Source organism: Flavobacterium sp. (genome assembly GCF_027490375.1).
Taxonomy (GTDB): Bacteria; Bacteroidota; Bacteroidia; order Flavobacteriales; family Flavobacteriaceae; genus Flavobacterium.
In genome coordinates this window covers 1-57,671 of the sequence record NZ_JAIXYH010000040.1, presented here as the reverse complement: position 1 = coordinate 57,671, position 57,671 = coordinate 1, and the positions used below count along the sequence as shown (strand labels likewise).

General features: G+C 39.6%; 51 protein-coding genes (1 of these 51 running past the window's edge). 10 read left to right on the top strand and 41 right to left on the bottom strand.

Annotated features, from left to right (window positions below; translation table 11 throughout):
• Positions 1-3,142, top strand: partial view of a DEAD/DEAH box helicase gene (locus Q0064_RS04755; protein WP_298145068.1) — the 3' portion only. It extends 5 nt beyond the left edge of the window; the window shows 3,142 of its 3,147 coding nt (coding positions 6-3,147); its start codon lies beyond the left edge, outside the window; the stop codon is at positions 3,140-3,142.
• A 234-nt stretch (positions 3,143-3,376) separates the two neighbouring features.
• Here Q0064_RS04755 and Q0064_RS04750 read toward each other — a convergent pair whose 3' ends face one another.
• From Q0064_RS04750 to Q0064_RS04665, 18 genes are all read right to left on the bottom strand, one after another.
• Complete coding sequence (locus tag Q0064_RS04750; protein WP_298145065.1) at positions 3,377-3,859, bottom strand: hypothetical protein; 483 nt, start codon at positions 3,857-3,859, stop codon at positions 3,377-3,379.
• Positions 3,860-4,081: 222 nt separating this feature from the next.
• Entirely contained in the window at positions 4,082-5,626 is a 1,545-nt protein-coding gene (locus tag Q0064_RS04745) for a glycine--tRNA ligase (protein WP_298145062.1), read from the bottom strand.
• Positions 5,627-6,133: 507 nt separating this feature from the next.
• Positions 6,134-6,706, bottom strand: coding sequence for a hypothetical protein (locus Q0064_RS04740; RefSeq protein WP_298145061.1), 573 nt, complete (start codon positions 6,704-6,706; stop codon positions 6,134-6,136).
• 275 nt (positions 6,707-6,981) lie between these two features.
• Entirely contained in the window at positions 6,982-7,326 is a 345-nt protein-coding gene (locus tag Q0064_RS04735; protein ID WP_298145058.1) for a hypothetical protein, read from the bottom strand.
• A 193-nt stretch (positions 7,327-7,519) separates the two neighbouring features.
• Positions 7,520-8,020, bottom strand: coding sequence for a hypothetical protein (locus Q0064_RS04730; protein ID WP_298145055.1), 501 nt, complete (start codon positions 8,018-8,020; stop codon positions 7,520-7,522).
• A 386-nt stretch (positions 8,021-8,406) separates the two neighbouring features.
• Positions 8,407-8,763, bottom strand: coding sequence for a lysozyme inhibitor LprI family protein (locus Q0064_RS04725; protein ID WP_298145239.1), 357 nt, complete (start codon positions 8,761-8,763; stop codon positions 8,407-8,409).
• A 450-nt stretch (positions 8,764-9,213) separates the two neighbouring features.
• A complete protein-coding gene (locus Q0064_RS04720) occupies positions 9,214-9,537 on the bottom strand; it encodes a hypothetical protein (RefSeq protein WP_298145053.1) in 324 nt (107 codons plus the stop codon).
• A 411-nt stretch (positions 9,538-9,948) separates the two neighbouring features.
• A complete protein-coding gene (locus Q0064_RS04715) occupies positions 9,949-10,413 on the bottom strand; it encodes a hypothetical protein (RefSeq protein WP_298145050.1) in 465 nt (154 codons plus the stop codon).
• Positions 10,400-10,930 (bottom strand): hypothetical protein, encoded by a 531-nt coding sequence (locus Q0064_RS04710; RefSeq protein WP_298145047.1) that lies wholly within the window; start codon positions 10,928-10,930, stop codon positions 10,400-10,402. Before Q0064_RS04710 ends, Q0064_RS04715 begins: the two co-directional genes overlap by 14 nt.
• A gap of 454 nt (positions 10,931-11,384) precedes the next feature.
• Complete coding sequence (locus Q0064_RS04705; protein ID WP_298145044.1) at positions 11,385-11,699, bottom strand: hypothetical protein; 315 nt, start codon at positions 11,697-11,699, stop codon at positions 11,385-11,387.
• A 429-nt stretch (positions 11,700-12,128) separates the two neighbouring features.
• Positions 12,129-12,692 carry a hypothetical protein gene (locus tag Q0064_RS04700; RefSeq protein ID WP_298145041.1) on the bottom strand — a complete coding sequence of 188 codons (564 nt, stop codon included), beginning with the start codon at positions 12,690-12,692 and terminating at the stop codon, positions 12,129-12,131.
• 576 nt (positions 12,693-13,268) lie between these two features.
• Positions 13,269-13,676 carry a hypothetical protein gene (locus Q0064_RS04695; RefSeq protein WP_298145038.1) on the bottom strand — a complete coding sequence of 136 codons (408 nt, stop codon included), beginning with the start codon at positions 13,674-13,676 and terminating at the stop codon, positions 13,269-13,271.
• 529 nt (positions 13,677-14,205) lie between these two features.
• Positions 14,206-15,021, bottom strand: a complete 816-nt coding sequence (locus tag Q0064_RS04690) for a hypothetical protein (RefSeq protein WP_298145035.1) — start codon at positions 15,019-15,021, stop codon at positions 14,206-14,208.
• 578 nt (positions 15,022-15,599) lie between these two features.
• On the bottom strand, positions 15,600-15,911 hold the full coding sequence (locus tag Q0064_RS04685; RefSeq protein WP_298145032.1) for a hypothetical protein: 312 nt from the start codon (positions 15,909-15,911) through the stop codon (positions 15,600-15,602).
• A gap of 242 nt (positions 15,912-16,153) precedes the next feature.
• Complete coding sequence (locus Q0064_RS04680; protein ID WP_298145029.1) at positions 16,154-16,366, bottom strand: hypothetical protein; 213 nt, start codon at positions 16,364-16,366, stop codon at positions 16,154-16,156.
• A gap of 730 nt (positions 16,367-17,096) precedes the next feature.
• Complete coding sequence (locus tag Q0064_RS04675) at positions 17,097-17,492, bottom strand: DUF5071 domain-containing protein (protein WP_298145026.1); 396 nt, start codon at positions 17,490-17,492, stop codon at positions 17,097-17,099.
• Positions 17,493-18,068: 576 nt separating this feature from the next.
• Positions 18,069-18,563: a hypothetical protein gene (locus Q0064_RS04670; RefSeq protein WP_298145024.1), complete on the bottom strand. Its 495-nt coding sequence runs from the start codon at positions 18,561-18,563 to the stop codon at positions 18,069-18,071.
• Between the two features lie 2 nt (positions 18,564-18,565).
• Positions 18,566-18,703, bottom strand: coding sequence for a hypothetical protein (locus tag Q0064_RS04665; protein WP_298145021.1), 138 nt, complete (start codon positions 18,701-18,703; stop codon positions 18,566-18,568).
• A 645-nt stretch (positions 18,704-19,348) separates the two neighbouring features.
• Here Q0064_RS04665 and Q0064_RS04660 point away from each other — a divergent pair.
• Complete coding sequence (locus Q0064_RS04660; protein WP_298145015.1) at positions 19,349-20,029, top strand: phosphoribosyltransferase family protein; 681 nt, start codon at positions 19,349-19,351, stop codon at positions 20,027-20,029.
• 188 nt (positions 20,030-20,217) lie between these two features.
• The gene (locus tag Q0064_RS04655; RefSeq protein WP_298145013.1) at positions 20,218-21,816 is read left to right on the top strand and encodes an Ig-like domain-containing protein; all 1,599 of its coding nucleotides are present in this window, start codon (positions 20,218-20,220) and stop codon (positions 21,814-21,816) included.
• Here Q0064_RS04655 and Q0064_RS04650 read toward each other — a convergent pair.
• The 6 genes from Q0064_RS04650 to Q0064_RS04625 all read right to left on the bottom strand — a co-directional run bounded on the left by Q0064_RS04650 (position 21,813) and on the right by Q0064_RS04625 (position 27,618).
• Positions 21,813-22,577, bottom strand: coding sequence for a nitrilase family protein (locus Q0064_RS04650; protein ID WP_298145010.1), 765 nt, complete (start codon positions 22,575-22,577; stop codon positions 21,813-21,815). The two genes, Q0064_RS04655 and Q0064_RS04650, sit on opposite strands and share 4 nt — an antisense overlap.
• A 102-nt stretch (positions 22,578-22,679) precedes the next feature.
• A complete protein-coding gene (locus Q0064_RS04645; protein ID WP_298145009.1) occupies positions 22,680-23,192 on the bottom strand; it encodes a discoidin domain-containing protein in 513 nt (170 codons plus the stop codon).
• Positions 23,193-23,210: 18 nt separating this feature from the next.
• Complete coding sequence (locus tag Q0064_RS04640; protein WP_298145007.1) at positions 23,211-24,050, bottom strand: endonuclease/exonuclease/phosphatase family protein; 840 nt, start codon at positions 24,048-24,050, stop codon at positions 23,211-23,213.
• Between the two features lie 108 nt (positions 24,051-24,158).
• Positions 24,159-24,902: a succinate dehydrogenase/fumarate reductase iron-sulfur subunit gene (locus tag Q0064_RS04635; RefSeq protein WP_298145004.1), complete on the bottom strand. Its 744-nt coding sequence runs from the start codon at positions 24,900-24,902 to the stop codon at positions 24,159-24,161.
• A gap of 37 nt (positions 24,903-24,939) precedes the next feature.
• Positions 24,940-26,940 (bottom strand): fumarate reductase/succinate dehydrogenase flavoprotein subunit, encoded by a 2,001-nt coding sequence (locus Q0064_RS04630; RefSeq protein WP_298145001.1) that lies wholly within the window; start codon positions 26,938-26,940, stop codon positions 24,940-24,942.
• 12 nt (positions 26,941-26,952) lie between these two features.
• A complete protein-coding gene (locus Q0064_RS04625) occupies positions 26,953-27,618 on the bottom strand; it encodes a succinate dehydrogenase cytochrome b subunit (protein WP_298144998.1) in 666 nt (221 codons plus the stop codon).
• A gap of 218 nt (positions 27,619-27,836) precedes the next feature.
• On the opposite strand from Q0064_RS04625, the gene Q0064_RS04620 reads away from it, so the two are divergent.
• Entirely contained in the window at positions 27,837-29,129 is a 1,293-nt protein-coding gene (locus Q0064_RS04620; protein ID WP_298144995.1) for an aminopeptidase P family protein, read from the top strand.
• Complete coding sequence (locus tag Q0064_RS04615; RefSeq protein WP_298144992.1) at positions 29,126-29,920, top strand: alpha/beta fold hydrolase; 795 nt, start codon at positions 29,126-29,128, stop codon at positions 29,918-29,920. Before Q0064_RS04620 ends, Q0064_RS04615 begins: the two co-directional genes overlap by 4 nt.
• A gap of 187 nt (positions 29,921-30,107) precedes the next feature.
• Here Q0064_RS04615 and Q0064_RS04610 read toward each other — a convergent pair whose 3' ends face one another.
• The 4 genes from Q0064_RS04610 to Q0064_RS04595 all read right to left on the bottom strand — a co-directional run bounded on the left by Q0064_RS04610 (position 30,108) and on the right by Q0064_RS04595 (position 39,166).
• Positions 30,108-32,867, bottom strand: coding sequence for a PD-(D/E)XK nuclease family protein (locus Q0064_RS04610; RefSeq protein ID WP_298144989.1), 2,760 nt, complete (start codon positions 32,865-32,867; stop codon positions 30,108-30,110).
• Positions 32,868-33,232: 365 nt separating this feature from the next.
• Positions 33,233-34,645, bottom strand: coding sequence for an OmpA family protein (locus tag Q0064_RS04605; RefSeq protein WP_298144987.1), 1,413 nt, complete (start codon positions 34,643-34,645; stop codon positions 33,233-33,235).
• A 103-nt stretch (positions 34,646-34,748) separates the two neighbouring features.
• Positions 34,749-35,942 carry a glycine C-acetyltransferase gene (kbl, locus tag Q0064_RS04600; protein WP_298144984.1) on the bottom strand — a complete coding sequence of 398 codons (1,194 nt, stop codon included), beginning with the start codon at positions 35,940-35,942 and terminating at the stop codon, positions 34,749-34,751.
• Positions 35,943-36,043: 101 nt separating this feature from the next.
• Entirely contained in the window at positions 36,044-39,166 is a 3,123-nt protein-coding gene (locus Q0064_RS04595; protein WP_298144980.1) for a UvrD-helicase domain-containing protein, read from the bottom strand.
• Positions 39,167-39,294: 128 nt separating this feature from the next.
• Between Q0064_RS04595 and Q0064_RS04590 the strand changes: the two genes are divergently transcribed.
• Positions 39,295-39,903, top strand: a complete 609-nt coding sequence (locus Q0064_RS04590; RefSeq protein WP_298144976.1) for a superoxide dismutase — start codon at positions 39,295-39,297, stop codon at positions 39,901-39,903.
• Between the two features lie 250 nt (positions 39,904-40,153).
• Here the strand turns inward: Q0064_RS04590 and Q0064_RS04585 are convergent, their stop codons facing one another.
• The 6 genes from Q0064_RS04585 to Q0064_RS04560 all read right to left on the bottom strand — a co-directional run bounded on the left by Q0064_RS04585 (position 40,154) and on the right by Q0064_RS04560 (position 47,904).
• Complete coding sequence (locus tag Q0064_RS04585) at positions 40,154-40,711, bottom strand: OmpH family outer membrane protein (protein WP_298144973.1); 558 nt, start codon at positions 40,709-40,711, stop codon at positions 40,154-40,156.
• A gap of 214 nt (positions 40,712-40,925) precedes the next feature.
• Positions 40,926-41,759, bottom strand: coding sequence for a class I SAM-dependent methyltransferase (locus Q0064_RS04580; RefSeq protein WP_298144970.1), 834 nt, complete (start codon positions 41,757-41,759; stop codon positions 40,926-40,928).
• Positions 41,756-42,241: a hypothetical protein gene (locus Q0064_RS04575; protein WP_298144968.1), complete on the bottom strand. Its 486-nt coding sequence runs from the start codon at positions 42,239-42,241 to the stop codon at positions 41,756-41,758. The genes Q0064_RS04580 and Q0064_RS04575 overlap by 4 nt, the downstream gene beginning before the upstream one ends.
• Before the next feature lie 17 nt (positions 42,242-42,258).
• Entirely contained in the window at positions 42,259-44,130 is a 1,872-nt protein-coding gene (gene mnmG, locus Q0064_RS04570) for a tRNA uridine-5-carboxymethylaminomethyl(34) synthesis enzyme MnmG (protein WP_298144965.1), read from the bottom strand.
• A 29-nt stretch (positions 44,131-44,159) separates the two neighbouring features.
• A complete protein-coding gene (gene ybeY, locus Q0064_RS04565; protein WP_298144962.1) occupies positions 44,160-44,579 on the bottom strand; it encodes an rRNA maturation RNase YbeY in 420 nt (139 codons plus the stop codon).
• Positions 44,572-47,904 carry a hypothetical protein gene (locus tag Q0064_RS04560; protein WP_298144959.1) on the bottom strand — a complete coding sequence of 1,111 codons (3,333 nt, stop codon included), beginning with the start codon at positions 47,902-47,904 and terminating at the stop codon, positions 44,572-44,574. The genes ybeY and Q0064_RS04560 overlap by 8 nt, the downstream gene beginning before the upstream one ends.
• 223 nt (positions 47,905-48,127) lie before the next feature.
• Here Q0064_RS04560 and gltX point away from each other — a divergent pair, with 223 nt between their 5' ends.
• Both gltX and Q0064_RS04550 read left to right on the top strand, forming a co-directional pair.
• On the top strand, positions 48,128-49,642 hold the full coding sequence (gltX, locus tag Q0064_RS04555) for a glutamate--tRNA ligase (protein ID WP_298145236.1): 1,515 nt from the start codon (positions 48,128-48,130) through the stop codon (positions 49,640-49,642).
• Positions 49,643-49,690: 48 nt separating this feature from the next.
• The gene (locus Q0064_RS04550; RefSeq protein ID WP_298144956.1) at positions 49,691-50,671 is read left to right on the top strand and encodes an SPFH domain-containing protein; all 981 of its coding nucleotides are present in this window, start codon (positions 49,691-49,693) and stop codon (positions 50,669-50,671) included.
• Positions 50,672-50,905: 234 nt separating this feature from the next.
• On the opposite strand, the gene Q0064_RS04545 is transcribed toward Q0064_RS04550, so the two are convergent.
• The 5 genes from Q0064_RS04545 to Q0064_RS04525 all read right to left on the bottom strand — a co-directional run bounded on the left by Q0064_RS04545 (position 50,906) and on the right by Q0064_RS04525 (position 53,998).
• Positions 50,906-51,316 (bottom strand): hypothetical protein, encoded by a 411-nt coding sequence (locus Q0064_RS04545; RefSeq protein ID WP_298144953.1) that lies wholly within the window; start codon positions 51,314-51,316, stop codon positions 50,906-50,908.
• A gap of 3 nt (positions 51,317-51,319) precedes the next feature.
• Positions 51,320-51,970 carry a hypothetical protein gene (locus tag Q0064_RS04540; protein WP_298144950.1) on the bottom strand — a complete coding sequence of 217 codons (651 nt, stop codon included), beginning with the start codon at positions 51,968-51,970 and terminating at the stop codon, positions 51,320-51,322.
• Positions 51,971-52,087: 117 nt separating this feature from the next.
• Complete coding sequence (locus tag Q0064_RS04535; RefSeq protein ID WP_298144947.1) at positions 52,088-52,555, bottom strand: hypothetical protein; 468 nt, start codon at positions 52,553-52,555, stop codon at positions 52,088-52,090.
• Positions 52,556-52,760: 205 nt separating this feature from the next.
• Complete coding sequence (locus Q0064_RS04530; RefSeq protein ID WP_298144944.1) at positions 52,761-53,501, bottom strand: hypothetical protein; 741 nt, start codon at positions 53,499-53,501, stop codon at positions 52,761-52,763.
• Positions 53,502-53,530: 29 nt separating this feature from the next.
• The gene (locus tag Q0064_RS04525; protein ID WP_298144942.1) at positions 53,531-53,998 is read right to left on the bottom strand and encodes a hypothetical protein; all 468 of its coding nucleotides are present in this window, start codon (positions 53,996-53,998) and stop codon (positions 53,531-53,533) included.
• Positions 53,999-54,389: 391 nt separating this feature from the next.
• On the opposite strand from Q0064_RS04525, the gene Q0064_RS04520 reads away from it, so the two are divergent.
• Positions 54,390-54,785 (top strand): helix-turn-helix transcriptional regulator, encoded by a 396-nt coding sequence (locus tag Q0064_RS04520; protein ID WP_366094778.1) that lies wholly within the window; start codon positions 54,390-54,392, stop codon positions 54,783-54,785.
• A gap of 5 nt (positions 54,786-54,790) precedes the next feature.
• Here Q0064_RS04520 and Q0064_RS04515 read toward each other — a convergent pair whose 3' ends face one another.
• Positions 54,791-55,102, bottom strand: coding sequence for a YtxH domain-containing protein (locus Q0064_RS04515; protein WP_298144935.1), 312 nt, complete (start codon positions 55,100-55,102; stop codon positions 54,791-54,793).
• Positions 55,103-55,105: 3 nt separating this feature from the next.
• Positions 55,106-57,103 carry a glutamine--tRNA ligase/YqeY domain fusion protein gene (locus Q0064_RS04510; RefSeq protein WP_298144932.1) on the bottom strand — a complete coding sequence of 666 codons (1,998 nt, stop codon included), beginning with the start codon at positions 57,101-57,103 and terminating at the stop codon, positions 55,106-55,108.
• A 45-nt stretch (positions 57,104-57,148) separates the two neighbouring features.
• Here Q0064_RS04510 and folB point away from each other — a divergent pair, with 45 nt between their 5' ends.
• Complete coding sequence (folB, locus tag Q0064_RS04505; protein WP_298144928.1) at positions 57,149-57,523, top strand: dihydroneopterin aldolase; 375 nt, start codon at positions 57,149-57,151, stop codon at positions 57,521-57,523.
• Positions 57,524-57,671: the final 148 nt, after the last annotated feature.

Here is a 57,671-nt window from a genome sequence, read left to right as displayed (position 1 = left end):
GGAGGGTATTTACGAAGAGCTTGTGACAAAGTTAGTTTTCCAGCAGATCAATGAACTTAACAAGGATAATTTCTACATCAACACATCTAAAATTGACAAGCAAGAAGCCTCTTTGATTTTAGCCAAGCATTTGTCACAAACTATAAAGCACGCCCTTGATTTTGTCAAAACGGAAGATCAACTAGAAAGGCAAATCGAGATTGCTAATAAAATTATTCTTGTTTTAAAGGATGAGTTAAAAAATGGTGATTTTGAAAAAGACCTAGTTGAGGTTAACGGCGAGATTCTTAAAGCTGTTTTTACAAAAATTGATAGCCATTTTTCAGATCTTGATCTTCACCTTAAAGAAATAACACCGTATACCAGACTAACTCATAGCGAATTATTTACAGGTGGAAACACGGGTTTGTCACTCGAAAGTGAACTCAAGAAGGAAATTTTGTCTTCAGATCGAATCGATCTTTTAGTTTCATTCATAAAATTTAAAGGTGTAATAATTCTAAAGCGAGAATTACAAGAGTTTACAAAAAAAGGAGGTCAGCTGAGGGTCATTACGACTACTTACATGGGAGCCTCAGATTACAAGGCCATTAAATTGCTGGCCGATCTTGAAAACACTCAAGTAAAAATTTCGTACAACACAGGCAATGAACGTTTACATGCAAAAGCGTATTTGTTTCATAGAAATACGGGGTTTAACACAGGATACATAGGCTCATCTAATTTCTCTCGTTCCGCGCTAACAGATGGTTTAGAGTGGAATCTCAAAATAACAACCAAGGAGGTAAGTCATATTATTGATAAATTCCAAAAAACATTCGAATCGTATTGGCAATCCGACGATTTCGAACTTTTTGATGAAGCTAATCACAAAGAAAAGTTAGTTTCGGCACTCAATGCCGGTAAAAAATCAACAGGTACCGAAATCAATTTGTCGTTTTTTGATTTAAAGCCATATCCTTTTCAACTTGAAATTCTTGAAAAGCTTGAAGTTGAAAGAAATGTTCACGGAAGAACAAGAAACTTAGTTGTTGCCGCGACAGGAACTGGTAAAACGATAATTTCTGCGTTTGATTATAAAAATTTTAAACAGCGCGAAAAGTCTTCCAAGTTGTTGTTTTTAGCACATCGAAAAGAGATTCTGATGCAGTCGTTCTCTGTGTTTAGAGGTGTTTTAAGAGATAATAATTTTGGAGAGCTTTTTGTCGACGGAATTGAGCCCGACCGATATGAATATGTATTTGCCTCGGTTCAAACACTAAGAAATCGATTGGATAAATTAAACTTATCACCTACCTATTTTGACTACATCGTAATCGATGAGTGCCATCATCAAAAAGCGAATTCGTATAGAGACATAATAAACTATTTTGTTCCAAAAGTCCTTTTAGGATTAACAGCAACACCTGAAAGAATGGACGGTGGCGACATTCAAGAAGATTTCCACAACAAAATTGCCGCTGAAATTCGTTTGCCCGAAGCTTTGAACAGAAAACTGCTGTGCCCATTTCAATATTTCGGCATAACAGATTCTATCGATTTAACCAATGTTGCTTGGGAACGCGGCCGGTATGCTCCTAATCAACTTTCAGATATTTATACCAGCAACAATCGTCGAGTTCGAGACATTATTAATGCGCTAGACAAATACACAAAAGACTACCACGACGTTAGGGCGCTTGGTTTTTGTGTTTCCATAGAACATGCTGAATTTATGGCCGAAAGCTTTTTATTAGCCGGCTTTAAAGCAGGTTACTTAACAAGTTCGAATACAGAAAATAGGGTTGAAGTCAGAAACAAACTACAGAAAAAGGAAATTAATTATTTATTCGTCGTTGATATTTTTAATGAAGGCGTCGATGTTCCAGAAATCGACACAGTTTTATTTTTAAGACCAACTGAGAGTTTGACCATTTTCTTGCAACAACTTGGGCGAGGTTTACGATTAGCTGAGAACAAAGATTGTCTCACTGTTCTAGACTTTGTTGGAAATGCTCGGCCTGAATACAACTTCGAAAATAAATTTAGAGCATTGATCGGTAAAACTGCGACAACAGTTTATAAAGAAATTGAAGATAACTTTCCTCATCTACCATTAGGTTGCTCCATTATTCTAGAGAAAAAAGCTAAAGAAGTTATTTTAGCGAACATTAAAGCAGCGACGACAATAAATAGAAAGCAGATTATCAATCGGATCAAGAGTTTCAAACACCAAACTACCTTAACATTTAATCTTAAGAATTTCCTTAGCTTTTATAATCTTCCCATTCAATACGTATATAAATTTAAAACCATTGGATGGAAACGGCTTTGTCAAGAAGCAGGAATTGTTAGTGAATTCGAAAACATTAATGAAAAAGAGATTTATTCTGCGATAGCAAACAAATGGCTTGCTACAAAGTCAACAAGCTATTTTAGGTTTATTCTTCAATTAGCCAGAAACCATTTTAAAATAGCAATTGATGATTTTAATGAACAAGAAAAAGCTATGCTTTTGATGCTTCATTATGACATTTGGCAGAAAGCAGCTGGTTTTGAAACACTTGAAAAAAGTATTCACGCAATCGGACGAAATAATGTTTTAGTAGAAGAAATAATTGAAGTCTTAGAAGTATTGCTCGACGAAATTGATTTTAAAGAAATAGAAATTGATTTACCTTATCCACAACCTCTTAAGGTACATGCTAGATACACAAGAGATCAAATTCTGGCAGCGTTCAACTTGAGTTCCTTTGAAGTTAAATCTCCAATAAGAGAAGGCGCTGCAGAAAATACAGCATTAAACACAGAACTTCTATTTATAAACTTAATCAAATCAGAAGAGAATTTTTCGCCAACCACAATGTATGACGATTATGCGATTAATGAAACGCTATTTCACTGGCAGAGTATTAATTCAGCAGGTCCAAAAACAAAAAGAGGTTTATCCTACATTGAACATAAATCAAATGGAAAACGAATTTTACTATTTGTGAGAGAGAAAGCTACCGATGAATATGGTAACACTATGGGTTACGTTTTTGTTGGCGAAGGTTCACTCAAAGAACATTATGGGTCTAAACCGATTAACGTAAAGTGGGAATTAAGTGAGCCTATGCCACATTATCTTTGGAAAGACGCAGCAAAATTAAGGGTTGGTTAAAGAAATTTATCTGTAGAGCCCACCCCAAACCCCATAAAAAACTCCGATTTCTCGGAGTTTCGTTTTTTAAAAACACTTCTTCAACCACTGTTTTAAACTCGTAGCTTCGTGTATGATGCCCGCAAGATAGAATCAAATGCGGCATATCATTATGTCTACATAAACCTTTTTTAAACAAAAAACATAGAGCCTCCTCTAAAAAAGCCCAGACCTTTAAAACCATTTACACCCCCCCTATTTCTTTTCACTTGCCTCCAAATCTATAATATCGCCATCAACGTCTAGTCTAAAGGTTTTTAACTCCACTGGAACTGCGGGCCAAAATCCTACAGAATACCTTTTTGTTTTTCCCGCCTTGAGGGGCATCTGAAATTTATCAGTTTTATTAGTAAGCTTTCCGCTTTGCAGTACATTAGTGGACTCATAGCGATTCCCTTGTTCGTCAACCAAGAAAAAAGATTCGAAATCCAAAACCACGTCTTTATCCGTGGTATTGCTAATATCTATAGTCACCGATTTGAATTTAAATCCTTTTTTTGCTACGTATTCAACTTGATACTCACCCCTTTTAAAGGTGCTTCTTTCGCTTCTTATAATTAATGGTTTTAGAGTTACACCAGGCAAATATTCGTGTGTCGCTTCTTTTAGCATTTGAGAGTAACTAAGAGACATTGCAGTAAAAAAAAGCAAAACCAAAAGCATGTTCTTTAATTTCATAACAATCTAAATTTTAGTAAATATAGCAAAAGTAGTAATGAACGTTAGTTCAGTTGCTATTATTTTTATAGTTAGATGCTTATTTAATAACAAATTACAGCAGAGACTTTTGTTTTTATAACAAAAAAAGCCCGGAGCAAGTCCGAGCTTATAACTATTTTTTTATAGTGCACCAATAAAGCACATTCGAATATTGCGGCACTTTCTTGCGTACGCAACATTTTAAAAACACTTCTTCAACCACTGTTTTAAACTCGTGGCTTCGTGTATGATGCCCGCAAGATCCGTGATTTTTACGCGTTCTTGTTGCATGCTGTCGCGGTGGCGGATGGTAACCGTTTGGTCGTCGAGCGTTTGGTGATCAACCGTTACGCAAAACGGTGTTCCTAACGCGTCTTGGCGGCGGTAGCGGCGTCCTACAGCGTCTTTTTCGTCGTACGCTACGGTGGTTTCCCAACGCAAGTCGTTGCAAATGCTTTTGGCGAGTTCCGGTAAGCCGTCTTTTTTCACCAAAGGTAAAACCGCAACTTTGGTTGGTGCCAAAACGCTCGGAAGCTTTAAAACGGTGCGTGTAGAGCCGTCTTCCAGCGTTTCTTCGGTTAGTGCTGTGGCAAAAATCGCCAAGAACATACGGTCGAGACCCACCGAGGTTTCTACCACATAAGGCGTATAATTTTTGTTTTCTTCGGCGTCGAAATACTGCATTTTGCGTCCGGAGTATTGTTCGTGCGCTTTTAAATCGAAATCGGTACGCGAGTGAATGCCTTCTAATTCTTTAAATCCGAACGGAAATTCAAATTCGATATCGGCAGCGGCATTGGCGTAGTGCGCTAGTTTTTCGTGATCGTGAAAGCGGTATTTCTCCCGACCCAAACCAAGCGATAAGTGCCAGTTTAGGCGCGTTTCTTTCCAGTATTCGTACCATTTCATTTCGTCGCCGGGTTTTACAAAAAACTGCATTTCCATTTGTTCGAATTCGCGCATGCGGAAAATAAATTGGCGCGCAACGATTTCATTTCGAAATGCTTTTCCGGTTTGTGCAATACCAAACGGTATTTTCATACGGCCCGATTTCTGCACGTTCAAAAAGTTCACAAAAATACCTTGTGCCGTTTCTGGGCGTAAGTACAAATCCATAGCGTTTTCTGCCGAAGCGCCTAATTTGGTGCCAAACATCAGGTTAAATTGGCGCACTTCCGTCCAGTTTTTAGAACCGGTATCTGGGTCGGCAATTTCCAATTCTTCGATAAGTGCTTTCACATCGTCGAGTTCGCCCGCATCGAGCGATTTCGCCATGCGTTGTAAAATGGCTTTCTTTTTCTCCAAATATTCCACCACTCGTGCGTTGGTAGTTACAAAGGTTTGCTCGTCGAAGGCCTCGCCAAAACGCGCTTTTGCTTTTTCAATTTCCTTATTGGCTTTTTGTTGTAATTTCTCGCAGTAATCTTCGATTAGCACGTCGGCACGGTAGCGTTTTTTCGAGTCTTTATTGTCGATTAACGGGTCGTTAAAAGCATCTACGTGTCCCGAAGCTTTCCAGGTGGTTGGGTGCATGAGAATTGCGGCGTCGAGACCTACAATATTGTCGTGCATTTGCACCATCGCCGCCCACCAGTATTCGCGGATGTTTTTCTTAAGTTCTACGCCGTTTTGTGCATAATCGTACACAGCACTCAGGCCGTCGTACACTTCGCTCGAAGGGAAAATAAATCCGTATTCCTTAGCGTGTGATACAACGTTCTTAAATAAATCGTCTTGTTTTGCCATAATGCTGCAAAAGTAAAAGAAATTTCGAGAGCGCGCTTGCGATTGAAAAAATCAAAAAGCGGTTTTAGAAGAAGTTAGCTTCACGAGGTTTTTTTGAGGTTTTTGGGGGTGCCGGCGTCTTATGCATAGCGCTTCGCCAACGTTTCGTGGAGCCGCCGTCGCGCTATCCGCTGTATCTTTTTTGCGAAAACCCTAGTGGAAATCCCGTAGCGCAAAAAAGGATGTCGCTGCTATCGCTCACCCGAAAAAGAATGGAAAAAATAGAAAGAATTTAAAAAAGCTAAAAAAGTGAAGAAATGAAAGACTAGCCTTCGACACGCTGCCTTCGACAAGCTCAGGCACCGACGATACGTGGGTTTGGGCAGGCAAAACGACACGTTAAGTGGTGAATTCATCGATCCCGATAGCAATCGGGACTAGCTTCCAAAAAAACGATACGTAAAATGGTGAACGTCACGCAGTCTTAATACTCCAATCTTAACACTAAAACGGCTTAGCGAACACACGTTATTTATAAAATTTAGCTGCTATGTTTTGAAAATCGTGTAACTTTTTCATGTTCTTGTTGTTTTCAAAGTAATTTAACCCAACATAGACATTACTTTTTTTACCCACAATTGTTATGTGATAGCTTTGACAGTGATTTGTGTTTTCGCAAAAAGGCGAATCGCTTGGCTTTTGTTCATTGCTTTTTGATTGGTAAATGATGAATTTTTCGCCTTGAAACAAGATTTTTAAGTTTGTAAATTCCTCCCTCAGCGTTTTTTGTACACTATCGCTTGGAATATTGAAATCAAATTCTTTGTTGGTGGTAACCACTAAGAAATTTGAAGTTTCCTTGTCAATATAAAGTTCAGATGTTGGCGTGGAATCAAACAACTTTACCTCTTTCATTTTTAGATAATTGTGATAGTCAATTTTTTTGTAATACGAAGGAATTTGAACGTTTATAGAGTCCTGATTATTAAGGCTTTCGCTGTTAGAGGCATTTTTGCAGCAAAGAAAAAAGAGCACGATTACAAGTAGGCTAATTTGAGATACAATAATCTTTTTTTCTGGGTTCCATTGTAAATTTATCATTTTCGTTAGGGGTTTTGTTTCCAAAACACACTTTACAACTTTCACTACAAGTTTCATTTTAAACGGAATTAAGCTGTAAACGTACGTTTTAACGTTCTAGTCTGCGTTTTTATGTTGTTTTGCGAAAGTACGCAACCACAAAAAACCGACTTAGAATCCGAGCTTTTAATTTGCCTCTGCCGCTACCGTTCAACCAAAAATGGCATTTAAATTTACATTATTTATCAAACTGTGTTCGAGGGTATAACTTTAAACTTAATTAAGATTTAGGATTTTTATTCATTTCTTGAATTATGCGGAATTACTGAGACTTCACTTTGATAATAACAATTTTTAATGCTAAACATCTTTCTGTCCGGGCCATAAAAAGTTATAATCAAAGTATCATTATCCGTTAAATTTACAAGAGCGAGATTTTTTTTAAACGGACTTTTAATGGGCCCACCAATTTGTTCCGAATTTTTAATCTTTTCAATTATCATTCTAGCAGCGGCGCTATCGACTATTTCTGGAGTTAGTAGTAGTTTATATTCTTTATTTTTTGAAATGCATGCACTCTTATTTTCAAATGTACACGAAACGAAAAGCAATAAATTAATCATCGATAATAACGTTCTCATAGTTTTGTCCGTAGTTTTTTATCGTCCTTGAGAGTTTGATAACTGCTCATGCTACTTGTTAGTATGTTTGCTTGGGAGTTTTATAAGGTTAGTTGTTAAAGGAATGGCACCAACAATTGTTAAGGCACGGATTATAAATTAGCGGGATTAGGCTTGATTTCGGAAGATGATTAGCTACTTTTCTACATTTTTTCTACCGACTTTCAGCTAAAAGCACTTTGTAACGGTTAGCCAAAGTATCGTCGTATCTTATAGCCTTTTCTAAGTAGTACAGCGCTTCAGTTCTATCATTTTTCGACATTTTAATTAGGTCAGCTTTTTCAACGCTATCATGATCGAAGTTATATTTGTCAAAGTAACTTTCAAACACATCCAAATGAGCGGGTATGTATCTCAATGAATCGGCTGCATATTTAGCTATCGGGATAAATATTTCGGGCGTATAATCAAGATAAGTGGTCTTTAATTTTTCATAACTAATTAAGTCCCCTTTTTTAAACTTTTTGTGCAAATCATTGATATTTTCCGTAGGTTCATTAAATGACCTTTCTTTGCAGCTATAGCTGGCTAAAAGAACACAGAGCGGGATAGCTTTTTTGAGAAAATTATAAATTTTTTGTAGTACCAATTGGCTCATAATCACTGTGGTTTTTGTCCCTTTTTTAATACCCTCTCCTTTTTCAAGAGCATTCAATTAATCACCGACTTCATTTCCAGTTGTAGACTTTGAACTTGGCGTTTTCCATCGTCATTTTTTTCCTCGTCTTGTTCTTGTTCTTGGAACGTATAACGGTATCTTCCGTTGTGTATGAGTAGACGAAAGAAATAGCAACATCTTGTATTAAAACGTGAGGTAAATGTATAAAATTGGCGTTTCAAAAAGAGTTGCATTTATACTATTTGTCACTTTCAAATTCTGAGTACTTTTCCAAATACATCTGCTTAAGCACAAAATTCCTACCGATACCCTCTGGCAGATAAGTTATCATTTAGTAGTATTAATATCTTTGGACAACAGTGAAAATTTTGTCTGACTCTGAAAATGTTTTTATTCTTTTTCTTCGAGTTTTAGTTTTCTTTCTAGTAAACAATCGAAACGGGAATTAGTCCAGCCTCATCAGCTTCATAGCTGCGTTTTAACGTTGAATTTCTATTTGTCTGAATGTAATTTATTAAACTTAAAACGCGATCCTTAACAAATTGTGCTTTTTTATCTATTGCTATCATTTCTATGTCTTCTGACGACAGACCGTCTCCTTCACTTCTTGCAAGAGACCATGCTTTTTTAAAATATAAATCTCTTTTTTTAAGCCATTCTCTTTGTTCTAAAGTTATTTTGTCGCGTTGTGTGGTACTCATCTTTAGTTTTATGGATTTATAAACCACATTTAACATCGAGTCCATCTTTATGTAAAAATCTTGTGAACAAGCTTTCATATTAATTCCTTTATCAAGGCAATTCTGATAATTTCGTTCCAAATTCTCGATTACTACCCTTGTTTGGGAAAGACACGACCAACTTAGGTTAATTAGCAGTATTAGAATCAGTTTATTTGTTTTCATTGTCGATTTCGTTACCGGTTCCTGAACATTTTAATGATTAAATTTATCCGAAGGCTTTAGTTTCTCAATCCCGACTTAATCTTTAAATAAAACAGCTAAAGTAGTTTTAAGCTATTTGTTGTCTCAACAAAATTTCTTCGCCATAAGCAAATGGATTCAAGATGAGAAAATCAGTTTTGAAAGTTACTTTTTCTAGAATCAAATTTAAAGGTTCTTAATTAGGTTTGATGTGCCGGAAATTATCAGCTTACTACGTGGAAATAAGCGTTCCTGAATTTTAAAATCAGCTAGTAAACTTGCTGACAAATTGATTTTTACAGCAATTTACGTCTTCCTTTTAAACACTAGGGTTATTATTTCGTCTACCGAAATTCTCACTTTCTTTTCGTAGTAATTTATATATAATCTTTCATCTACGATATTGTAGCAATACTTAATTTCTTCCATTTTAAAGATTTTCTTCTTCGGATCTAAAAAAGGATAACTGAATGCGGATTCGCCTTTAGCAGTAACAATTAAAATCTCTATTTTCTTGTCGTAAATTTTTACGGAATATCTTCTACTTTGGCCCTGTGATTCCCACTCGGTATAGCTTCCGTTATTTACTATCAATGTAAGAAATAGAAAATGGATAAAAAAATGTCTCATAATAGCTTTTACGATTTTTTGGCTCCAATTATCTACCGTTGTTACGTCAAATGAGGCTTCGTTTTGTGCTAAAGTTTCAGAATTAGCCTGTTTTTCCGATTTATACAACGGGTGTTACTAAAAAAACGCGAGTTCACCATAAAAATTATTGTTAGATCGCTTGAAGTAAACGTTTTGACTGGAAGAATCAAAACTTTCATCTACAATTTTGAAGCTAACCATTAATTTGGTATTAACCAACTATTTACATGATTACTAACTTCGATTTTAACATCGAACCCTGGTTAAAACACTTTTTTTGTAAAAAACTCACGACGCCACTGATTAAAACTTTTGGTTTCTACGCATACATGCAGTATGAATTTCTATGCGATTACTTGAGAGATTTATTGCTTATAGATATTCGCTTTGCTAAAAAATTTTGTCCACCTCTTTATACCGAATTTTTAAGTCGCGCAATAACTCACTAATAGGTCTGGAGACCGATATATTTTTGTCGACTTCGACTTGTATTAAACTACTCCGATTTAAGCCATTTTCGACGCTTATCTCTAAATATCCCTGATGTAGAGCATGATTTCTATCAATAAGTAGTGTCTTTTTATTCAAATGATTGATAATGTCTCTTCTTATTTTTTGTGTTGTTTCATTATTCGCGGGTACTTTCACGTATAACTGCAAGTCTTTTTGAATGCTATCTGTGAGGTAGATTGTGTCATTATTGTCGAAAACTATCAGCTCGGAATAGCTGTTATTTGTGTAAATGATTTTGTATTTTTTAATACTTGAGAAATCACTACGCTGTTTGCTCTTGGGCTCTGTGCACGCAACTAAAACGGCTAAAAGAAGGAAGGAGTAGCTTTTAATTATTTTCATACGGCTGTTTTTCCTTAAAAAATTCGTTTACCAATTTTTCTTTTCTAAGAAATAAAATGAGGTTATTGAACTCAGGGGACACCTCTCTACGAAAGTTCGCTATTTTGTTATAGGTTGTTGACATTACGTTTCGACCGTTACTTATAGAAAATTGCAAGCGAAATTCTCCATTGGACTTGGTTATTTTAAGAAGTTGATCTATCAATATTTGTCGATTAACCACATGTAAAAAGTGATTCGTTTTTTCCTGATTTACACTAAGGGAAAACTCAGTTGAAAGCTTGCGGTTTTTATAAAGAAGTATGTCTATTTCTTTCTTTTCTGTATCTAAAAGAAAAGATAAAATCTCGTTACCTTTTTGTACATCAAATGCATATTCAAGATAAGACTCGGGAAGCGTTTTTGTGTCTTGTTTAAAGGCGTACTGTCTATCATCACAACTTAATTGAAGACAGATCAACAAATAAAATAATAATTTATTATTTCCGATTTCTTTAATCAGGTTTTTTCCCCTCATGCCAGCCTTCGTTTAAACTTTTTGAAATTATATCTTTATCTTTTTTAATTGGTTGAGTCAAGCATTCTCCACGTTTTTAGCATTAATTTTTGCTGTTTCATTTTTAAGAGCAAAACTAACGATTGCGCCAACACTACGCTGTAATAATTTAGTTTTCTTGGAGCAACAATTTCATTATAAAGTGATGACAACAACTGGAATAGCAAGCTGTTCGAAAAAGTAGAATCCATATGGCTCATCAACCCTTAAAAAATTTGTTCCCGCGAAAAATTTGATGTATTCCTGCTGTTTTTCTTACAAATAGTTAAATTAACAGTATTTTTTATCTGTTCAAAAACCGACCACTTACCGTAACTCCCAATTTCAATTAAGACTTAAATAGCTTCTTTAATGGGGCTTTTTCATAAAAGTTATTTCATTAATTGCGCCGAAACAAGTTAATATTCGGGATATTTTATTTTATTTTCAACGTGTTCAAAATTTCATTAGCGTCCTCATAATCTCTATCTTTTTCAAAGTCGGATTTCTCGTCTAAAATAGAATAAGAAAAAATGACTTTTCTGCCACCGTCGACTATAATCCATTCGTATTGAGATATAGAATCGTCTATGAAACGTTTGCAATACATTAGCGCATTGTATTCACCAATTTTAGTTTCTGAAAAATTGCCCTGGAATGCAGATTTAACATCTTCAAAAGTGTAAGAATCGTCCGTATAATAATTCAAAATCAGCGCTTGATTGCTTTTTTCATTTATGAACCAGTACACATTTTTATGCACTCGACGAAATCTCCAAACATTAGAAGGAAACGTTAAGGTAAAACCCAATTTAGACACTGAAAAAACAGCTAGTCTTCTGAATAATAACCGCGTAAGTATATTGCTTTTTAGAAAGGGTATGTCGTACATGGTTTTTCTTTCAGCCATTCCGTTGAGACTAAAGTTCGTGACAATAAGATAGTTAGAATTGATGCGTTTTCGTGGTAAAAAGTAAGGTGTTTTTTGTGCTTACTGAAGATCTTTTCACTTATACTTCTCGAAAAAAAAGTCTATGAATCCTGAAGTATTTTCATGTTTTTTTCAATTATAAAGACTGTCGCCAATATACGAAAACGTCTAAAAATCTTGTGATGCACCTACGCCCAACCAATACGTGTTTCTTAAATGCATTCTCGCCCGCCTTTCCTGGCACAAAAATTAATTGAGCATTTTACATTCGTTTAGAATAGGTTCAGCTTGTCGCATCTTGTTGATAAAACTTGAATCTTTTTTGGAAATTGGCTGATCCTCGATGCTAAAGTATGCTCTGTTTTTCCCGCGTACAATCGCCCAGTTTTTTAGATTTTGTGATGCATAAATCGTGTCGTCGTCTTTTTCTACAAATGCAAACTTGTAAGTTCCCATAAACTCTTCAGTTGAAGGCATGTTTTTAACGTTATTCTTTACATCTGCAATACTAATGGCACTCGATATTCTAATCATAAACTCTCCTTCGCCCCAACCCATACTCCAAAACGATTTTTCATTTATCTCGTTACCTAAAGACGAAAGGCCCATATATTTGTAGATAGTTAGGTTTGGACCAGAAAAATTTGCACGTGCTTTTTTAATTTGCTCAACGGCTGTAATGCAACTTTGATTCAAAAACAGAATAGTGAAAAGCGCAGCAAAAAACAAAATTATTTTACTTTGGTTTTCCGATTGTGTTTTGAATCTACGTTTGAGCGATATTCTTTCCAACTGTTTCGTGTTTGTTTTCATTCTTTTTGTTATATGTACTACTCCCTAAAAAATCCATCCAGTTGCTAAGTTAGATTTTTATAACAAAATCACTTTAAATTGTAGTCGTTTAAGCAATTTGGAAAAAGGAGCATGTAATGGTTTTTGCACTGCGCCGTTGGAAAACTAATTTAAGAGCGCTTCCGGCGTATTAAAAAACTATAAATTCCATAGATTAGAACACAAACGCCAATAGTCACGAGCGAAGATGTCATTACGGCTCCAAACTCTGAAAGGGAATATAATCCGCACACCGCTTAAAATCCGCGCCAAATAAAATAGAATTAAGAACGCAGACAAAATATTTTCTTGTAAAGGGATGCGATACAGAACTTTCTCGTGATTATTGTCCGGATTCATACTTTTATCTTTGAGGAAACGCAATTTCAAAATACAAGTCTTGAATGTAACAGGAGTATAAACCTGGAATGGCTCTATCATCATTTTGAATTAAATCTAGTTTTCGATTTTGTGCTACTTTCGAACCGATGTTAATGCCTGCGATGGCTCCATAAAAAAAAAATCAAATAAAATCGACCTTGTGATTAGGGTTGCCTGTTATTTAGATTTTTTAAGTTCTTTACTCCAGACCAGACGATCTATTTTTCTTAATAAAAAAGGTATCATAAAAATTAAAAATCCCCCGAAAGCGAAGTACAAGTAAACTTTTGAGTTTGTTGAATTCGTTAAATAAAAGGAATCACTGTTCTTGTAGTAATAAAAAGTGGCGTAGTTTTTCTTCGCGTTGTTATTATCGCAAAGTTCTTCTGGGGCACCACCAACAGCATAAACCTTGTCATTAAAAATAAATGAAGTGTTAGCAGCTCTTCCAGAGCACTCGTAGTTTAGAACTTTGCACGTAATCGGAATAAGCTTGTTTTCTTTTTGGCGCTCTATTAGATATGTCAAGAAAAAACCAATAACGGTTAAAACGCCTAGAATATATGTTATAGCGCTGTATTTCATCTGTTTTAGCAATTCGCGATTGTTTGGAAAAATTCTTAAAAAAGCCTGTAAACTCTTGTTTTAATGGCTTTTACTTGCATTTTATGAAAGTAGTACAATTGATTATAAGTTTTCATACGCCGAGACGACATTTTCACTAAAGAGGCAAGTTGCTTTAGATTCTTGCCTTGAGCCAACGAAAAACGCACGAAAAGCACCCTGACCAGCTTATGAAAGATCTTTACGTTTTCAAATTATTTTTATTTGGGCAGCATTTCCGGCTATTCGCTTTAAAGCCGCAGCTTCAGGCACATTGGGCAGTGCTTTTACTTTGGCTTCTTTGGTCGCCAGTAAAAGCACGCCAAATTTGCACCTGCCGCTTTACGGGTTTTTCGCTACTATCCGGGCTGCGGGCAGACGTTACCGAAAAATCGTTGGCAATAATTTGTTAATGCGCGGATTTCAAGTCTGGGCAATTAGATGTTGGTAACAAAAATCTGTAATTGATTTTCACAAAATTACAACCAATCAAACACGAAGTTACGATAGTCTAATTGAGATACTCTGGCCACCAGTTTCCCGAAATAATTTCATATTTCGTATAATCCTGATTGGTTGGTATTGCTATTTTCAGTTCAACAATTTTATTTCGGTAATAAATATTTTCAAAAGCCACTTTTTTAAAGTTTAATCTCTTAAGCTTTATTTCATAAATATATGGGTCTTTTGACTTATCTATTGGGTCAGACGCTATGTCGAGATAAACAATTTCGTCCTTCATTTTACCGATATAAAAATCGCCAGGGACGTTATAGGAGCTTAAGTCAAAACAAACTACTTTTTTCTTGATTTTTGCGATAAGGTATCCGTGAGTAATGTGTGCAAAATGTCCAAAACTGGTAAAAGACTTACCTTTAAATAGAAACAGTTCTAATCCATCGCCAGCGTTGTAATATCTGATTTCTGGGTCAGGTAAATCGAAGTCCAACAAACTCCAAAGCGCTTCATCTGTAGCATACGTTTCAATTTTATTATCATTGAAATACAAGAAAGAAGCAATCGAATCAGCTTCATAAGTGTTTAAATTTCTTCTTCCCCAAAAGAAATCACTAAAAACTACTTTTGTACTGTCATTTCTAAAAGCAACTTCTCTTTTGCTAAGCGCCTCACTTTCAATTATTTCAAAGTTAATTTTCTTAAACGGTAGTGAGTCAGCAAACGAAATGTTATTGAGAAACACTTTCAAATTATCATCGTCCTCTCTTGTTGCATTTGGAATATTCGACTGACAAGATAAAACCAGGCTTGTGAACAGCACAAAAACAATACTGCGGGTTATTGTTTTGTAGAAAAATATAGTATTCATAAGTTACGTCTGGAGTTCGTTTTTTAGATAATACCACCGATATGGCTGGCGTTCGCTAAGCGCATATAATCGGCAGACTTTGTTTCGTTATTTGGGTGAAGTTTTTCAGTTTTCAAGCCTCCTAAGATTAGTTCCGAGTTGTAATTCCATTTAAAATCAGTTTCGACTCTGCCGGCATTTGCTGGCCAAATAAAGCGCGCAACGACATTTTTTGCGTTTAGAAAAAGGTATTGTCCTAGTTCAAATTTACTCTTTCCGTATTATCAATGCCAAGCGAGGCTTTATTTGCGCAAATTACAGCAGATGTTATTCCTGCGTTATTTTTCTCCAATGCAAATTAGTTTTAAAATAGGCTGTACATCTCTCAAATTTGCCCACTCGATAATTTATCTTCGCACGAAGTCATATAGCTCCCTTGGGCATTGCCACTTGGCAGAAACTCCGTCAGAATTATTCCCAAATGATTTGTCGCCTGATTCTCACCGGAGCCACTGCGGCTTAGGAGGTTAACTAATTGGTGGTTACCTTCATTTTCTAGGGTATAGCACACAGATTCGCGGGATCGTGTTTTATGCAATTTACTCATTATTATTCTGACTTTCAATCTGATTTATGAACTTTGAGAAAGTTATCCAAAAATCTGTATCGTAAACCGTTTCTTGATCTACTTTCAGCAAAAGGGCTATATTTTTTACTTTTTTATGGTCGAAATGCGGCAAATTTTCTTTGTTAAAAAGTTCAAGGAATAGCAGTTCAAAAGCCATTTCATATTCATCGTGCTTAATAAAATGTTCAATTTCATTTAAACTAGGCTCATCTAAATTTTTAGCAAATAGGTTTAAAAGGAGAGAAAATTCGTGTTTGATATCCGTCCAGTCAATTTCGCTCATAGTTGTTCTTTATTTTTATAAAATATTGTTAGACAATGGTTTGAATCGGTGCCGAATTTGAGATGTTGGGCAATAATCGAAATATGCGTACGTTACCAAATTTACGCTGCCAACAATTTTCTAAGTTAAGAATTATAGGTTTGCGAGATAACAATAGGAAGACACGAACATGCGTTTTTTGGGTTGGTTTATGCAATTCATTAGGGTGTTCGCGTAGCGTGTTTTAATCCGAGAGCATTTAATCAATGTTTATGGAAGACTATGCTGTCGGACACTTTTCGATCGTTGATAAATTCAGAGATTTTAGTTACTCTTCCACAACTGCAATATTCTTTCGAAGTGCCGTTTTGTTCATTCTTTTTAAATTGAGCAGTTGTGTAAATGGTGTTGTTTAAATTATCGTAATAGGTAATAAAGTCACCCTCTATTTGTCCGTTAATTATAGTATATTTCATCTGTAATTTATTGGATTTGTAATATCGAAAGAATATCCGTTTTTTGCCGTTTTTCGACCATTTTTCTCTCATATATGTAAAATCGTCGCGGTGGTAGTAGTCTATAGTTTTTTGATCAAGTGAATTAGCATGTTGATATGTTATCATCTTTGTATCACCCAAGAAAGTCTGTTCAACAGACAATTTTTTGCAGGAACAAATGCTGAAGAAAACAAATAAAACAAAATAATTTAAATACCGCATGTTGCACTTTTTTCAAAGCTTATCTCAATCGTTGTCGCCTTTTTGATTTTTTGACCAAGCTGTAGAATCAACTTCTCTTTTAGGACTGTCAAAATAGCTCTCAGAAATAGTATATTTTGAGAACAATTGACCTTCCAGCTATTTCGGTTCCTTAGGAACGGATTATACGTCCATCCGATTGGGCGCGTTAGTTTTAACCGAGTTCCCTTCGCCTTTTACCTCATCGTCTTGTTCTTGGCCTTGGAAACCATAGCGATACTCGTTTATACTACCGTACCTATTTGGTATAAGCGAACCAAAAGGGGTAGATTCTTTTTTGTAAAAGAACCTGTGGAAAATACAAAAAAAGCATTACGATTGACAGATGCTTTAGTGTTTTTATTACTGAGTAGTCACGAGACCTGCTTGAGCGATTGTGCTTTAATAAGAAAACTCAGGAGAGATGGGGGAAAAATAATTTTTTTATCGTGTGATTAACTTTGATACATTACTCTAAGCAAATAATTTTATATTTTTTACAAATGTCCTCTGCTAATTCATTTAATTCCGCTTCTAATTCTGCTTCGGTAGGGTGTTTATAAATTCTACAAACCTGTTTATAAATTTTATTATTCGGAATAATATTTGAATGAAGTAGTAGTGAAAATAATATTGAATATTTCCACTCTTCATCTTTGCTTCTTAAAACTTGGATGATTTCATCGTCAATTTTGTTTGCATATTGACTTAAATACTTAGATACTAAAGCTGCGGCAGGCCAATTCATATCTTTTAGCCATTCAAGTAGACTATTTACATCATCTTTTATTTCATCAATATTCATCTTTTCTAAAAAGACAAAGAAATTAACATCAGACTTGTCTTGTGGGATATATCTTTTCATTTTTAAGGTTTTACTTTAGCTGCGCTCTCCGAAGTCTCCCGACTTCCGGGTAATTATTTGTAACTTGAAAAACGCAAGAAGTACGCTATCTGTATTTGTACTATCTCTTCAGTGCATAAATAAAGATGAATTTTAGTGTGCTTTTTAATCATACCTCAAAGTCGGTAGGCGTTGCGAAGCGAGAGTAGTGCTAAAGTATAAATTTCTACGTTGCTTGGCTACTGGAAATTGCTAATTGTGAACACAACTCGCCCGCGCCGGCACACAGTGCCCCATGCTGCAATCCTCCCAAGCGGACAAGATCTAGCAAATGCCAAACAAGTGAGCTAAGAAAGAGTGCTAAAAAACGTCTCAAAATGAGGGTGTTGTGAGGCGGTTTGCTTTTTATTTCAGAAATTAGTACTATCCTAAGTACGGGCTGGCTGGAACTAGATGGTACGAAAAGCAACGTGTCGCTGTCGCTGGGCTTATTTAGAATTTAACGAAAAACCTGTAGAGAAAGCCAATTCATTTTAAAACTGAAAACATAAACTTGATTTATTGACGGTTCGAATTAGGGGAAGCTTACAGAATGGGCTACCAAACGACATCAGAATTCTCAGTAAGCCCCATAGATTCAGTTATTTCTTTAATTTTCACAGATAAAAAAGAACCTAGAGCCATATGAAAATCGTATGCTTTTCTTTTGTCAACACTTTGTATGATTTCAATAAAGCAATTTAAAAAATCTGAACTCTCATTGAAAAGTTCTAATTCCTGTTTTAATTTTTCTTTTAATTCCAGATCTTCTTCATTATCAACAAAATCAACAAGAAACTTTTTTTTATCTAAAAATAATATTTTAGGAATCTCTACTGTATTAATTTCATTTTCAATCAATCCCTTAACAAGGATCCGTTTAGATTTATCAACTTGTACATTCTCATTTCTAAAATATTGAGACAATCCCGTTTCTGTCTTAATAGTACAATACAATAAATCATTTTCTTTTTCAAAATAATATTTCTTGTCAAATTCAACATTTGTAATTGCTTTCTGCAAGAAAAAATAGTATTTATCTATTGTATTCATAATTAATCATTTATTAAGTCAGTCCAAGTACTTGGAGCTTTTATGGCACATCCCGTTACCTTTACCTCATCATCATTCGCTTTTCCGTTAATGCCATAGCGGTAATTCCCCGTTTCATCATGCCGGTTTGGTATGAGCATACCAAAGGGGTCGTAATCAGTATATGCAAGAACGTCGGGTTAATGCTAAGGTATGTTTTTTTGCGTTACACCGCCGTGATCCCTAACCAAATAGTGAACACAACTCGCCCGCGCCGGCACACAGTGACCCATGCAACAAATTTAGCAAATGCCATACAAGTAACCCAACAAACCTTGCTACAAATCTTCTCAAAATGAGGGTGTTGTAAGGCAGTTTGCTTTTTATTTCGGAAATTAGTACTATCCTAAATACGGGCTGGCGGGAACGAGCAGACTTTCTGAAAGATGTTGTCGGACGGCTCACCTTCAGCCTGTTGTTTTGCTATAGATGGAGTAATTGCCTCACCCGCGCTGGCTGGAATTAGGCCAGACTTAAAGCAGCATGTCGTTACCGCTCGGCTCATTTTAAAACGGATAAGATAAATTTGATTTGCGAAGGATTCGAATTAGGAGAAGGCTACGCCTCCATCCCGACTGCAAAATCGTTCTCAATGAAACTAGTTTTCAAAAAACCTACTCGCCGAAGCTGTAATAGGGCACAAATTGAAAATTAGTGTATGGCCTTTTTCCCATCTCAAAATCTTCAAAATTTACGGTTTTTCCGTAAAATCATTGTTTGTCAGCGCTGTATCTTTCGCAAAAAAGATGATTCGCGATTTACTAAACGTTTTGTATCCTCCGGTTTGTTGCGGCTGCCGAAATCTGCTACTCACCGGCGAAAAAAGTATCTGTACCAAGTGCCGACACGAACTGGCGCTCACCAACTACCATTTGTATTCCCAAACCGAAGCCGCCTCAAAATTCTCCGGACGGCTGGAACTCGCCTTTGTTTCCTGCTTCGTTTATTTCAGTAAATCAAGCATCGCACAAAAACTAATACACGAACTCAAATACAAAGGACAACAACAAATCGGCGAACTTTTTGCCTATTGGTATGCAACCGATTTAAAGCAAGTGCCCGCTTTACAAAAAATCGATTACGTTGTTCCCGTACCGCTTCACAAACGCCGGTTGCGCGAACGCGGTTACAATCAAGTGGCACGCTTCGCAGAAACACTCGCTCAAACCTTAGGTGCCACATACAACGACCAACTTTTAATTCGAAATCGGTATCGAAAAACGCTCACCACCAAAAATAAATCGGAGCGTCTCGGACAAGACAGCGGTATTTTTGGACTAAACGCAGAAGCTGACAAAAAATCGGGACACTACCTGCTCGTCGACGATGTGCTTACCACCGGCAGTACACTAACACAATGCGGACAGGCGCTCCGAGAAATTCCCGGAGTTCAAATTAGCATCGTTACTATGGCTATGTCGATTTAACAACTTCCATTTCCGATTCCAAATCTCAAAACAGTTTTCACCAAAGTGTGTGGTTTTTTCTTTTCACCAACGCAACAAGTAGCTCAAACTTACCCAAAATGTAGTTTTAACTTGATGCTACCTCCTGCCGCGGTGCCGCTTCTTGAAAAATAGTCGTTACTTTGCCTTCCTGAAAAGGCGTTATAACCATGAAGAAAATCGCAGCATTAACCGCAATTGTTCTCTTATCGCTTCTGATCTTTAGCCGTTGTGCGAAAGTGGGCTCCATTAGCGGCGGACCTTTAGATTCGATTCCTCCTGTTTTGGTTTCGGCTTCTCCTAAAAACTTTTCGACCAATTTCAATAGTCAGGTTATTAAAATCAGTTTTAGCGAATACGTTAAATTCAAAGACGTTAGCAAACAATTGGTGGTTTCTCCGCCGCTAAAACAACAGCCCACCGTTACACCTACCGTAGCTGCAAAAGAATTTACAATACGTTTTCGCGACACACTAAAACCAAACACCACCTATTGTTTAAATTTCGGAAACAGCATTCAAGATAACAACGAAGGCATTTCGCTAGAGAACTTTAGATACGTTTTTTCAACCGGAAGTACAATCGATTCGCTTACGCTGGAAGGCCGCGTTTCCGATGCACTCGAACGCAAACTCGATCCTGGAATTAGCTTGCTCCTTTACGATGCAAACGACAGCTACAACGACTCACTCGTTTACAAACAAGCACCGCGTTACGTAACTACCACCCGCGATAGTTTGAACAACTTTAAGTTCGAATATTTAAAAGCCGGTTCCTACAAACTTATTGCACTGCAAGAGAAAACTGTAAACTACAAACTAGAACCCGCTTCGGAAAAAATCGGATTTAGCAGCACTTTTATCCAAGTTCCTAATACCGAAAGTCAGCAAGTACGGGTATCTAAAGCTAAAAGCACCTTTAAAGCTTTAAACGCATCGTCGGCTTCGGCAAACCGACTACTTATCGGATATTCGGGAACGGCAGATCAAGTTCAAGCCGAAATCTTATTTCCAAAAACCGATTTAAAACCCGTGGTTACAAAAATTCCTGGCAAAGATTCGTTGCACGTTTTTATTCCGCAGGGCAAAAAAGACTCAATCGGTGTGCGCATCCGTTCAGGTGCCTATCAAAAAGATTTCACGGTCAAGTCGAAACTTCAAGCATCAGACAGCCTAACAATATCTGCGGTTAAAGCAGGCGCGTTGCCATGGCGCGAAGATTTTGAACTGCTTTCTTCGACGCCCATAGCTCGCATTAATAAAGAACTCATCTCGCTTACGCAGAATGGCAAACCGATTGATTTTAGCTTAACGGAAGATCTCGCCCATTTGAAAACCACTGTGAAGTTCAAAAAGGAGGAAGTCGCCAAATACGTTTTACAAATCCTTCCAAAAGCCGTTCAAGACATTTACGGACAGGAAAACGATAGCCTTAAATTTAGTTTTGGAACTCGTGCCTTATCCGAGTTTGGAAATCTGACGTTATCGCTTAAAAACGCTCCTAAATCGCCGCTGCTGCTGCAATTAACCAACGATAAAGGAAAAGTTCTCTACGAAAGTGTGGTTTCGGAAAGTCAACAAGTGTTTTTTGAAGGCCTAGAACCCAATAAATTTTATGTTCGCGTAATTGTCGACACCAACGGAAACGGCATGTTTGATTCGGGAAATATTCTTGAAAACAAACAACCCGAAGAGGTCATTTACTTCCCCGAACTTCTCGACGTACGAGCCAATTGGGATGTTAATCAAGATTTCGATCTGAGGCGTTAGCGCAAGTCAAAGGCGTCGGCATCGTATAAAAACCCAAGTTTTTCCCTTTGCTGTCGCTGAAATTCAAAATCGATTTCCACGATTTCAGAACGATCGTCGTTTAATACCTTTATTTGGGTATTTCCCAAACAATCGATAACCGCAGTATGGCCAGGATACGACAAGTTTTTTCCGTCAACGCCAATCCGATTTACGCCAATAACTGCGCTCATATTTTCAATAGCACGTGCCTTCAAAAGCGTGTCCCAAGCCAAAATACGAGTTTCGGGCCAGTTCGCTACGTAAATCAATAAATCGTAGTCGTTGTTATTTCTGCTAAAAACTGGAAAGCGCAAATCGTAGCAAATCTGCGGCATGATACGAATTCCTTTGTACAGAATAATTTCCCGACGATTGCCCGCTTCAAAATTCTGCTGCTCGCCCGCTAGCGTAAACAAATGGCGTTTGTTGTAGTGTCGAACCGCGCCGTTGGGAAATATAAAAACCAATCGGTTGTAGAATTTTCCGTGTTCTTCGATAACTAAACTTCCTGTAATGGCGCAATTTTTCGCCTTTGCTAATTGTTTCAGCCCCATTATCGTTTCGCCATTCATGGTTTCGGCAACGGCTGTAGGGTTCATGGTAAAACCAGACGAAAACATTTCGGGTAGTACGATTAAATCGACGTTTGCGGGTAAATCGTTAATCTTTTGCGTTATATGCCGCCTGTTTTCGGTTGGGTTTTCCCAGAATAGTGTGGTTTGTATTAAGGCTGTCTTCATTTTTTTAGATTGGATAAAATTCAATTAACCCTTCACGAGTTTTGAACCCTTCAAGAGTTTTGAACTCTTGAAGGGTTTACTGGGATGGATAAAATTAAAAATCTATTTTATCGTTATTTCATCAATAAAAATAAAAGCATCGCCACCAAAACCTGTATGCCATTCGGGTAGTTTGCCAAAGTTATAGGCTTTTATTTTTACATATCGCGCATTTATTGGTGTTGAGATACATCGGAAATCTTTAATGCTGTTTTCTGCTTGTTTAGGATTTACGTCATTACTGCTAATTCCAAGTAAAGTAAAATTGACATTATCCACGGAAGTGTAATATTCCACTTTTGTTGGCATTAAAATCCATGAACGTTGGTCTTGCAGATAATTGGAATGAATTTCAGAGATGGATTTAATTTCCTGTAAATCGACAACGGCTTCAAAATCCTGACTTTGGTAACCTTGCCAATCGCCTTTGCGCCAATTGGTTGTGCCGAAAATGCCGTCTAGTAAACCGTCAGTACCACCCGCATGATACTGCGGATTGTATTTAGATTTAATGTCAATTGTGTACTTGTTGGGTTTTTTGAAGAAGGTTGCCAAGATGGTGTCGCTAGTTTTCATCAAACTTAAAGACTGCAATTAATTAAACGTTAATTCAACATAAACCGGCAAGTGATCTGAAGGGTATTTTAAATCCTTAGAGTCGCTCAAAACAGCATATTTATTCACTTTAAAAGGATTTCCCTTTGATAAAAAGATGTAATCAATTCGTTTTGTGACTGCTTCATTATGTTTAAAAGCGTTGAAAGTACCACTTGGACCAAAAGGTTTTTGTTCGGAAATATCTTGACTGTCGATCATCAATTTCTTTAAATTGATAATTCGTTCCTCTGTAGGTTCTGAATTGAAATCGCCTAGTAAAACGACAGGAAAACTTTTGGTGTTGAGCGCTTTGATTTTTAAGAGAATTACTTCTATTCCTTTGGTTCTGGCTATGTCGCCTTGATGGTCTAAATGAGTGTTGAAAACCCAGAAGGATTTCTTTGATTCCTTATCTTTTAATAGAACGTAAGTACAAATCCTATTGAGTGCTGCATCCCAACCTTTTGAAACAATTTCGGGAGTTTCAGATAGCCAAAAGGTATCGCTGGTAAGTACTTCAAATCGGTTTTTCTTAAAGAAGATATTAGACGATTCGCCTGTTCCGTTGCCATCACGACCTATTCCAACATAGTTGTATTTTGGCAAAGCCGATTTAATATCGATAACTTGATTGGGCAACGCTTCTTGAATTCCGAAAATATCGGGGTCATAAAAACCCAATTGCGAACAAAGAAATTCTTTTCGGTTTTGCCATTTGTTTTCTCCGTCAGATTCGAGATCTAAACGAATGTTGTAGGTTATTAGTTTTAAGTCTTGCGCAAAAAAAGGCCCATTACAAAAAATAATGAGTAGAATTGAAAAGGATAATTTTTTCATTTACGTTCAAAGTTCCTATTGGATTCGTAAAGATAGGATCTTTAGTTTTCTGTAATAAAAAACGCATCCAAACTAATGGATGCGTCTCAAAAATGTACGTTGTAAATCTTATTTTAAACTTGCAGCTAGGTATTCTCTGTTCATTCTTGCGATGTTCTCAAGCGAAATCCCCTTCGGACATTCCACTTCGCAAGCGCCCGTATTGGTACAGTTTCCGAATCCTTCTTCGTCCATTTGGCGCACCATGTTTAATACACGATCCGTGGCTTCTACGCGTCCTTGTGGAAGCAAAGCAAACTGACTCACTTTTGCAGACACAAACAGCATAGCCGACGAGTTTTTACAAGTTGCTACACAAGCTCCACAACCAATACAAGTTGCCGCATCAAAAGCGCGATCGGCGTCGTGTTTTGGAATTGGAATCGCGTTGGCATCAAGCGTATTTCCAGATGTATTTACCGAAATAAAACCACCTGCTTGCTGAATTCGATCAAAAGCCGAACGGTTTACGGCCAAATCTTTAATTACTGGAAATGCTTTCGCGCGGAACGGCTCGATGAAAATCGTATCGCCATCTTTGAATTTACGCATGTGCAATTGGCACGTAGTTACTCCGCGGTCGGGTCCGTGTGCTTCGCCATTGATGTAAAGCGAACACATGCCACAGATTCCTTCTCTACAGTCGTGATCGAAAGCAACAGGATCATGGTCTTTTTGAATGAGATCGTCGTTTAAAACGTCTAGCATTTCCAAAAACGACATATCAGGCGATACATTATCGATCGCATAATCGACCATCTTGCCTTGATCTTGTGCGTTTTTCTGTCTCCAAATTTTTAGATTAAGTTTCATATCTTATCTTTTTTGCCTTACGGCTGTTTGGTATCAATTATTTGTAGCTACGAGTTACGAGTTTTACGTTATCGTATACTAATTGTTCTTTATGTAAAACGGCATCGGCTGGTTTTCCTTTGTATTCCCACGCAGCTACGTATGCAAAATTCTCGTCGTCACGCAGTGCCTCGCCGTCTGGAGTTTGGTATTCTTCACGGAAGTGGCCGCCACATGATTCGTTTCTGTGCAATGCATCTTTCGCGAAAAGCTCGCCCAATTCTAAGAAGTCGGCAACACGCATCGCTTTCTCTAACTCTTGGTTGAAGCTGTCGAGTGTTCCTGGAACTTTAACGTTTTTGTAGAACTCGTCGCGCAATTCGGCAATTTCTTTGATAGCTTCGTTCAAACCTTTCTCGTTACGAGCCATACCAACTTTATCCCACATAATTTTTCCTAAACGTCTGTGGAAGTGGTCGACAGGTTGCGTTCCTTTGTTTGAAACGAATTGTTCCAACTGTGTTCTCACCGACTTTTCAGCTTCGTCGAACTCCGGAGTATTTGTTGGAATTGGACCTAATTTGATATCCGGCGCCAAATAATCGCCTATGGTGTATGGAAGAACGAAATAACCGTCGGCTAAACCTTGCATCAACGCCGAAGCTCCCAAACGGTTGGCTCCGTGATCGGAGAAGTTTGCTTCACCGATAGCGAAACAACCTGGAATCGTGGTCATTAAGTTGTAGTCTACCCAAACGCCGCCCATGGTGTAGTGCACCGCTGGATAAATCATCATTGGTGTTTCGTACGGATTCTCATCTACGATTTTCTCATACATCTGGAATAAGTTTCCGTATTTAGAGGCAACTACTTCTTTTCCGAGTTTAAGCACCAACTCTTTGTCGTTTTCGTCTAAATGACGGATACGAGCTTGATCTTTACCGTAGCGTTCTATTGAAGAGGCGAAATCAAGATACACAGCTTCACCTGTTTTATTAACTCCATAACCGGCATCGCAACGCTCTTTTGCTGCGCGCGAAGCAATATCACGCGGAACTAAGTTTCCAAACGCTGGATAACGTCTTTCCAAGTAGTAATCTCTTTCTTCTTCAGACAATTGCGTTGGTTTTTTGCGTCCTTCGCGAATAGCTTTAGCATCTTCAAGTGATTTTGGAACCCAAATACGTCCGTCGTTTCGCAGCGATTCCGACATCAAAGTAAGTTTCGACTGGTGATCACCTGAAACCGGGATACAGGTTGGGTGAATTTGCGTGTAGCACGGATTTGCGAAGTATGCTCCTTTTTTGTGCACTTTCCAAGCAGCGGTTACGTTTGAACCCATAGCGTTGGTCGACAAGAAAAATACGTTTCCGTAGCCACCACTTGCAATAACAACTGCATGTGCTGAGTGGCGTTCGATCGCGCCAGTCATTAAATTTCTTGCAATGATACCACGCGCTTTTCCGTCGATTACTACCAACTCAAGCATTTCATGACGCGCGTACATTTTTATTTTTCCGCGTGCAATTTGGCGGTTCATGGCCGAGTATGCTCCCAACAACAATTGCTGTCCGGTTTGTCCTTTAGCATAGAACGTACGAGAAACGAGCGTTCCACCAAACGAACGGTTGTCGAGTAATCCGCCGTATTCGCGAGCTAGTGGCACACCTTGCGCAACACATTGGTCGATAATGTTTGTAGAAACCTCAGCTAAACGATATACGTTAGCTTCGCGAGCGCGGTAATCGCCGCCTTTTACAGTATCGTAAAAGAGTCGGAACACCGAGTCACCGTCGCCCATGTAATTTTTTGCCGCGTTGATACCGCCTTGTGCTGCGATAGAGTGAGCGCGACGTGGCGAATCTTGAAAACAAAACGCTTTTACGTTGTAACCTAATTCGGCTAGAGTGGCCGAAGCCGAACCTCCTGCCAAACCTGTTCCAACCACGATAATGTCTAGATTTCGTTTGTTGGCCGGGTTTACAAGGTTGATTTTATTTTTGTAGTTCGTCCATTTCTGATCAATTGAACCTGCGGGTATTTTAGAATCTAAAGCCATAGCAAAAACTGATTAAATGGTGAAATGATGATATAAAGCAATTAGCGCAAAGCCCGCTGGTACCAAAATGGCAAAAGCGTATGCAAATCCGCGCAAACTGCGGCTGTATTTGTTATTAAAACCTACTGATTGGAACGACGACATAAACCCGTGGAGTAAGTGAAGTGCCAGCAACACAAAAGAAACCACGTAAATACCTACTCGAACCGGATCAACGAATTTCTGACGAAGTTCTTCGTAATAACGCGTCGGATCTTCAGGTTGCACATTGATGTACTTCACGTTCATTTCGTGCACCCAGAAATCGTAAAAATGCAAACCTAAGAATGCCAAAACAACAATTCCGGTGATGACCATATTTCTAGACATCCAAGAAGCGTTTGCGGCGCCGTTGTTCTTCACGTATTTTACCGGACGAGCTTGTTTGTTTTGATAATCGAGATATAATCCCATGCAGAAGTGAAAAATTACACCGAAAATCAAAATCGGTTGCAATACAAATTGCACTAAGGGATTGTAACCCATGAAATGAGAAATCTCGTTGAAAGTATCTGGCGATACTACCGACATGGAGTTGATAAAAAAGTGTTGTCCTAGGAATAATATCAAAAATAATCCGGAAAGCGCCATGGCTACCTTTCGAGCTATCGACGATTTGAGCATACCATTGTTTGACATCGTGGGTCAGTTTAGTGTTAAAATCGCACAAAAGTACTGCAAGCCGTCCTATACTACAACGTTTACTTTGTTATTTATACCCGTTTTAAAATGATTTTAGCTTTTGTTGAACGCATTTCGAAAAAATATCTGCTCACTACTGCGAAATCGTTGGCTTGGCAACGCCCGAATCGAGATTTTTGGGTAAGTTTACAACCCTATTCTTACACGTAAACGCTATGAAATATCTACCTATCGACAAGAACTTATTTGTAAAGAACCGCCGCAAGTTTACCAGCCAGATGAAACCATCGTCGGTAGCGGTATTTAATTCTAATGATATTTATCCGGTTTCGGCCGACAGCACCTTGCCCTTTGCGCAACACCGCGATATTTTTTACCTCTCGGGCGTTGATCAGGAGGAAAGTATTTTACTCTTGTGTCCGGACGCTCCGTATGAACACCTGCGCGAAATCTTGTTTTTGCGCGAAACCAATGAACATATTGCCGTTTGGGAAGGCGAAAAGTTAACTAAAGAACGTGCGTACGAGGTTTCGGGAATCAAATCGGTTTTTTGGTTATCGGATTTTGAAAAGGTGTTGAAAGAAGTGATGACCTACGTGGAAATTATGTACATAAATACCAACGAACACTACCGCCAGAATGTGGAAGTTGAAACCCGCGAAGACCGTTTTGTAAAGTGGTGGAAAGCAAAATATCCGGCACATCAGGTGGCAAAAAGCAACACCATTTTGCAGTACATCCGCTCGATTAAAGAGCCAGAAGAAATTGATTTGATTAAACACGCCTGTTCGATTACCGAGCGCGGTTTCCGACGTGTACTGCCTTTTGTGAAACCCGGCGTTACCGAATATGAAATTGAAGCCGAGTTTTTGCATGAATTTGTGCGCAACCGTTCGAAAGGATTTGCCTACACGCCCATTATTGCTTCGGGTAACAACGCCAATGTGCTGCACTACATTGAAAACAACCAGATTTGCCGCGAAGGCGATTTGATTTTGTTAGATTTGGCTGCCGAATACGCAAACTACTCGAGCGACATGACGCGCACCATTCCGGTTTCGGGAACGTACAACGCACGACAGAAAGCCGTTTACAACGCTGTTTTGCGCGTAAAAAACGAGGCAACCGCAATGCTGACTCCGGGCACACTTTGGAAAGAATACCACAAGGAAGTTGGAAAAGTCATGACATCGGAATTGCTCGGACTTGGCCTTATCGATAAAGCCGATGTACAAAATGAGAATCCGGATTGGCCTGCGTACAAAAAGTACTTCATGCACGGCACTTCGCACCATTTAGGACTCGATACACACGATTACGGACTATTGCACTTGCCTATGGAAGCCAATATGGTTTTCACGGTGGAGCCAGGAATTTACATACCGGAAGAAAAATTTGGTATTCGTTTGGAAGATAACGTTGTTGTACAAAACTCTGGCGCACCATTGAATTTGATGGCAACTATTCCGATTGAAGTTGAAGAAATTGAAGATTTAATGCGCGGATGATTCGAACATACAAAGGCATTTCGGTAGGATACGAAGTTGTTGGTCGCGGACCGGCCTTAGTGGTTTTGCACGGTTTTTTGGAAGACCGATCGATGTTTGATCCGTTTTTAGAATTGTGGAGTAAAACCTACAAGGTAATTGCCGTTGATTTGCTCGGACACGGCGAAACCGAATCGAAAGGCTATGTTCATACCATGGAAGATCAGGCCGATATGGTTGTGGATTTACTGGACCAACTCAAAACAAAAAACGCGATTTTCCTCGGTCATTCCATGGGTGGTTATGTGGCTTTGGCTGTTGCCGAATACTATCCGGAACGTGTAAAAGCCTTGATTATGCAGAATTCGACCGCTGTGGCCGATTCGGAGGAACGAAAAGTAAACCGCGATCGGGCGATTGCTGCCGTAAAGCAAGATCACCGCACTTTTGTGTATTTATCGATTGCTAATTTGTTTAGCGAAACGAGTCGCGAGCGTTGCAAAGAACAAATTGCTGTGCTGCGCGAGAAAGCCTTGCAGACACCTCTGCAAGGTATAGTTGCTGCTCTGGAAGGCATGAAAATTCGGAAAGACCGTGAGGTGATTATTCACTTTGCGCCGTTTCCGATGATCTACATCGCTGGAAAACTAGATCCGGTTTTGCCGCTGGCCGGAATTCAAGAGCAGTTGCTTGGCTCTTCGGCCGAATTGGTAGTGTGCGAAGAGGGACATATGTCGCACATTGAAGATCCGGAACGATACATTGCAGCCGTTAATGGCTTTTTGAAATTGGTCAAGAAACTGAAATCTTGATAACGATTGCCCGCAGCCGCGATTGCAGTGGAAATGCGGGCGGTGCAAAGGTGTGTGGAGGCTTTTTGGGTGCTGCGACCAACGGAAGCTGAACCCAAAAACTGCCGTAACCGCCGTTGCGCGCCCAAATTGCAACGAAAAGCGGGAAAAGCTGCCCAAAAAAACCACTATAATCGTGCGCTAAAATTTACTTTTTCTCCTTCTTCCGATCGGCGGTAAACGGAATTTCTGGATTCAGCATTTCGCTAATCACGTACGTCATGGCTTGTTGATACTGGTCAAAAACCGTTGGGTCGATTAGCGAATCGGAGGCGGCAAAATTTTTAAGTTGCAGCACAATTGCGCCTTCTTTTGGGCTTCGCAACGAAATAATTCCGGCCTCGAACGTTTTAAACGGCGTTCCGCTGGCGGCTGCAAAAGCGTAGGTAAGCAGCTGTAAAACCTTGCTTTCTTTAAGATTGGCTTCGTGCTGTGCGGCGGCATCGAACTTGAGATAATTTCGATCTACGCGGCCCGTTTTGTAATCGAGAACGCGAATGATTCCGTTTAGCTCATCGATACGATCGACTTTACCGGAAACGCGCACCGGAAAATCGAATTCTGGCACGGATAAATCAGCAGAAAGTTTTTGTTCTAAAAGTCGAATAATGAGTGTGTTTCCAGCAGCAACCAAGGCACGTTCGGCCTCGAGATAGGATTTTATGGTCGTTCGAGCAAAACTAATTTCGAGGAAATTTTGTCCGAAAGCCAAATCGCCTTCTTTGAATAAAATCTCGGCTTCTTTTTGCAGCAATTCGGGGAAAAGTGCGAGAGCTTTGTCGTAGAAATCGGTTGTAAGCACCTGATTTAGATACGGTTCGTAGAGTTTTTCGAATACGTTATGAATGATCGTCCCAAGCGTGTTTGCGGCGATGTTCTCTTCGACTTCATCTTCGGGTCGCAGGCCGAGTAGGTATTGTTTGTAAAACTCTTTCGGACTTCTCAAATACGTATCGACCGCCGAAGGAGACAAGCCGTGTGCGAGCAACTGTTTGAGTTGACTGATTAGTGCGGGCGTTTTAAAGATTTCCTGACGCGCCTCGGCTTTGGCTTCGACGAAGGTGTTGAAAATATGCTCGGTTATTTGGTGATTGGGTGAGGGGTCGAAAAGCAATTGCGTAATAAAGCGGCTGCGTTCGGCACTTTCGAAACCTTCGGTATCGAGATTGTAGATGAGATCTACGTGTTTGGCACGTTGGAGCAAATGGTAAAAGTGGTAGGAAAAAATAGCGTCTTTTTCGCGATAGGTTGGCAATCCGCGTTCGCGTTTCACATCGTGCGGAATAAAGCTATTAAAACTCTTTCCTGCGGGCAGTTTTCCTTCGTTTAGGCCCAAGACCAAGACGCGTTCGAAATCGAGCGTTCTAGACTCTAAAATACCCATAATTTGGAGTCCTTCGAGCGGTTCGCCTTCAAAAGAAACGGTGACGGTTTTAAGCAGTTGTTTTAGAATTTGAATGGCTTGGTCGATATCGAGTGTAATTTGTTGCTGTGCGGTTTCGAGGTATTCGGACCATTTGGCAACAACGCGCGCGAACTCGAAGAGATAGCTAAGTTGCAATCTGCTTTCGCGTTGCTCTACGGAAAGCGTGGGTTTGAGCAAGTTGATGATCGTGGTGAGATACGCGGGCAGATTACTTCCGTTGGGTTCGATATCGGTAAGGATGGCGCGTAGGAGCGGATCCTCGGTGCGTTGAAGTAGCCTATTGCTGTTGCAGAAGGCAATGTTGTTTTCGGTTAGGTACTGCAAGATGTTGTTGGCTTGCTTTCCAGAAATGAAATTATGCGACAGTACGCGAAGCAAATCACGGTGGTAAATACTGCCACCTTTTCGTTGCTTTGCTGCGAGTTGCATGCGTAAAATATCTTTAAACAACTGTACTACCGAAGATTTCTCCAACGGCAAGCCCATCGTAATATTCAGTGTTTCGATATGTGAGGGCAGCGCAGCTAAGAGCGGTTGCAGCAGCGATTCGTCGGCTAAGACTACTGCTGTTTTAGAAAGACGTTCAGGATTTTGCTGAACCCATTCGTTTAGGATTTGCGAGGCGATTTTCACTTGTCCGATGCGTCCGGTAGTTCCGAGGCAATTGATTTCTTTGTGTTGACTGAACTCGTTGGTGACAAAATTCATGGATTGGGTTCGAAACTGCGGCCAGGTTGTGGCGTAACGTCTCAGAAAGAGTCCGGCATCGTGGGTTTTATCGGCGAATAGAGTTTTATCGATATCGAAAAAAATCTGTGCTTTTCCTACTTCCATCAAACTTTTGATGATGCGTTCTTCGGCGGCGTTTAACGCATTAAATCCCGCGAAGAAGAAGTGCGCGTCGGTATTTGCTGCAAACGCGTTGATTTGCTCACTCGCTCTGCGATATGCCAATCCTTGATAGGCGAGATTGAGGTGTAATAATCGTTCTTTGAGTGCGTAGTAATACTTAGGCAGCTGGTTCCAGAAGTTGAGATATCTTTTAAGCAGCGGCGTATCGTCGGGGTTTGCGCCCCACTTTTTGATGTCGTCTATGGCTTTCAAGTAATCGAATATCGCGTCTGGATTGAGCAGATAGCGGTCGATTTCGTTGAAATCGGCTAGTGCAGTTGGTGCCCAATTGGCGAAAAACGAGAAGTCTTGAATGTTTTCGTGGTTAGTAACGGACTGGTAGACGTTGTAAAACTCGAGCAATAAGTTGAGTTCTTCTATAGGATTAGCTCCACTGACCTTTGAAATGAATTCTTCTACGCTCCATATTTCGGGTGCAAAAACGGGAGTTTGGCAGTTGGATCGCAGTTCGCGGAGCAGAAAAATTTTGGCGCGTTTGCTGGGAAGAATCACTACGGGCCATTCTCCTGTTTTCTCGCGATGTGTGAACATTTCGGCACTTAGAAGTTGTAGAAAAGTATTAGCTGCCATTAATTTTGTTGCATTGGGTAGAAAAAAGGTTATGCGATTTTAGCTTTAAAAGTGCCTTGTTCACGTGATTTTACGATCGAAAGCACGTTATCAAATTTAATACGTATGGAAATCAATTCAGAAAAAGCGTACAAAACAAACTTAACGATTTTGAAAGATTACTTTGTTCAGCAGTTTTCTCGGAATTAAAAATCAAGCGAAAGCTACAAAAAGTAGATAAATAAAGCTTGAAAAGCTATCGTTTTTATGATGTAGAAAAGGAATGAGAAAAGCTAGTTAAGCTACGGTTAAGAAAAGGAAGTCCAGAAAAAGCGCATAAAAAAAGGCTGCAAATTGCAGCCTTTTAATAATTTATAGTAGTGAGATTAGTTTACTAATTTCACCTCAACACGCCGGTTGTTAGCTTTTCCTTTAGCTGTTTTGTTAGAGTCGATTGGTTTGCTTTCTCCGTAACCAGCAGAAGTTAAACGGCTAGCGGCAACACCATTTTCGATCAAGTAATTTTTAACAGCTGCAGCGCGCTCCTCAGATAATTTCTGGTTGGCAGCATCTTTACCATCGCTATCTGTGTGACCTTCGATAGAGAATTTCGCAGTTGGATATTGTTTCAAGATTGCAGTAATTGACTGAAGTACTGCGAAAGTTTCTTGCTTGAACGAAGACTTACCGCTGTTGAACAAGATTGTTTTAGCGAAAGCGTTTAGGCGATCTACAGCTTCGGAAGTGATTGCTACTTCTGGGCAACCGTTGTTAGAAGCTACACCTTTTTCATTTGGACATTTATCGTCTTTGTCAAGAACTCCGTCTCCATCTGTATCAGGGTAAGGACAACCTTGGTTATCTTTAGGACCTTTAGTAGTTGGACACTTATCGTCTTTATCGGCAATTCCATCGCCATCAGCATCTGGACAACCTTTCAAAGCAGGAAGACCAGCTACGTCAACACATGCATCAGCGCTATCTTGAACGCCATCGCCATCTGTATCTGGGCAACCTGCGAAAGTCGCTAAACCAGCTACATCAACACATGAATCGTCTTTGTCAAGAACGCCATCGCCATCGGTATCTGGACAACCGTTAAGGTTTTTAGGTCCAGCTACATCTGGACAAGCATCGTACTTGTCGTAAATTCCGTCGTTATCGGTATCAACTCCACCAAATTTAAAGGTTAAACCAGCAAAGTGTTGGAAATGTGTTGGAATACCAGTAGCGCGATCAACGTTAGCTCTGTTGTCCGCGAAAGAATACTTGTAGTTTGTTTGCAACGAGAAACCTACAGTTTCGGTGAACCAAAATGTGATTCCTGCTCCACCATTTAATGTAGCGGCATCAAAATCTCCAAGCCAGTTATAACCACCACCGATGCTTAGGTTTGGATCGATGATTTTAGATTTCAGCATGTTTTTGAAGCTGTATCTGATGTGTGCATCGATTGCATAGTAATCCAAATCACCTGGATTCACCGTAACATAATCTCTCGGGTTTAGTTCAGATTGGTAAACCAATTTTTCGATTCTGTTTATCGAACCTGTCACACCTAGAGAGAAACCGTCAGCCAAATAGCGGCTTACGCTAAAATAAGACACAGATGGAAGAATATTCCAATTGTCTTTTACCTTGAAGGGTTGATCAAAAACACCACTTCCATTAGCGCTAGTTCTCGTGTCAACAGCATTGGCACCAAACGACAATGCCCAAGGATTGTCACCATCTTGCGCCTGAGCGCTGAGGCCTAGAACTAACAACGAAGCAGCAAAAAACTTGTTAAGATTTTTCATACTTGAGTTATTTAGTTACTTAATTAGTATCGGCAAAAGTAAGCTGATATTTCTTATAAAAAAAAGCATCTGTTAAAAAACGTTACAGAATATAAAAAATCTTTTAAATAATGCAAAGTTCTTTTCCAACTTTCGTAAATGCCTGAATAGCTTTGTCGAGATGCTCAACAGTGTGTGCTGCCGATAATTGAACGCGAATTCTTGCCTTCTCTTTGGGAACAACTGGAAAGAAAAAGCCAATCACGTATATTCCCTCTTCAAGCAGTTTTGCAGCCATGTTTTGAGCCAATTTTGCGTCGTATAGCATCACCGGAACGATAGCCGAATCGCCATCAATGATGTCAAAACCTGCTTTTTTCATCCCATTCTTGAAATAATTTGTGTTAAATTCCAACGTATCGCGTAAGCTTGTATCGGTCTTCAACAGTTCAAAAACCTTTAACGAAGCGCCTACAATTGCTGGTGCCAACGAGTTGGAAAACAAATACGGGCGCGAGCGCTGACGTAAAATTTCGATGATTTCTTTCTTGGCTGTTGTATATCCGCCCATCGCGCCACCCAAAGCTTTACCTAAGGTACCCGTTATGATATCCACACGACCCATAACGTTTTTTGCTTCCAGCGTTCCTTTACCGGTAGCGCCGATAAATCCCGCGGCATGACATTCATCCACCATCACTAAAGCATCGTAACGCTCGGCCAAGTCACAAATCTGATCTAAAGGAGCAACGAGTCCGTCCATCGAAAATACACCGTCGGTTACAATCAATTTAAATCTGTGGTTTTTCTCGGTAGCTGCAATTAGTTGTTGTTCTAAATCAGCCATGTTGTTGTTTTCGTACCGATAACGTGCTGCCTTACACAAGCGAACGCCGTCGATGATCGAAGCGTGATTAAGACTGTCGGATATAATGCAATCGTGTTCGCCCAACAGCGGTTCGAAAACCCCACCGTTTGCATCGAAAGCCGCAGCGTACAAAATGGTGTCTTCCGTTCCGTAAAAATCGGCAATGGCTTGCTCTAACTGTTTGTGAATGTCTTGAGTTCCACAAATAAAACGCACCGACGACATTCCAAAACCGTGCGTATCTAATGCATCTTTTGCTGCTTGTACCACTTCTGGATGCGACGACAATCCCAAATAGTTATTCGCACAGAAATTTAAAACCGTCTGACCTGTTGAAATGGTTATTTCTGCTCCCTGTGGAGATGTGATAATGCGTTCTTGTTTAAACAATCCGTTCTCGCGAATTTGCTCAAGCTCTGCTTGCAAATGCTGTTGAATTTTGCCGTACATACTTTTTTTATTTGTCTGCCAAAGTTATGAACCTAAGTTCGATTTAAAAATTTTATCGGAACTGCTTTCTTTGCGCGGTTACCATTGTATTCTTTGTCGCTTTAGGGAATTAGTACAACCTCCAGTTCTTCCGAAGTATAAACCAAGGCTTTCTTTACAACTTCTAATCCCATTTCTTGCAAAACTGCTGCATATGAGTCTAATTGTTTCGCGTGTTCACCGCGTTTACTTCCGGTTTTGTAGTCCAATAATGCAACCTGATTTTTATTCAAAAAACTTACTCGATCGGGTTTTAGGATCGGTGCATGAGCTGAAAGTATAGCCTGTTCGGTTATGGTTTTAACGTCGCGACTAAAAAACTCGCTTAAGTCGGGATGCGCAACTATTTTCTGCATTTGTACGCTGATCGGCGCTAACTCGTCGGTTGTTAACTTGCCTGATTGCACGGCTTTTTGGATCACGTTTTGCACGTCTTCTTGCTGTTTTACTTCGGCTAATAATTCATGCAGTAAAATCCCGGTTGCCAGCGCTTTCTCGGCAGCTGATCCCCACAGAAGAGCGGCTCGATCGGCAATTTTTATTGCATTTCGCTGTTCTTTCTGAGGTGTTCGCGATAAATAATCCACAGAAATGCTGTCGGTAGTGGCTGTTTTTGAAGTTGTATCATCACCAAAAATAAACGATTGCGATTCTGACGCTTGCATGCCAAAATCAGTCGCAAAAGTGGTTAGTATGGTTTCGATGTTAAACGGATTTGAACTCGATTTCGGCGGCGGAACTGTCACAATATGTAAATGTTCCTCAGCGCGAGTAAACGCCACATAGTACTGATTCATTTTATCGGTTTGCCGCTGTTGATGCACTTCTGTGAAAACAGCATCTGCCGAGTCGTTCAATACTTCCTGCTTTGCGTTCGAATCGATTAACGTAAGCGGCAACTCTATGTCTTCGGCTGCGTTCGGAATCCACAATTTCTCCGGAGGAGCGTTTCGCGGTGTAGCAACAAAGGGGTAAATAACAACGGGAAACTCGAGTCCTTTTGACTTGTGCACCGACATTAATTTCACGGCATCGACTCCTGGTGGCGGCGCTACAGCAACTTCTAAACCTTTCTTTTCTTCTAAAAACTCCAAGAAATCTTGCAAACCTGTGAGTCCTCTCGCTTCACATTGCAAAGCTAAATCGCCAAAAACCTGCAAATACGCATCGCTAAATGCGTGTTGTTTTTGCGCTTCTAACCAAACCGTACACAGGTGAATTACTTCGAAAATACTCATCAATCGCAGTGTGTCGAAATTTGCTGGAAAGGCTGCAGAATTAGGAAAATCAACTTTTTTCGTTTCGCGCCATTGTGCCAGATTCGAAGCGATATACGCGTCGACGGTCAAAGCTGTTTGCAATTGTGCTAGTTGGTACAAAAATTCAAACTGGCCGTTGGTATCCTCCGGATTATACAAAAGCTGTAGCAAGGCTTTTATCAACTTAACATCGGGCGAGGCTTTTATTTGCAGCGATTCGGCGCTTAAAATCGGTATGTTATTCTCTAGTAAAACCTCGGAAATCTTGTACAATTCGGCATTCTTATTACTGAGTACAGCAATGTCTTGGTATTTGAATCCCAAACTTAAAAAATGGCGAATCGAATCAATAACCACATTTTCGTGTTCGGCAATATCAGATACCGTAACTCGAACACTACCGCCCTGCTTGCTGTTTGGCTTCTGCGATGCTGTTTCGCTGTATAATGCTTTGGTGGATTCACTGGCTAGAAACTCTTTCGAATAATCAAAAAACGCGTTGTTAAAAGCAATGACGTTACTAAAACTTCGGTAATTGGTATCGAGTACAAAAGTTTGTACATCATCGTTTACAAAAGGTTTATTGGTCTGGTTGGCAAGTCCTTGCAACAATTCTGCTCGTCCGCCGCGCCAACGATAAATGGCCTGTTTCGGATCACCAACAATCATTAAAGTTCCTTTGGTTCCGTCTTCCGACATTCCGGCTGTGGTATTGTCGATTAACGGAACCAAATTGTTCCATTGCAGCACCGAAGTATCCTGAAATTCATCAATAAAAAAATGATCGTACTTCCCTCCTATTCGTTCGTAAATAAATAGTGCCGGTTGTTGTTGTAAATTATTGGCAATTATTTCGTTGAATTCAGATAGTGGAATTTCGTCTCGTTCGCGCTGCACTTCTCGAAACTCTTTGCGAATTTGCAACAGTAAAGACATCCCAACAATCTTATCTACAATTAATTGAAATCTGCTTTTTCGCGTACGGAGCTCATAAATCAGTTGCATTTTGGCAAGCAGTTTTTCTAAATCCGAAAGCAAGGCCGGCGTATCAAATCCTTTCTTAACGCGAAGCGATTCAATACTCTCGAACTTTTTGTCGAAATACTTGTCGTCTTGCGTCTGTATTTGCGAAATGAATTTCGAATTTGCTGCTATAAACGAACCCTGCTCCCACAAGCGGTCGAAATCTGCCTTTACTTCTGCCGATCGTTTGGCGAGCTCAGCTTTTACCTCCGAAATTTTCTGCCGAAGTTGCTTCTGAAAACTGCGAAAATCGAACATACTGAAATCGCGCAGTTCTTCTAATCCCGATTTAAAATCGTCTTTAGTAATTACTTCGGCATCGCGATACAGCTGTTGCTGAAACATGCGATGACTGTTGCCTTCTTCAACATTATTCTCGAGATGTTCCAACAAAATTTCGGTCAGAATAGGATCGTTTCCTGCATCATTAATCACTCGTTCTACCGCCTCTTGCAAAATGGTTTTGGTGTCGAGTGTGACATCAAAATTTACCGGTAAGTCGAAATCGACAGCAAAAGCACGGATAACACGATGTGTAAATTTATCCAAGGTCATGATGTCGAAGGAGGCGTAATTGTGCAACAAGTTCTTGACGATGGCGTTGGCATGCTGCTGAATTTCTTGCTCCGATTTTCCTATTTCACTGCTAATTAAAGCGCGGTATTCTCGCATTTTGTCGGACGGTTCATCGAGCGAAAAGGCGTATAAACTTTCCAAAATCCGACTCTTCATTTCGCTGACGGCTTTGTTGGTAAACGTAACCGCCAAAATGCGTTTGTAGGCATCAACACGCGGGCTACGTAACAGGATTTTCAAATACTCTTTAACGAGTGTGTAGGTTTTACCCGATCCGGCCGAAGCGTAGTAAATTGAAATTGATGGAGTTTCAGAAATTGTCGGCATGTTTTAAGCAGTTTTCTAAACGCAGATTTTTTTTCACAAATTAGCTAAAATATAACTTTACTTTACCAATAAGCCCGCAATTTATTACCTAAATTTGAAGTCCTTTTGTTAAACTTAAAAACAACATTATGGCTTTTGAATTACCAAAATTACCTTACGATTACAACGCTTTAGAACCGCACATCGATGCGCGCACGATGGAAATCCATCATACAAAACACCACAATGCCTACACAACCAATTTGAATGCTGCGATTGCGGGAACTGATTTAGAAGGACTTACAATTGAGAACATTCTAATCAATCTCGACAAGAAAAATGCTGCTGTTCGCAACAACGGAGGCGGTTTTTACAACCACAATTTGTTTTGGACTGTATTGTCGCCAAACGGCGGTGGTTTACCAACAGGCGAATTAGCTGCGGCTATTGAGCGCGATTTTGGAACTTTCGACGAGTTTAAAGCAAAATTTGCGAAAGCGGCAGCAACACAGTTTGGCTCTGGCTGGGCTTGGCTTTGCGTGAAATCAGACGGAAAACTTGAAATATGTGCAACGCCAAATCAAGACAATCCGTTGATGCCGGAAGTGGGCTGCGAAGGAACGCCAATTTTGGGATTAGACGTTTGGGAACACGCGTATTATCTCAACTATCAAAACCGTCGTCCGGATTACATCGAAGCGTTTTTCAACGTAATTAACTGGACGGAAGTGGCGCGCAGATACGCACTTGAAAAATAAGTAAAATCGTTGATTTTCTGAAATTTAATAGCCGTCTCTTCATTAAAGAATGAGGCGGTTTTTTATCTGGGCAGTTGCCGGCTACGTCCTTACGAAACAATTGGGGAGCGCCGGCACCGCGCCATTCGCTATATCCCCGTCTGACGTCGGGGGATGCCGCTGCTGTCGCTACTGCGGAAAATCGTTCCAAAAAAACGAGCATTAAAAAACCCAGATTGCTCCGGGTTTATCTGTTTTTATAAATGGAAAATTATTTTTTCTCCGCAGTTTCTTTCGCTGGCGTAGCTTTATACTTCTCGTTCAGCAACTTAACAATTTCTTTGGTGATGTCTTCTTTCTCATCGCCGTATAAAATCGTAGCCGTTTCACCCGTTCCAAAAATGTATTTGTAACCGTTTTTCTTTCCGTAGTCTTTGATAAACGATTTAACATTCTTTACCAACGAGTCCATTTCTGTACCCATTTGTTGCTGTAATTGCTGTGCAACTGCCTGTGCTGAATATTGCAGTTCTTGCTGGCGACGCTGTAGCTCGGCACCTTTTTGTTGCGCCCAAGCTTCGCCATTTGCACGCGCACTTCTTTCGAAATTTTCAGCGTCGGCTTTAAAATTTTGCTCGGCTACTTCAAACTTTCGACCGGCTTCCTCCGATTTACTTTTGTACTTCGCCTCGATATCTTTTGCTTCCTCATACTCTTCCATCAACTTTGTTGTATCGATGTAAGCATATTTAGCCTCTTTTACTTCTGCGGTTTTCGAACACGCAAGTGCTAAAAGTCCGAACGCAAGAATTACAACTACTTTTTTCATTATTCAATTTTAAAATCGCACAAATGTAGAAATTTTGAAATGTAACGAGATGTTTTTCTTGGTATAAGATAAATTTATAAAAAACAAGGGCTTTATTAGAATCGTCTATTAAAAACGACTTAAATAAAAGCGTTTTAAGGCTCTTTTAGAATTTTCCCTAGTAAAGAGCTATTTCAGCTCATAATTATTGAACAGCGGCTATATAAATGGCTTTTTACGATTTTTGAGCGATGTAAATGAGGCTCGAGTATTCTTTATTGCCTAAAGCTTTCCAGTTTGAGCGTAGGCCAATCCAAAATGCTTTAAAGATAGAACTGCGTCCGTTTTTATATTTTTCGGAAAGCAGTGCAATATAAAAAGCGTCAAAAATCATGGGTTTAATCGCGCGTACTTCAAAACCGCTTTCTCTCAATATTTGTTGCATCCCTTTTTGGTTAAAATGCCATAGGTGTCTTGGAACATCGTAAGCGGCCCAAAAAGCGCCGTAATACTTTGCGTCGAACGATTTATAATTCGGAACGGCAATAACCAGCAAGCCGTCTTTATTCAACAGCTCGTAGCAGCTACGCAGGTGTTCTTTTGGATCGGGTATGTGTTCAAGTACATGCCACATGGTAATTGCATCGAATTGCTGTCCGGAAACTTGCTCAACTTTCTCGAACAACTTTACACCTTTGTCGGCCGCATGCTTACGTGCAATTTCGCTTGGCTCCACGCCTTTTGCCTGCACATTTACTGTTTGCAGTAGTTTTACAAATGCTGCTGTACCTGCACCAATATCTAAAACAGTTTTTAAATTTCGATTGTACTGAAACAATAAACGTACTTTTTTAGATAGCATGTACTGTTTCACCGATTGATAAATCTTGTTCACCAAGCCGGTATTACTGTCGGTGTGAGAAATATAATCGTCGGATTCGTAGTATTTGTCGATATCGGCAGGTTTAGGAAAAGTTTCCAGAGCTTGTAGCGATTCGTTAAAACGCAACTCAAAAACTTCTTTTGAAACGCTAAAATCGGTAACGCGTAAATTTTCGGTAGCGCTCATAATCGGAGGTATTGTTTTTTGAAATCGTTTAGGAAAGCAATCATTTCCTGATAAATTATATGCGATTCATCGAGCGCATCATTTCCGGCAGCATCTACAGCACTAATGGCTACGAAATGGTTGGCTGCCATTTGATCAGCTGTAATATCGTCGACCAGTCCTGTGTATTTGAAATTATACTTTTCAAAATAGCGGTCAAAATCGTTTTTACTGTAAAAGAGCAGCCGAATAGGTTGGCCATTTACGTTTACATCTACATCAAAGTCTTCGCCTGTAACGCCAAAGCGAGCGCGCATGTAGTTTCGGAAATGCAGTTCGTTGTTTCGGTTCTCAAAAATGAAAGCATTTACCGCTTTGTTCGAAACCATCTTTCCTTCCACCGCAATGAAATAATCGTCTACTAATGTCGATTTGCCGGCGCCACAGCTGTTGAGTAGAAAAAGTGAAATTGCGCTAAGGCCTATAAACAGTGCTTTTCTCATTTGTGTTCCACGTGAAACTACCTACCCATGTGCACAAGCAAAACGGAAATATCGCTTGGCGATACGCCGCTAATTCTCGATGCTTGGCTTAAAGTGATTGGTTTGATAGCCGTTAATTTCTGCCGTGCTTCAATCGACATAGATTTCAGTTGCATATAATCAAAGCTTTCGGGGATCTTAATATCTTCCAGACGCTGAAGCTTGTCGGCTTGGTTGCGCTCCTTCTCTATATAGCCCGAATACTTCACGATAATTTCGGCTTGTTCTAATATCTCATCATCAAAATCTTTGTCTGCTAAAAACGCCTGTACTTTCTCAAGTTCTCGCATCGCAGCTAAATCTATTTGTGGACGAGAAAAAACTTTAAACATTTTATCGCTTTGAACAATCTCTGCCGATTCGCGTGCAGTCAATACCGGATTCACTTCCGACGGTGTTACGCTCGTTTCTTTGAAAAATGTTACAACGTCTTGGGCTTTCGCATACTTCTCTTCCATTCTGCGTAAGCGCGATTCGCTTGCTAAACCGATATCAAATGCTTTTCGTGTCAAGCGTTCGTCGGCATTATCCTGACGAAGCAGCGTTCGGTATTCAGCACGCGACGTAAACATGCGGTATGGTTCTTCGGTTCCTTTGGTAATCAAATCGTCGATGAGTACACCGATATAGGCTTCATCGCGTTTTAAAATCAACGGTTCTTGCTCGCGAAACTTTAAAACGGCATTAATTCCAGCTATGAGTCCTTGTGCCGCCGCCTCTTCGTATCCCGTCGTTCCGTTGATTTGTCCTGCGAAATACAGATGATCGATAAGCTTTGTCTCGAGCGTATGTTTGAGTTGGGTTGGCGGAAAATAATCGTACTCTATGGCATAACCTGGTCGGAGAAACTTCACATTCTCGAAACCAACAACCGAACTTAACGCTTTGAATTGAACGTCTTCAGGCAAAGAAGTAGAAAATCCATTCACATACATTTCGCGTGTTTTCCAGCCTTCAGGCTCGATAAACAATTGATGACGCTCTTTATCTGCAAACCGATTTATTTTATCTTCGATCGATGGGCAATAACGCGGGCCGATACTTTTTATACGTCCGTTAAACATTGGCGAACGATCAAACCCGCTCCGCAACAAATCGTGAACCAACGGAGACGTATATGCCATATAGCAACTCTTTTGTTCTTGTAAGGGCTGCGACAAATTGCTGTAACTAAATTTCTGCGGGTGCACGTCGCCCGGTTCTTCTTGCAGCTTACTAAAGTCGATTGAACGGGCATCTACTCGCGGCGGCGTGCCTGTTTTCATACGTCCGCTTTCAAATCCGTGATCTTTTAAAATCTCAGTGATTCCAAAAGCAGCCGACTCACCCGCTCTACCTCCACCAAATTGTTTCTCGCCAATGTGAATCAATCCGTTTAAAAACGTCCCATTGGTTAGCACCACAGCACGGCCTTTGATTTCGATTCCTAAGCTTGTTTTCACACCAGCAATAGCGTTGCCATCAAACAACAAACCTGAAATCATTTCTTGATAGAAATCAAGATTGGGCGTGTTTTCCAGCATGTCGCGCCATTCTTCCGCGAAACGCATCCGATCGCTCTGAACTCTCGGCGACCACATTGCTGGTCCTTTCGACTTATTGAGCATCTTAAATTGAATAGCCGTTCGATCTGAAACGATTCCCGAATATCCACCCATCGCATCGATCTCGCGAACAATTTGTCCTTTCGCAATACCACCCATAGCTGGATTACAAGACATCTGCGCAATTGTTTGCAGATTCATTGTTACCAGCAAGGTTTTTGCTCCCATATTTGCGGCGGCAGCTGCGGCCTCACAACCTGCATGTCCAGCGCCAACCACAATCACATCGTATATATCTTTAAACATAATTCGGTGTTCCACGTGGAACAATTAAGTTAGTGTTCCACGTGGAACATTTCTAATGCTTCGTCTTCCAATTTACGCATCTGCACTTCATCGTCTTCTGACTTGTCTTTGAAGCCGCATAAGTGCAATACGCCATGAATAATTACTCGCCGTAGTTCTTCGATAAACTCTACTCCGAAGTCAACGGCATTCTCGGCCACGCGCTCGGTCGAAATAAACACATCTCCGCCGATTTCATTGCCTACCGTATAGTCGAAAGTGATAATATCTGTTAGCGTATCGTGGTTCAAAAAACGCTGATTCATGTCTAACAAATACTCGTCGGTGCAAAACACATAACTGATTTCACTAATCGCCTTCCCGTGCTTGTGTGCTACACGTAGAATCCAATCAGTAACTAATTTCTCGTCTGTTAACTCAAAGTCTGTTTCACTGTGAAACTCAATCATTGCTAAAATAGTTTTGAACCTTCTTTCCGTAAATGGCGCGCAAAGGTAAGGCTTGTCTGTTTAATATTTCAATGCTGTTTAAATAGTCGCGTAAGGCTGGACTTATCTCAGGCGCGTTATTTGAAAACGACTTCTGATTGGTTTGCGACTGTCGTTTATTGTCTTCGCCTTGTTCGCGAATTGCTTTCTCTAGCTTCAATAATTCTTGTTTAATCGCTTGGACACGCTGTTGCAAATTATTCTTGAAACCTTGATTCAATAATTGCTTTTCCAATTCCTTCATTTGGTTCAAGGCGTTTTGTCCAGCACCTGTCATGCCTTTTCGCTCCAACTCTTTCGATAAAGCTTCCCGCAATTGCTGCTGCTGTTTGTAAATCTCCATGATAGCTTTCGCATCTCCTTCTCCGTCTTCTCCCGATTCACCTTCTCCTTTGCCAGAACCCGACTTACCACCCTCCTTGCCGTTCGGCTGACTTCCGCCTTGCTGCTGCCCATTCGGTTGGTTTCCTTGATTTTTATTTCCTTGTTGTTGACCCATCTTCTCACCCAAACCTTGCTGCTTCTGAATGATGTCGGGCAACTGACCACCTTTGCCCGAACCTTGTCCCGGACTAGGCGTTCCTTTGCCACCACTACCCGAACCACTCATACTCATTTGCATGCTATTCAAAGTTTCAGACAACATATCGGCCAACTTATTGCTACCAGAAACTGTATACTGCTGATGAAACGTTCCGCGGCTTACATTACCTTCCACCAATTGTTCCAACGACTTTTCAATATTGTACGTAATTTCACCAATTTCTTTATTGACCTCCTCCGCAATTTTCGGATTGCGTAAACTCAGTGCAAACAAACTATCGTCTACGTGCTGAAACTGCTGTTTTAAATCTTGCTGCTTCTTAAGTTGTGTATTGTATGAGGGCGAAGAACGCTGCAAGCTTTGAAACTTCTTCATGAGGGATTCCTCAGAAAACGAAAAAGACAACAGATTGTCTAAAATCTGACGCAGCGTTTTTGCATCTTCCTCGTTAGATTCAGACTCGCCAGACATCATCGACTCCGCCATCATTTGCGACATTTCTTTCATCTTTTTAGCCGCAGCTTTTTGCTTAGGCTTTGCTCCCGATTGATTATCTTGTTTAAGCGACTCCCCCGCTTTATTCATATCTTCTTTAACCGACTCCTCTTTCTTCTGATCGCTTGGAATTTCCAACGGAGCTTTTAATTCTTCATTATCTTTCTTCAATTGCTCCAACTGCTTTTCTACATCTTCAAATTCTTTCTTTAAATCTTCTTGTTTCTTGTCTTCGTTCGGAACTTGCTCCTCGGCGAGCTGCTCCTGCTTTTGAGCTAATTCCTCGAGCTTCTTAGCGAGTTGTTCCGCTTTTTTCTTAACATAAAAACGCTTAGTCATTTCAACAAGTTGCTTCAGATTTCTGGTTTGAGATTTCGTCATCTTTTCCAACTTATCCATCTTCTCCAACAAATCTTCTTGCTTCAACTTATCGCCTAACTCCTTCAACTCATCAAGAAGTTTCTGGGTTTCTTCAGATACCTTTTCACTTTTCTCCAGACGCCTTTCGAGATCCTTTTTCTCTTCGTCGTTCTTACCTAATTCCGACTTCTGTAAATTCTCCTTTAACTTCTCGGCAAACTTCTGCATCTTCTCTTCCGTTTGCTGTTGCTTCTCGATAAAGTCTTCTAACTTTTGTTTGTCTTTGAACGACAAATTGTCCTTTTCTCGAGATAATTTTTGAAGTTTATCCAGCTCGCTCAATTGCTTATTTTGCTGGTTAGTGCTCTTCTCTAAATTACTAATTGCCGACTTCTGATCTTGCAAAAACTGATCATTTCGTTCATCAGTGGTAAGAATTCGCTGCGAAAAAACTTCAGATCTCGCCGACTTTGCACCGTTTACACCGTCGTTATCAAAAATCTCAAAATAATATTCATAGCTAACGCCTTCTACAACGGGTAAAGTAGATGGAAATGTAAACACAAAACGATCGTATAATCCAGACTTAGTACTAAAGTTAAAACGACGTTCCTCTTGAGGCTTTCCCGTTGGATAATAAACGATCTGAAACTTTCCTAAACCGTGATCATCCGCAAGTTCTCCCACCACAACTTCTTTCGCAACACCTAACGAATCGGGCGCATGCTTGGCATTGATTGTAGGATATTGATCTTTAACCACCGAGATCTGATATTTCAAACGCTCGTAATTAGAAACTCGCTGATTGGCTGTAGTAATCTCGTAAGATAAAGCATCGCGCAGCTTACGGCTGTAACTAAACGTTTGTTCATTATTGGAAAAAGCTTGCTTTCCATCTGGAACGTTGAAATAAACTGCCGTTGTCGCTTTTGTATTTAAAATCCACGAAACCAAAGTTCCTTCTGGAACCACGGCATTGCCAGTCCCCGAAACTAATTCGGCACGCTTTTGCAAATAGCCAGGATACTGCAAACGCATTTTGAAATCGACTATACTTGGCACTTGCGCAACTTGTAATGTATACTCTTTCGATTGAAAACCGTTTGCTTCCAAAACAAACGTAACTGCTTCTTGTAGGGAAGTGAATTCATACGTAAAAACACCTGGCTCTTCACTATCCATTAAAAAAGTGCGTTCGCCAATCAAAACCGAAACTTGTTCCGGAACTACCTTACCTACTGTTTCTGCACGCAGCGTAAAACTCTGACCTTCTACTCCCGAAAGTGCACTTGTTATGACGAACTTAAAAGGAGCTGGCTTAGCAAAATACTCCGAATAGCGAACCACACGATTTAAACTTCCGGAAAGCACAGATGAATTACCAGAAATGAAAAAATAAGCAACAATAAGAATCGGCAGTATAGCAAGCGGTAAATATCTTTTTGTTTTCGAAAAATCGATGGCATTGGTGAACGGAACCGGCGCCAAAGAAGCTGCTTTTTGATCGATCGATGCCAAAAGTAATTCCGACTTCTGTGGCTCGGCTGTTAATTGAAGGAAATTCAGCAGACGGTCGTCGACATTTGAAAAGTGTTTTCCAATAATCGCGGATGCTTGCTTGTAGTTAATTCCCTTTCGGATTTTAAACAACTTTGCTAAGGGCCAGGCTAAGTATCTTCCAAAAAGAAAAACTTCTACTCCAACAAACAACCAAAAAATTACGGTTCTAGAGGCTGAATCCAGCCAAAGAAAATACTCGATTAAAGAGGTAAATAGTAAATACAACAAGCCCAAGCCCACAAAGAAAATGGCTCCACGTAATACCTCGTTGAAGTAATACTTTCGGATAAAATCCTCTAATTTATCAAAGATGATTTTCTGCTGCATCGATTACGTACTTTTTAACCGATAAAAGTAGCATTTTCGCTGATTCTGTATTGTTAATTCCTTGCTAAGCTTCTTGCAACAATAAAATGCTGAAAAATAATTGATTAGCAAATCGAAATCGCGGTTGGGAAGTAAAATCAGTATTTCAAATCGTTTCCTGCTTTATAATTTCGCAGAAGCAAGCACCATAAAAATGGGTTGATTATCTTTGCATCCTAAAAAAATCGCTATGTCTGTTCGCGTTCGTTTTGCTCCTAGTCCGACTGGGCCATTACACATTGGTGGTGTAAGAACTGCTTTGTTTAACTATCTTTTCGCTAAGAAAAATAAAGGAACTTTTTACCTGCGTATTGAAGATACCGATCAAACTCGATTTGTTCCCGGAGCAGAAGAATACATTTTTGAAGCTCTAGAATGGTTGGGGATTTCACCGGATGAAACAGTTGGGAAAAATGAAAAATTTGGACCGTATCGCCAGAGCGAGCGCAAACATTTGTACAAGCAATACGCCGACGAATTGGTTGCTAAAGGCTTTGCCTATTATGCCTTCGACACCGCAGAAAGTTTAGACGCGCTGCGAAAAAATGCAGAAAAAGAAGGAAAAACTTTCATCTACGGACCTACCAGTCGCAACGGCTTAGAAAATAGTTTAAGCCTTTCGGCAGAAGCAGTTAACGAGCGTTTACAACGTGGCGATGCTTACGTTATTCGTTTCAAAACTGCTGCCGATACGGAAATTTATACCCAAGACATCATCCGCGGACGCATGCGTTTTGAAACCAATTTACTGGACGATAAAGTTTTGTTTAAAAGCGATGGTATGCCCACATATCACCTTGCAAATATTGTAGACGATCATTTAATGGAAACCACACACGTGATTCGTGGCGAAGAATGGTTGCCTTCCCTACCCTTGCATTTTAGCTTGTATGAAGCATTTGGTTGGCAACGTCCGGAATTTGCACATTTACCGCTCTTACTTAAACCACAAGGAAACGGAAAATTATCTAAACGAGACGGTGATAAATTTGGATTTCCGGTATTTCCGTTAGATTGGGTTGGAGAGGACGGAACAAAATCGGCGGGGTATCGCGAAGACGGATTTTTCCCGGAAGCTGTTGTTAACTTCCTTGCACTTTTGGGTTGGAACAATGGAACCGATCAGGAGATTTTTTCTTTGGAAGAGCTAAGTGAATTGTTCGATTTAGAACGCGTTCACAAAGCTGGGGCAAAATTTGATCCGGAGAAGAACTTGTGGTTTAATCACCAGTACTTACAAAAAATTACGGACGAAAAAGGCGGTGAATTATACCAAAAAGAATTGGCTTTACACGGCTATGAAATTCCGATGAACAGCGCTGTTCGTGCATTCACACTGATAAAAAATCGCGCAAACACGGTAAAAGATTTTTACACACTAACCTCGTACCTATACGAAGCGCCAACAACCTACGACGAAAAAATGCGTTTGAAATGGACGGTAGAAACTACCGATTACATCGAAGAATTGGTGGAAGTTCTACAGCAATCGACCAACGACGATAGTTATGCAATTGAAGAAGAGGTTCGTGCACATTTCGCCAAATCGAATGCAAATATGGGACGTATCTTACCTGGAATTCGATTGGCATTGGTCGGGGAGATGAAAGGACCGCACGTGTTCGACATCATTGAAGTGATTGGAAGAACCGAAACCGTTAAACGTTTGCAAACGGGTTTACAAAAAATACCGCTGTAAGCTGTAACTAAATGACAGCTACTGCGTATCATTACGAAAAGCAGTATCATGTCTATCACTCTCATTGTAATCCTTGTTTTAGGATTCTTCATTTTTCTATCGGCTTTCTTCACCGTAAAGCAGCAAACTGCGGTGGTAATCGAGCGTTTCGGAAAGTTTTTAAGCGTACGCAACTCGGGTTTGCAGCTGAAAATTCCGTTAATTGATCGAATTGCCGGACGCGTGAATTTGCGTATTCAACAGCTGGACGTCATCATTGAAACAAAAACCAAAGACAATGTTTTTGTTAAGATGAAAGTTTCGGTGCAATTCAAAGTCATTCAAGATCGCGTTTACGATGCGTTTTACAAGCTCGAATACCCGCACGACCAGATAACAGCCTACGTATTCGACGTTGTGCGCGCAGAAGTTCCTAAATTGATTCTAGACGACGTTTTTGAGCGTAAAGACGACATTGCAATTGCCGTAAAACGCGAATTAAACGAAGCGATGGCCACATACGGTTACGATATCATCAATACGTTGGTAACCGATATTGATCCGGATATTCAAGTGAAAAACGCTATGAATCGTATTAATGCCGCCGATCGTGAGAAAACGGCAGCTGAATTTGAAGCCGAAGCTTCCCGGATTCGCATCGTTGCTAAGGCCAAGGCCGAAGCGGAAAGCAAGCGTTTACAAGGACAGGGTATTGCCGATCAGCGCAGAGAAATTGCTCGTGGTTTGGTAGAGAGCGTCGATGTTTTGAATAAAGTAGGAATTAACAGCCAGGAAGCATCGGCATTGATTGTGGTCACCCAACATTACGACACCTTACAATCGATCGGTGCAGATACGAATTCGAACTTGATTTTGCTACCTAATTCGCCCCAAGCAGGCAGCGACATGTTGAATAATATGGTTGCTTCGTTTACGGCTAGCAATCAGATTGGCGAATCTATGAAAAGAGATGGAAAACGCATTAAGGATGTAGACGCTCCTTACGAACCGCCCACGTATCCTGCTGCAGAACCGGAAACGGAAGAATAAGAACTTTATAAACAGGAACCACCGAAGCAATTTGGTGGTTTTTTTTGGGCAGCTGTCGGCCGTTGTGTAGTGGAAATTCATGAAGCGGCCGCCACCGGGTTTTTGGCTATACTCCTCGCCTACACGCTTCGTGCCTCAGCGCATAGGCTGTGGGGTATTTGCCGCAACCCCTGCTGCGGAAAATCGTGCAAAAAAGTGAAAAACAAAAAAGCCGACTCAAAGCCGGCTTCTTTCTTACTCTGTTTTTACTGCAATAACAACATCTTCTTTAAAGTGGTATTCGCCTTTGCGATAAATTTCTTTGTTTGATAAAATAACCTCGTAGGTATAAACTCCTTTGGGCAGATTTAAGAAACATTCTTTTCCATCAACAGGAATAACAAGCTCCTTTTTAATATCGTCTTGCGTAGCATCCGAAACGCCGTAAATTTTAAATGTTATGCGTTCGGTAAGTTTGTTTTTGATGCAAACTTGGTCGATTACGGTCTTGTTCGCATTGTTGTTTTTAGATGTGGCAAAAATGCTCAGACCAGAAGTGATAATCTCGGCACCACGTAAAATGTTTGTGGTAGTGGACTGAGCGTTTACTTCTACAAAAAATAGAAAGCTCAGTATAACCGAAATCTTTCTAAAATTCCAATACATACATCATCTTATTGGGTTTGCTACTCTAAAATAATTAAAAGTACTATCGTAGGCTTTCAGTTTTCTTTCAAAAGAATACTTGTGTAAATCGCCGTACAAAACAGCAATTTTCTTGGCTTTGCTTTCTTGAATCATTTTAATAACTAAACGATCGCGAATTGTTAAACTCAAGAAATCATAGTTTTCCTGATTAACCTTTTTACATCGGTATTTCTTCCCGATAGGAGTTTTTAAATCGCATTCAGAGAGCTTAACTTCCCCTTTCTCGGCTTCATAAGCTTCTATTAAGGTTTTCAAATTGTAATCTGCGTTTACATCTCTAATTGTATCGATTCCGGTGTTAGCCATAGTCTGGCTCACATAGCCTTTCACGTTAAACTTTTTCATATCGCCGTTAGTTGAATCTTTATACGACGATAAATGAAATCCAGTGATACTTCTTAGTTTCTTCTGTAATTCAGTCTTTTGCTCAGGACTAACTTTCATGTTGGTTCGAATTCCTTCATAGAAAATTAGGTATCCGTCTCTTCTGAGAGAGTCAATGTCTTTTGCGATACGGGCAAAATACTCTGGTTTATTTAAGTGATTAACCCCAATAAACGCAATAGTTCGGTCACCATTGCTGTAGTAATCAATACTATAAAGTTTTCGCATTAAATTGCCTTTGACTTTAACCAAAATTGTTGAACAAGAAATAAATGAAAAAGCCATGAGAAAAGGTAAACTTCGAATAAAAAAACTAAAAAGCCTATTCATGATTTATACTTTAAGTTAAGCAGTTATTTTAATAACAGCAACAGCTATTCGGATAGTTGTGTTTAGCCAACAACCCGCTTTGCACCAACCTCGACCTGGCAGTTTCTCGCCATTTGGCCCAGTGTAATCTTTATTGCATCTATCGATACATTGCGAATGTGATTCTCTACTAACAGCTTGTTGAAAAAGTTGCGGATTGCGAATAAAATAGTCGTTTTTGAACCCTCCAATTTGAAGAATATTTTTAGAAAATTCTATTTTACCAATTTTATTTTCAGATGCAGAAGTTGAAATTCGCACCTGTCCCTTTTCCGAAACCTTTCCATCTAAACTACTCACTAGCACATCAAACGTGAAGATTTCAAGGTCGGTTGAACTATCAAAATACTCCGCAGGAATTTTCATGTTTTCAAACTCGTACGTCTGAGCTACAGCAGCATGAATAAAAAATATTGACAAAAAGGTCAAAAAATATGATTTCATATTATGATAATTTACAATTGTTTTTGAAAAAGTACTTTTAGTCTTTATAACTAAAAACACAAATAACTATTTAAAGAAGTATAAAGCCGATGCTAATCGGATCGGCTTTATTGAATTTGTTGAAGAATAGACAAATGAGATATTTTTTTAGCTGATATTCTTATTTTCAAATATAAGAGCTGTAAAAAAAGAACTAGTTAACTTTCTAAAAAGTAAGCTTTTTTACTTTCCAAGACGGAATGTACTCAAAAGTGCTATCCACTTTTTTGAGTGCATTAGCAACACTATATCGATGATCTTCTCCGAAAACTACAGCAATTCTTTTATAATTACTTTTTAGAATTTGCTCTGCTAGAAAAGCGTCCCGAAGTGTTACAGCTAAATAATCCCATTGTTCTTTAATTACTTTAGAGCATTTATATTTTTCACCTAATTTGGTAGCAAGATCACATTCGTTTAAGCGAACAATACCTTTAGACTTCTCAAACTTCTCAATTAAAGTTTTTAAGTCATAATCTGCGTTGTAATCTACATTTTCACGGATTCCAGTATTAGCATTAGTCTGTTCTATTAAGCCTTTAACGCGGAACTTTTTCAAATCAGCGTTAGTTGAATCTAAGTATTGCGTAAGATGAAAACCCATGATTCTTCTGAACTTCTTTTGAAGAATTTCCTTTTCTTGCTCTGGAATGTCTAAATCAGTCTTAATTCCCTCGTAGAAAATCACATATCCTGCACTACGTAAAGAATCGACATCACTTTTGATTTTAGCAAAATAATCTTCTCTATTAATGTGCAACGTTGGAATGAATGCAACTATCATTCTTTCGTTGGAATAATAATCTACTCCATAAAAGTCTCTACTAAGCTTTGCTTTAAACTTAACTAGGGTTTGCGTGCACCCAAGAAGAAGAAAAGCGCAAAAAAAGGAAATAAGAGTTTTCATATAGCTAAAAAATATAAAATTCAATTTGTCTATTTACCAGATCTAATAGTCGCGATTGCTTCTAAAATACGAACTGTTGTGCTAACCCAACAATTGAACTTGCAAGCACCTCTCCCAGGTAAGCGCTCGCCGTCAGGACTTGTGTATTTTTTATTACAATTATCTATACATTGAGAGTGTGACGGCTCTTCTGCATAAGTTTGGAAATTTTGCGGGTTTCGAACAAAAAAATCAGCTCCAATACCACCAATTCTGAGAATATTGGCGCTTAGCTCGATTTTGCTAACGCCTTCTCCGGTTAGTGGAACGGTTATTCTCATTTGCCCGCGCTCTGTTACACGTCCGTCTTTACTTGTTACTGTAACGTCTTGTACAAAAGTTTCAGTCTCTGATGCTCTACTTAAGTACTTACTTGGAATTTGCATATTAACAAACTGTGTAGCTTGCGCACAAACGATTTGAGTGCCGACTAACAACAAAAACAAAATTTTTTTCATGACTTTAAAATTTAAAAATTACTATTTATTTTCTCGTAATCCGTTGGCCATTGGTTACGGAACAAAGTAATTAGATCATGAAAAAAAAGATGTAAGCATTTCACGCATTAATCTTGCAAAAAACGCAATAATCTTGCGAAAATCGCAACAACTAAAGCGCTAAATATTCTCTCGTATGAAACTAAAAAAAATCGCATAAAAAACTGTGTAAATTACTTGTGATAAAAGTATAAAAAACTAGTCTGAAATTAGAATTAAAAAAACATAAATTATTGAATTTAAATTTGTTACGATGTTATAACATCGTAACAGCGTTGTTAAATTAAAGTTAATATATAATAACGTTTCATATAATGCATAATTTTGAATTCACATAAAACTAACCAAAACTATGCATATAGCCTTTGCAAAAAAAGTACGTCAGTTGCGACTTTTAAAAAATCATAGTGTTAAAGAAGTTGCTTACCACTTAGGAATAGATGCATCTACCTATCACAGACTTGAAACCGGTAAATCGTCTAATTGGTTAAAATACGTACCGAAACTTCTCGAGTTGTACAAAATAAATGAAGAACAACTTTTTCTCGGTTTACCCGAAGATGTAGTTGCTCGTAAAGCAGTCGAAAACAACCTTGCTGAAAATAGCTACCTATTACAATTCTTTCAAAAGGAAATTGAAAAAAGAGATGATTTATTAAATGGATTAAAAAAAGACCTTGAACAATTACGCGCGCTAAACGACAAACAATTTCAAGAACTCAGATTTCTTAAAAAAAATAATTTTTAGTTAAACTATAGTTTTGCTTTCAAACTGTCTAGCTTTTCTTGAAGAGTACGCAAAATCTCTGCCGCGCCGTCGTCGGCTTTAGAAACTAATTCGTCCACTGTTTCGTCTAACTGCTCTTTGGTTATCTTTTGCGACTCGGCTAGTTGCAACAACTCATGGATTTTCTGCGCAATTTTATCTTTCTGCTCTCCGATGCTGTCCTTAATTTTCCGACGCGTTTCGCTTCCTTTATCCGGTGCAAATAAAACACCCAGTGCCAAACCCGCAACTGCTCCTAAAGCGGCTGCTAGAAGTACTTTTGTTTGATCTTTACTCATAATCTACGCTTTTAGCTGTTCTAAAATTACTTGCAATCGCACATCGGAACGCGCTACCAAACCTTCGAATTTCTCCGCCGTTTCGGCATCCATTTCTGCATAGCGCAACAAATCGTTTCCGCTGTACAATAAAAGTACAAATAACAACGAAACCTTGTTGTTGTTCATGTTCTTTTTAACAGCTTGTTGCAACAACGAGAAGTTCTTTATTTGTCCTAAACGAGATTTCAATTGCGCTAATAAAGCTGTCTGCTCGTTCTCATCGGTTAGTTTAAAATACCGATTGAGCTCTTTAAGCGAATTATTAATCAAATTTTCGTCTTGCTTTCCTTTCTCTTCCCACGAATCTTTCAAAGCTACCGTTCGGTTAAAAATCAGTTTACTTTCCGAACTATCTGTATCTACACAGAAATAGCCCAATCGCTGAAATTGGTACCTATTTCCAACCACAGCTGCTTTTAATCCGGCTTCTACTAAACCCGTAACGGTTTTAAGCGATTCTGGGTTCACAAATTCGAGGAAATTTCGCTCTTTGTGTGCATCGGGTGCCTCATCTAAAAATAATCGATCGTAGAGCCTTATTTCGGCTGGTATTGCCGTAGCAGCATCAACCCAATGGATCGTTGCCGCTACTTTTCGTTCACTAGCTTCGGTACCACTTCCGCTCAAACTGTCGGGATCGTAAGTGGCGTGAATCGCTGTAATTCTCCCTTCTTCATCTTTTTCTACCGCAGTTGCTTTCACAATGTAGGCATTCTTCAAACGCACCTCTCCTCCTATCGACAAACGGAAAAACTTTCCGGTTACCTCTTCCATGAAATCGTCACGTTCGATGTACAATTCTCTCGAAAAAGAAATTGTTCTAAAACCTGCGTTTGCATCTTCTTGATTGTTTTCCGCTTTAAGCGAAAGCTGTTCGCCTTCCGGGAAATTCGTAATGATTAGCTTAACCGGATCGAGCACTGCCATAACACGCGGCGCTGTTTTATTTAAATCTTCGCGAATGCAATGCTCCAATACCGAAACGTTTATCAAGTTATCGCGCTTGGCAATTCCGATGGTTTCAGCAAATTTTCGAAGCGATTCGGGCGTATAACCACGGCGACGCAAACCAGAAATAGTCGACATCCGCGGATCGTCCCATCCATTAACGTATTTTTCGTTTACCAACTGCAACAATTTCCGTTTACTTACAACGGTATGACTAAGATTACGACGTGCGAATTCGCGTTGCTTCGGACGAATTGCCGTTCCAGTACCAATCTGATCTAAAAACCAATCGTACAATTCGCGGTGTGGTAAAAATTCGAGCGTACAAAACGAATGTGAAATTCCTTCTAGGAAATCGCTCTGACCATGTGCCCAGTCGTACATCGGGTAAATACACCAATCGGAACCCGTACGGTGGTGGTGTTTGTGTAAAATACGATAAATAATCGGATCGCGCATGAGCATATTAGGTGAACTCATGTCGATTTTAGCGCGTAAAATATGTGTTCCTTCTGCAAATTCGCCTGCTTTCATTCGTTGAAACAAGTCGAGATTTTCGGCAACCGCTCTGTTTCTGTATGGCGAATCGACACCAGGTGTAGTTGGTGTACCTTTCTGTTCGGCCATTGCTTCCGACGTTTGCGAATCGACGTAGGCTTTTCCTTTCTCGATGAGCATCACCGCCCAGTCGTACAGTTGTTGAAAATAATCGGATGCATAACATTCGCGATCCCATGAAAATCCGAGCCAAGCAACGTCGCGTTTAATCGCGTCAACGTATTCTTGTTCTTCTTTCGCTGGATTGGTGTCGTCGAAACGAAGGTTTACAGGTGCCTGATAATCAATTCCTAAACCAAAGTTTAAGTTGATTGCGCTGGCGTGTCCGATGTGCAAATATCCGTTAGGTTCTGGTGGAAATCGGAATCGCAATTCGTTTCGATTTAATCCAGTTGCGAGATCATCTTCAATAATTTGCTCTATAAAATTAAGCGACTTGGCTTCGGTTGACATTTTTCGGTAATTTGCTGCAAAGATATAAATCCCTTTCGCAGAATTATGGCAACAGTTAGTGCTTCGATTGTATTAGATGAAATTCGTGTTTATGCGTACCACGGATGTTTGGCAGAAGAAACCAAAATAGGCAGTGATTATCGGGTTCGAATACGGGTTTGGGCCCATTTATCGAAGTCGGTTATTAGCGACGAACTTTCGGATACGGTCGATTATGTTTTGTTAAATCGTATTGTAAAAGAAGAAATGGCGATCCCATCGAAATTACTGGAACACGTTGCCGGACGTATTTCTGAGCGAATTTTCAGAGAAAGTGCTTTGGTTGAAGAATTAGAAGTTGAAGTAAGTAAAGTAAATCCGCCGATTGGTGGCGATGTGAGTTCGGTAACGATCTGTTTGAGGGAGAGATTGAAAAATTAAAAGATTGAAAGATTAAAAGATTAAAAGATTGAAAGATTGAAAGATTAAAAGATTAAAAGATTGAAAGATTGAAAGATTGAAAGATTGAAAGATTGAAAGATTGAAAGATTGAAAGATTGAAAGATTGAAAGATTGAAAGATTGAAAGA

Bases quoted from the DNA above. Each gene is read 5' to 3' on its own strand.
- Q0064_RS04510 (WP_298144932.1), bottom strand. From the start codon at position 57,103: ATGTCAACCGAAGCCAAGTCGCTTAATTTTATAGAGCAAATTATTGAA.
- Q0064_RS04630 (WP_298145001.1), bottom strand. From the start codon at position 26,940: ATGGCTTTAGATTCTAAAATACCCGCAGGTTCAATTGATCAGAAATGG.
- Q0064_RS04725 (WP_298145239.1), bottom strand. From the start codon at position 8,763: ATGAAAGCTTGTTCACAAGATTTTTACATAAAGATGGACTCGATGTTA.
- Q0064_RS04585 (WP_298144973.1), bottom strand. From the start codon at position 40,711: ATGAAAAAAGTAGTTGTAATTCTTGCGTTCGGACTTTTAGCACTTGCG.
- Q0064_RS04675 (WP_298145026.1), bottom strand. From the start codon at position 17,492: ATGAAAAGATATATCCCACAAGACAAGTCTGATGTTAATTTCTTTGTC.
- folB (WP_298144928.1), top strand. From the start codon at position 57,149: ATGGCAACAGTTAGTGCTTCGATTGTATTAGATGAAATTCGTGTTTAT.
- Q0064_RS04740 (WP_298145061.1), bottom strand. From the start codon at position 6,706: ATGATAAATTTACAATGGAACCCAGAAAAAAAGATTATTGTATCTCAA.
- Q0064_RS04610 (WP_298144989.1), bottom strand. From the start codon at position 32,867: ATGGCAGCTAATACTTTTCTACAACTTCTAAGTGCCGAAATGTTCACA.
- Q0064_RS04640 (WP_298145007.1), bottom strand. From the start codon at position 24,050: ATGAAAAAATTATCCTTTTCAATTCTACTCATTATTTTTTGTAATGGG.
- Q0064_RS04550 (WP_298144956.1), top strand. From the start codon at position 49,691: ATGTCTATCACTCTCATTGTAATCCTTGTTTTAGGATTCTTCATTTTT.
- ybeY (WP_298144962.1), bottom strand. From the start codon at position 44,579: ATGATTGAGTTTCACAGTGAAACAGACTTTGAGTTAACAGACGAGAAA.
- Q0064_RS04685 (WP_298145032.1), bottom strand. From the start codon at position 15,911: ATGAGCGAAATTGACTGGACGGATATCAAACACGAATTTTCTCTCCTT.
- Q0064_RS04595 (WP_298144980.1), bottom strand. From the start codon at position 39,166: ATGCCGACAATTTCTGAAACTCCATCAATTTCAATTTACTACGCTTCG.
- Q0064_RS04520 (WP_366094778.1), top strand. From the start codon at position 54,390: ATGCATATAGCCTTTGCAAAAAAAGTACGTCAGTTGCGACTTTTAAAA.
- Q0064_RS04715 (WP_298145050.1), bottom strand. From the start codon at position 10,413: ATGAAAATAATTAAAAGCTACTCCTTCCTTCTTTTAGCCGTTTTAGTT.
- Q0064_RS04650 (WP_298145010.1), bottom strand. From the start codon at position 22,577: ATGAAGACAGCCTTAATACAAACCACACTATTCTGGGAAAACCCAACC.
- Q0064_RS04560 (WP_298144959.1), bottom strand. From the start codon at position 47,904: ATGCAGCAGAAAATCATCTTTGATAAATTAGAGGATTTTATCCGAAAG.
- Q0064_RS04580 (WP_298144970.1), bottom strand. From the start codon at position 41,759: ATGAGCGCTACCGAAAATTTACGCGTTACCGATTTTAGCGTTTCAAAA.
- Q0064_RS04605 (WP_298144987.1), bottom strand. From the start codon at position 34,645: ATGAAAAATCTTAACAAGTTTTTTGCTGCTTCGTTGTTAGTTCTAGGC.
- Q0064_RS04690 (WP_298145035.1), bottom strand. From the start codon at position 15,021: ATGAATACTATATTTTTCTACAAAACAATAACCCGCAGTATTGTTTTT.
- Q0064_RS04540 (WP_298144950.1), bottom strand. From the start codon at position 51,970: ATGCGAAAACTTTATAGTATTGATTACTACAGCAATGGTGACCGAACT.
- Q0064_RS04525 (WP_298144942.1), bottom strand. From the start codon at position 53,998: ATGAAAAAAATTTTGTTTTTGTTGTTAGTCGGCACTCAAATCGTTTGT.
- Q0064_RS04670 (WP_298145024.1), bottom strand. From the start codon at position 18,563: ATGAATACAATAGATAAATACTATTTTTTCTTGCAGAAAGCAATTACA.
- Q0064_RS04735 (WP_298145058.1), bottom strand. From the start codon at position 7,326: ATGAGAACGTTATTATCGATGATTAATTTATTGCTTTTCGTTTCGTGT.
- kbl (WP_298144984.1), bottom strand. From the start codon at position 35,942: ATGTACGGCAAAATTCAACAGCATTTGCAAGCAGAGCTTGAGCAAATT.
- Q0064_RS04575 (WP_298144968.1), bottom strand. From the start codon at position 42,241: ATGAGAAAAGCACTGTTTATAGGCCTTAGCGCAATTTCACTTTTTCTA.
- Q0064_RS04745 (WP_298145062.1), bottom strand. From the start codon at position 5,626: ATGGCAAAACAAGACGATTTATTTAAGAACGTTGTATCACACGCTAAG.
- Q0064_RS04615 (WP_298144992.1), top strand. From the start codon at position 29,126: ATGATTCGAACATACAAAGGCATTTCGGTAGGATACGAAGTTGTTGGT.
- Q0064_RS04545 (WP_298144953.1), bottom strand. From the start codon at position 51,316: ATGTATTGGAATTTTAGAAAGATTTCGGTTATACTGAGCTTTCTATTT.
- Q0064_RS04665 (WP_298145021.1), bottom strand. From the start codon at position 18,703: ATGCTCATACCAAACCGGCATGATGAAACGGGGAATTACCGCTATGGC.
- Q0064_RS04680 (WP_298145029.1), bottom strand. From the start codon at position 16,366: ATGAAATATACTATAATTAACGGACAAATAGAGGGTGACTTTATTACC.
- Q0064_RS04655 (WP_298145013.1), top strand. From the start codon at position 20,218: ATGAAGAAAATCGCAGCATTAACCGCAATTGTTCTCTTATCGCTTCTG.
- Q0064_RS04710 (WP_298145047.1), bottom strand. From the start codon at position 10,930: ATGAGGGGAAAAAACCTGATTAAAGAAATCGGAAATAATAAATTATTA.
- Q0064_RS04515 (WP_298144935.1), bottom strand. From the start codon at position 55,102: ATGAGTAAAGATCAAACAAAAGTACTTCTAGCAGCCGCTTTAGGAGCA.
- Q0064_RS04645 (WP_298145009.1), bottom strand. From the start codon at position 23,192: ATGAAAACTAGCGACACCATCTTGGCAACCTTCTTCAAAAAACCCAAC.
- Q0064_RS04635 (WP_298145004.1), bottom strand. From the start codon at position 24,902: ATGAAACTTAATCTAAAAATTTGGAGACAGAAAAACGCACAAGATCAA.
- mnmG (WP_298144965.1), bottom strand. From the start codon at position 44,130: ATGTTTAAAGATATATACGATGTGATTGTGGTTGGCGCTGGACATGCA.
- Q0064_RS04695 (WP_298145038.1), bottom strand. From the start codon at position 13,676: ATGAAATACAGCGCTATAACATATATTCTAGGCGTTTTAACCGTTATT.
- Q0064_RS04660 (WP_298145015.1), top strand. From the start codon at position 19,349: ATGATTCGCGATTTACTAAACGTTTTGTATCCTCCGGTTTGTTGCGGC.
- Q0064_RS04750 (WP_298145065.1), bottom strand. From the start codon at position 3,859: ATGAAATTAAAGAACATGCTTTTGGTTTTGCTTTTTTTTACTGCAATG.
- Q0064_RS04720 (WP_298145053.1), bottom strand. From the start codon at position 9,537: ATGAGACATTTTTTTATCCATTTTCTATTTCTTACATTGATAGTAAAT.
- Q0064_RS04625 (WP_298144998.1), bottom strand. From the start codon at position 27,618: ATGTCAAACAATGGTATGCTCAAATCGTCGATAGCTCGAAAGGTAGCC.
- Q0064_RS04535 (WP_298144947.1), bottom strand. From the start codon at position 52,555: ATGAAATCATATTTTTTGACCTTTTTGTCAATATTTTTTATTCATGCT.
- Q0064_RS04530 (WP_298144944.1), bottom strand. From the start codon at position 53,501: ATGAAAACTCTTATTTCCTTTTTTTGCGCTTTTCTTCTTCTTGGGTGC.
- Q0064_RS04590 (WP_298144976.1), top strand. From the start codon at position 39,295: ATGGCTTTTGAATTACCAAAATTACCTTACGATTACAACGCTTTAGAA.
- Q0064_RS04620 (WP_298144995.1), top strand. From the start codon at position 27,837: ATGAAATATCTACCTATCGACAAGAACTTATTTGTAAAGAACCGCCGC.
- Q0064_RS04700 (WP_298145041.1), bottom strand. From the start codon at position 12,692: ATGAAAACAAACACGAAACAGTTGGAAAGAATATCGCTCAAACGTAGA.